The sequence below is a fragment of the Mucilaginibacter limnophilus genome (assembly GCF_004005815.1).
Classification (GTDB): domain Bacteria; phylum Bacteroidota; class Bacteroidia; order Sphingobacteriales; family Sphingobacteriaceae; genus Mucilaginibacter; species Mucilaginibacter limnophilus.
In genome coordinates, this window is sequence record NZ_SACK01000001.1 from 980,416 (window position 1) to 1,034,707 (window position 54,292).

A 54,292-nucleotide genomic window follows, 5' to 3' on the forward strand; every position below is an offset into this window, starting at 1 on the left:
ATCTCATCAGCCCAATTGATTTGTCTATCTCTTATTGGTACAGCAATGTCGGTATGTACTCCATTAGTTAGCATAAATATATCAATGTCGTTACCCGTTTCGGGCTCCGCTTTTAAAGGAATAACAGACAGGAGTAATGCGGCAAGAAGATAAACTACTACAATAATAATAAACCAGAGAACTATCCGAGAAAGTATCCTTACAATGCTGATAAACTGTTTCAAAACTAATAAGGGTAAGTGTTTAAAGATATACAATTACCGCTAACAACAAATAATTGCTGGCCAATGGCATGTAACTATTAGTTAATACAATCTTATTTTCAATAATTTATAAAACTCAACTAAAGTTTTCAGATAACTACTTACCAATTTAAATCAGGCAATAAACACCGTTTTGATATTAACGAATTCATGTATGCCAAACAACCCGAGCTCTCGACCATAGCCGGATTGCTTGATACCCCCAAAAGGCAAACGGGAATCAGATTTTACCTGTGAATTTACAAAGCATGAACCCGCTTCAAGACGCGTGCAGGCTATCAATTCCCCGTGCGATATATTCTTAGTAAACACAGCACTCCCCAACCCGAATACGCTTTTATTTGCAAGTCTTATAGCATCAGTCTCGTCCTTCGCTGAAATGATCGAAGCTACCGGACCGAATAGTTCTTCTTCGAAAGCAATATTACCCTCTTTAACTTTTGTAAGAACTGTTGGTGGATAAAAAGCATTTATTCCTTTCGGCACCTCACCGCCCAGCACACATTTAGCACCTTGTTTTATGGCTTGCTTAATCTGTTGGTGCAGCTCGTCGCGTAAATCAATACGGGCCTGTGGACCAACGTCAACTCCCTCCTCAAACGGATCACCTATCTTTTTGGCTTTCATCTTTTCAACAAATAAACGGGTAAATTCTTTTTCTACTTCTTTAACCACAATAAACCTCTTGGCGGCAATACAACTCTGTCCGGCGTTTATCAAACGGCTGTTTACGCAAGTTTCAGCAGCCAACTCCAGATCGGCATCTTCCAACACCACATATGCATCGCTTCCGCCAAGTTCAAGAACTGTTTTTTTAATAAGCGAACCTGCTTTTTGCGCTACTTTTTGCCCCGCGCCTGTGCTGCCTGTTAAAGTAACCGCTTGTATATGCTTGTTCTCAATAATGGCATCAACCTTATCGCTGCCAACCAACAGCGTTTGAAACACATGTTGCGGGAATCCGGCCGCCTTTACAATATCTTCAATAGCCAGCGCGCAGCCGGGTACGTTTGATGCATGTTTCAACAGTCCGCAATTACCGGCAGCCAGGGCAGGGGCCAGAAACCGAAATACCTGCCAGAAAGGAAAATTCCACGGCATAATAGCCAATACAATTCCAAGCGGTTGAAAGGTTACGAAGCTTTTCCTTGCATCGGTTTCGATGAGTTGGTCTTTTAAAAAGTCTGCAGCGTTTGCAGCATAATATTCACATACAGCTGCGCATTTTTCAATTTCGGCTATACCTTGTTTAAGCGGCTTACCCATTTCAAGCGCCATTAGATTTGACAATTCATCCTTACGTTCAAGTAAAACACTTGCCATAGCCTTAAGCAGGCGGCCGCGTTCGGCACGCGGCGAGTTGCGCCAGTTTAACCAGGCTGTATGTGTTTGCTTTATCTTTTTTTCTACCTGCTTGTCGCTATGCGAGGTATATTTTTTTATTGTCTTTCCGTTTGATGGGTTTACTGAAAAAATGTCCATGGTAAATATGCTCTTATTAAAAGGAAGAATTTTGCACTTAAAAAAGTTTTCGATTTTTAAATGTATTGTTTACGGTTCATTTTAGTAAATGGGCAAAAAAATCCGAAAAAGTAGTTTGTCAACGTTAAAAGCAGGCATTTTTTGCCTTATCCGCAATATGTGAATTTCAATGTCACAACACATTTATTGCATTTTTAATATTAATGCATTGCAAAATTATTCAGTATAAAAACAGCGTTACTTTTTTGTTAAAATATTCCTAAAAGTGTTTTAACATCTTGCAAAAAAAATGCAGGCTTATAGCTTTGTTATACCCTAATTTATAGTGAGATATGGAAACGATTAACCACCTGACAGTTGAGCAAAAATTACAAGGAGTAATACTTGTAGTTATTTCTGTGGTTGCTGCAGTGAACTATTTGTTATAGTTAATACTGTCCCCTGAAAGGCATACGGAGTATTATTTATTTAATACTCCGTTTTTATTTTAAGCGTTACGTACCTGTCCGGTACCTTTAATGAGCCATTTATAACTTGTTAACTCCTGCAACGCCATTGGGCCCCGTGCATGCAGTTTTTGTGTGCTGATACCTATTTCGGCACCTAAGCCAAACTGAGCGCCATCGGTAAAGGCGGTTGATGCATTTACATATACAGCTGCCGCGTCAACCTGTTTTAAAAATGTGGTGGCGTTAGCATCATCTTCGGTTACTATTGCCTCGCTGTGTTTGGAGCTGTACCGTGCAATATGATCAATAGCTTCATCAAGGCTGTTAACTATTTTAACCGCCATCTTATAATCTAAAAACTCGGTACCAAAATGCTCAGGCAATGCTTTCTTAAGTAGCTCTGCCGGATATTTACTGTTTAACTCGCTGTATGATGCTTCATCAGCATATACAATAACGTTCTTTAATGCAAGCGGATTAGCGATAGCAGATAGGTCGCCAAGTCTTGACGAATGTACCAAAAGACAATCGAGCGCGTTACATACACTTACTCTGCGTGTTTTGGCGTTAAAAATTATGTCAGCAGCTTTTTGCACATCTGCAGTTTCATCCACGTAAGTATGTACTATACCGGCGCCTGTTTCAATTACCGGTACTTTGCTGTTATCCCGAACATAATTGATCAATCCCTGACTACCGCGGGGTATTAATACATCAATGTATCCAACTGCGTTCAGTAAGGCGTGAGTAGCGTCACGCTCAGGTGGAAGCAGGGTTGCTACATTACTACTGATACCATTTTGCTGAAGCACGTCATGTATAATTTTGATTATCGCCCGATTGGAAAAATCAGCATCGCTGCCCCCTTTTAGTACCGCTACATTGCCCGTTTTGAAACAAAGCGCAAATACATCAAAAGTAACATTAGGCCGTGCTTCATAAATCACACCGATAACACCCAAAGGCACACTCACCTTAGTTAATTGCAATCCGTTATCTAAGCCCTTCTGATCAAGTACTTTGTCAAGCGGACTATCAAGTTTGGTAACACTGATAATATCCGCAGCAATGCCTTTTATTCTGTCGTCAGTGAGTTTCAGCCTGTCGTATTTCGGATCGGCTGCATCCATCCGATCCAGGTCCTTTTGATTTTCTGCCAGAAGCCTATCAGTTTGAATAATTGCCGCTTCGGCTACTTCAAGTAAGACCTTGTTAATCTGCGCGTCCGTTAGTTTCGTGATATCTCTGCCCGCAGCAACAGCTTCTTCAAAATAATGGATGTAGCTCATGTTATTGCAGGTAAAGGTAATCGTAGTGCACTAAAGGTTTTTGATTTTTCTGTCCAAGTTTTTCCCGGGCTTTATCTGATCCGTATTCGGCAACGCCAAGTCCAACCAGTTGACCGGCTTCATCTATCAGCTTGATAATATCGCCCTTTTTAAAATCAGTAGTTACTGCGGTTATGCCAACAGGTAGTAAACTTGTGGCCTTGTTTGAAGAAAGCGCGCTTTTCGCACCATCGTTAACCTCAACAGCACCGGTAGCAGTAGCTTCTGAATGTGCTATCCATTTCTTTTTTCCAGATGCCGTTTTGTGCGGAAGAAAGCGTGTATGCGGTGCTTTATTTTCCAGTATATCTGTAAGTATATTGTTGCGGGTTCCGTTGGCGATATGTACGGCTATGCCCAATTGAGCTACCTTTTGCGCCATGTGGGTTTTGGTGATCATACCGCCACGGCCAAATTGTGATTTGCCCGACGAAACAAATGCTGAAAAATCAACTCCTTTTCCGTTTACTTCGTTTATGATTTTCGAAGCTTCCTTACGAGGATCACCATCGTATATTCCGTCAACGTTGGTCAGCAATATTAATGCTTGTGCATTCAGCATAGAAGCTATCAGTCCGGCAAGCTCGTCGTTGTCAGTAAACATCAGTTCGGTAACCGATACCACATCGTTTTCGTTAACAACCGGCAATACATTGTGCTGCAATAAAATTTCAAGACAATTTTTAATGTTAAGATAATGCAGCCTGTCCCTGAAATCTTCTTTAGTAACCAGCACCTGCGAGCACAGCATCTCAAATTTTTCGAAAAGGGCAGAGTAGGTGTTGATCAGTTTCACCTGGCCAATAGAAGCCAGTAACTGACGGGAGGCAACAGCATCACATTTATCAGAAACAGCAATCAAACTACGACCGGAAGCAACAGCACCCGATGAAACAAGTATCACTTCTTTACCCTGTTTTTTGATAGACGCTATCTGCTCTACCAAATGGGTAATGCGTTCATTGTCTGGCAGTCCGTTACTTTTAGTTAACACGTTTGAGCCTATTTTTATAACGATTCTTTGATAATTGAATGGCATTTCAACGAAAATAAGTAGAAATTAAGCAATATTAACACTTTTCTATCTTAAATGCGTGTTAAATAATAGTAAAATAACGATTAGTTGCCAATAACTGGTTATTTATAGTAAAAACTTATGAAAATGATATAATTTAAACAATTTCTATGGTTTTTTCCATTGTGGATCCGTTCCTTAAAAAATCAAGGTTACGTTTCAGTCCGGCAAATTTGGCTCGTTTTACAGCCGATTTCTGGAATACTTTTTTAAAAACATCTTCTGTAATGTCGTGCCAATCGGCGCTTTTAATGCCAAGTAATTCGGGGTGGGGTTGAAAGGCTGGTTCATTATGTAATACCGAGAAACGGTTCCATGGGCATACGTCCTGGCAAATGTCACAGCCAAACATCCAGCCATCCATTTTATTAGTAAACTCAGCGGGTATTTCGTTTTTTAGTTCAATGGTAAGATAAGATATGCAACGGCTACCATCGACAACATACGGCCCCACAATAGCGTCGGTAGGACAGGCGTCAATACAGCGTGTGCAGGTACCGCAATGGTCGGCAGTAGGTTCAATGTCATATTCCAACTCAATATCGACTATAAGTTCTGCTAAAAAAAAGAAAGATCCTGCATTTTTGTTAATAAGGTTGCTGTTTTTACCTATCCAACCCATACCGGCTTTTTTAGCCCAGGCTTTGTCAAGCACCGGAGCCGAATCAACAAACGCCCGACCACCAACTTCGCCAATCCGTTCGTTAATTATCTCCATCAGCCGCTTTAGTTTATCTTTTATAACGTGGTGGTAATCGGCACCATAAGCATATTTAGAAATCTTTGGCGCTGAGGGGTCATGCTGAAGTTCGGTTGTGTAATAGTTAAGTCCTAATGAAATCACCGACTTGGCGCCATCAACCAATAAACGCGGATCGAGCCGCTTGTCGAAATAATTTTCCATGTACTGCATTTCGCCGTGCATGTTGTTACTTAACCAGCGCTCAAGCCGGGGAGCCTCGTCTTCAAGAAATTCTGCTTTAGCAATACCACAAAACAGGAAGCCGAGGTTTTTTGCCTCTTCCTTAATTATCCTGCTATATGTTGCTGTATTGTTCATTAAACAATTTATACCACTATACTGTAATGCAAAGATACTACATAAAATAATCCAACTTAATCCTATATACAGTTAAAAAAATTTCGCAGCAGTTTAATATATGGTATAAAGTTTGTTTTTAAGCCAAATATGTGATACATGAAGATACTTTAGAATGTTAAGAAAAATTGGTGATATGCCGGAGCATGTGTTGGGGATACATGCGGTAGATGAGGTAAGGAAAGAGGATATTGAAAAGGTATTGATACCGGGTTTACGTGAACTTGTTGATAAGCAGGGAGCGATACATTATTTGCTGATAATAGAAACTAACATTAGAAACTTTACAGCGGGTGCATTGTTGCAGGATATAAAAGCAGGATTAAAATATTACGGCAAATGGAAAAAGATTGCTATAGTAACTGATCAGAAAGGCGTTGCCTGGTTTAGCAGCGCGTTCAGACTTTTTATACCAGGCAAATCAAAAGGTTTTCCGTTAAATAAACTGGATGAGGCGGTTATATGGGTATCTGCAAAAAATTAGAATGAAATTTATCTATAACTATGAATACAGAAAATCAAAACGAAAATACTGATCCGAGAGAAGATCAGATAGGAGAGAACGATGGTGGTAATCTGGCCAAGGGCGATCAACCTACCGAACAAACACAGCCTGATGATGAGCGTGTAGAAACTGTAACACCAGACAACGATAGCGGAGATCCGGGGCCACCGGTAGAGGAACGTGATTCTTCAAACAAAGACGGCGGGCCAAAAGAGGAAAACCTTTAGGGGGAGAATCAAGAGTCAAGAGCCAAGAATCAAGACTTGTTTTTAATATCTTGGTTCCTGGCTCTTGATTCTAAATTAAAAGCTGTTTTTAATGCTATTATGCAACGTTTTAGGGCTCCAGTATCCGCTGCCTAAAATTCTGCGTATGGTGAATAACGGCTCTTGCTGATCGCGTTTTTCAGCAAGACAGAAAGCCATTTTAAATCCGCGTTTCTTTAATTCCGGGATACCTTCGGCATTCCACAAACCAAATGGGTAAGCAAAATACTCTATCTTTTTACCGGTTATTTCTTCCAGCTTTTTGGTAGGCTTATCGATTTGTGTTTCCCAATCTTCACCCTGATACTTTTTGAAGTTCTTATGGTCGTAAGTATGACTTCCAATTACGTTTCCTTCGTCAGAAAGTTGTTTGATCTGTTCCTTAGTCATGTAATCAGCAAATTTACCTTTACGACCAATAGATACTGTCATTATAAAGTACACCCCCTTGAAGCCGTACTTTTTTAGCTCCGGCCTTGCTATGGTAAACTGATCCATATCAGTATCATCAAAAGTCAGCATGATAGGCTTGCTTGGCAACGCTTTGCCATAAACCAGGTAATCGTATAATTGATCAGGCAGAATAGTATGATAATCGCTGTCGGCTAACATTTTAATTTGCGCTTTGAAGTTGTCTACCTCAACAATATAATCCTTACCAACTTTTGAATCTCTCGGCAACCAGTTGCGTATCTGGTGATAACACAACACCGGTATTTGCGGACGAGATAAAATCGTTGCAGCATCAGCCGATTTCAGGTTTGCCGTAGAAGCTTCTTTTGATGTTGTATCAGCGGTAGTAGTTGTTTTTGCCGTATCAGCGTTTGCGCTATTTGAAATTGATTGACATGATGAAAGGGCTGTAGCACCAAGTAATAATGCAGCGATATATTGCTTAAACATATAAATAAGAAAGTATTTTAACGGCGGCTAAAATAATATAATTTGAATGACCGGTATCGAAATAATGAAATAAAAATTCGGGTTATAATTCTATCCGTTTACCCTCTTTGATCGAACGCTTTGCGGCGTCTAATATCTCCATAACAATCATGTTATATTGAAGTGATGCCTGATCGTTACTTTCATCCAACGAGCCATTTAACACAGCAGATAGATATTTTAGCGGATCATTAGTTGGTTCGGCAAGCGGTGCTGACTTTTTGGTTATGCTGCTATTTTCTTTCAAACGCACCTGCAGATTTGTACCGTCGAAAGCGTGCAGGTAGCCCGTACTGCCAAATACTTCAAGATCTTTTATATTGAATGGCCAATTCCATGACGCTTCAATTTGACCGGTTGCTGTGGGGTATTCAATCAAAATAGTAGCGTCATCTTCAACTTTTGGGTAAACGTTTGGTTTGTAATGTCGTGCAATTGCTGTTACAGCAGTTGGCCTTTGTCCCTTCATCAGCCACGTCATCAGGTCGGCACCGTAGCAGCCAAAGTCGTTAAGCGCGCCTGCGCCATTTAACACCGGGTCAGTAAGCCACTCTAAAAATTCATTACTGCAGCCAATTTCTTTTGGACCGCGATGGCCATCATGTACCACCATCTTGCGAATGGTGCCTACACTGTCGGCAGCCGTAAGGTCATATACTTCTTTGTATGATGCATACCAGGTGGTTTCATAATTGGTGAGTACTTTGATTTTATACTGATCAGCCAGTGCTTTAATGCGTTTTGCCTGATCAAGCGTGGCGGCAAGTGGTTTTTCAACCATCACCGGGATATGCAGGGGCGCGCAAATCTCTACCAAATCAATATGCAATGCTACGGCATTATAACCTAAAACAGCATCAGGCTTTTTAGTTGATAACAGCTTTTTTAAATCGGTCGCAAATAGTGATCTTGGAATGTTATATAACTTACTGTATTTGTCCCAAAGCTTTTGATTGGGTTCGGCAATGCCGATGATATCAACTGTGCCTTTGCCGTACTGGTTTAATATGCCATGCACATGGTCGTGCGTAAGGCCGGCAACAACCACTTTTAATGTTTTTTGTGCCGATGCTGATAGAGTGGTGAGCAATGCAGCAATGATTAGTAATGATTTTAGTTTCATAATTTGGTAGTTGGTTCGTATTGTTTCAAAATGTCATTTCGACCGTAGGGAGGAATCTTCTGAAAGCGCATGTGCGTATGACAGAAGATTTCTCCTCGTACCTCGTCGAAATGACATACGTATAAGCAATATCTTAAAACAACGACGGATTTCCGCCGTGCTTTATTCTTCCTAAATGTTTATACGCGTTATCAGTAGCTTCACGGCCGCGGGCGGTGCGCATTAAAAAGCCTTCCTGTATCAAAAATGGCTCGTAAACCTCTTCAATGGTACCTTCATCTTCGCCAACAGCCGTTGCAATGGTTTTTAACCCCACCGGGCCTCCCTTAAATTTATCAATAATGGTAGCCAGTATTTTGTTATCCATCTCGTCTAAGCCATGCTCATCAACATTTAAGGCGTTAAGTGCATAGCGCGATATCTCAGCATCAATGTTTCCATTACCTTTTATCTGCGCAAAATCACGTGTGCGGCGAAGCAAAGCATTGGCAATACGTGGCGTACCCCGGCTTCGGCGTGCAATTTCATAAGCGCCTTCTTCTGATATTTCCGACCTTAATATAGATGCTGAGCGCAGCAGGATTGTAGTAAGCAACTTTGCGTCGTAATATTCCAGCCGTGCATTTATACCGAACCTGGCTCGTAACGGTGCTGTTAATAGTCCTGACCGTGTGGTAGCACCTACCAGTGTAAATGGATTCAAAGTGATTTGTACCGAACGCGCATTGGGGCCGCTTTCAAGCATAATATCAATCTTGAAATCTTCCATCGCCGAATACAGGTATTCTTCAACCAGCGGACTAAGCCTGTGTATCTCGTCAATAAACAGAATGTCACCGGCTTCAAGATTGGTAAGCAATCCGGCCAGGTCGCCTGGTTTATCCAATACCGGTCCTGATGTGATCTTGATACCTACCCCCATTTCATTAGCAATGATATGCGAAAGGGTAGTTTTTCCTAATCCCGGCGGGCCGTGAAGCAAAACATGGTCAAGCGCCTCGCCCCGCTGGCGTGCCGCCTGTACAAATATTTTTAAGTTGGCTAATATTTTATGCTGACCGGTAAAATCCTCAAATACCTGCGGACGCAATACTTTTTCGATATCACGTTCGGTAGATGTGAGGCGCTCCGGAGCCGGATCAAGATGCTCATTCATTACCAACGAAATTAGTATTTGATTTCGAATTTCGACTGTTCGATATCGAATTTATTTTAATTGGTTTAATTACACGCTTAAACAATCCGAAATTGAAAATCCGAAATTATCACCCCTCCGGATACTTCCTGAAGATACTGTTTATGCGCATCTGTATAACGCCTAAAAACGCTTCGCGGAAGATACGTGTTGACATTTTTGATTCGCCGGCGGTACGGTCGGTAAAAATTATGGGAACTTCAACTACTTTAAAGCCATGTTTAATGGCGGTGTATTTCATTTCGATCTGAAAGGCGTAACCTACAAACTTTATTTTATGCAGTTGTACCGTTTCAAGCACCTTACGTTTATAGCACATAAAGCCGGCGGTAAAGTCCTGAATGTCTATACCGGTTATCATGCGTACATATACCGACGCAAAATAGCTCATTAATACACGACTCATGGGCCAGTTCACCACATTTACACCTTTTATATAGCGTGAACCAACTGCCGCATCAGCGCCATCAATACAAGCCTGCCTCAGACGAAGAAGATCATTTGGATTGTGTGAAAAGTCAGCATCCATTTCAAAAATAAAATCGTACAGGCGGGCAATACACCATTTAAACCCGTGAATGTAAGCCGTACCAAGTCCCTGTTTTCCCTTACGCTTTTCCATAAAAAGCCTGTCGGGATACTCTATTTGAAGGGATTCAACTATAGATTGGGTACCATCGGGCGACCCATCGTCAACAATAAGAATATGAAAATCATGCGGAAGAGAAAACACCTTGCGTATCATGCGCTCAATGTTTTCCCTTTCGTTATAAGTTGGTATAATGACTATGCTATCGGGCACTTCAGGTAAACGCTATTGTTTTAAAAAAGTATGCAAAGCAACATAAATTTTTAAACAATCGGATTATCCGGATGAATTTCGTTCGTTTTATCTCCTTTTATGTCCAACCCTTCAGCAAGAGTATCATCAGCAAGATAGCTATGTTCTTTGATGCGAGGACTCACAAATAGAAAGATCACGAAGAACACCATTATTACTGCTACAAAGAACCAAAAATACTTTGCCTGATCACTTAATAATTCTGAGAAAAAGCCTTTATCAGCAATGTTTTTATTGAGAAGGGTGGTAAAGAACGTACCTACCGAATAAGTAAAGTAAAACAATCCTGTCATGGTACTTTTCATTGACGGCGGTGATTGTGTGTAAGCATATTCCAGTCCGGTGATTGACACCATTACTTCGCCCATTGAAAGCACAACGAAGGCAAGTATTTGCCACCACATAGAAGGCTGCTGACCATTTTGCAAGGCAATTTGTATCAGCGCGATAATCACAAAACTTAAACCTGTGGTAAACAAGCCTGCGCCAATTTTACGTAATGGTGTTAGTTTTATACCAAGATTACTAACCAACGGATACACACCATAGTTAAAAATCGGGATTAGCAGCAGAAGGAAAATAGCGTTGGCTACCTGCAATTGTGATGGCAATACCTTTATACCAAATATACCCAGGTCAAGGTCAAGTTTAGCAGCTTGCAAGGCCCACTCGGCGCTGTTCATATCCCATAAAGCCCAAAATACGGGGATGAACGCAAATACCGCCAATACGCGCCATATTGAACGAATCTCTTCTGTACGTTTTTTACCATAACGGTTTTCAGATGCAGCCCAGCCGCCCTTGGTTAAAGCATGTAGACTTATGGTGATCAGATTATCTCTTTTTAAACCACTTGGAGGCACACGCACATACTGTTTACGGCCGGAAAAGAAAATAATTGTAGCAGCAGCCATTAATATACCCGGCACCCCAAACGCTACTGAGGCGCCAAAATGCTCATATAAATAAGGTATAAGTGCTATGCTAACAGTTGAGCCTGCATTTATACTGAAATAAAACCAGCTGTAAATACTGCTCATCAGGTGCTGGTTTTTGTGGTTGAACTGATCGCCTACATTAGCTGATACGCAAGACTTTATACCACCCGCCGCAATAGCAATTACCACAAGCCCTGCAACAAAGCCGTCAAGGTTTTTGTCAAATAGAGATAATAGGAAATGCCCAAAGGTATACACTATAGAACCAAATAATATTACCCTGTATTTGCCGAAAAACCAGTCGGCCATAATGGCTCCAAGTAATGGAGTAAAATATACAAGGGTAGAAAAAAGGTGATTATAATAATTTGATTGTGCTTCGGCGGTTACAGTAAGTGCAGGATCATGTTGCGGGTTAAAGAACTGGTTTACCAGGAAGATGGCCAGTATGCTGCGCATACCGTAAAAGCTAAACCTTTCTGAAAATTCGTTGCCTATAATAAAGGGAATACTACGCGGAATGCGCACCTTTTCTGCCGGAGCGGTTACTGTTTCTGCCATTTAAATTTTATGAGGTTTGCTAAAATACTATAATTCGTGCAAATTAAAATGATATATTGAAAGTGTTACAGATATACTTTCAGTTAAATCGGGTGCTAAATTATTGATTTTTTACAGGAATTTGCTTAGCTGCTTCAGCGGCTTCTTTTTTAGGGTCGATAAATGACTCATCGGCCGGAACGGCTACATTGCGCATATCTAAATTTTCAACAAATTGCCATTTGCCATTTTTGAGCCTGTAACCATCATAACTCAAATCAGGTCCGTATGTATCAAATTTGCCGGCCATTTTTTTATCAGGGGGTGCAAGGTGGTCAAAAACAATCAAGTTTTCGCCGGGCACATATCTTAATAACATAGATACCTGCCGGGTATATTCAAAAACCACTCGCTTACAGTTTTTGCCATTGCCTTCAAACACCGGCGCACCAAAAACGGGTTTATTATTTTTAAATGATAATACTTCAATTACTTTTTTGGTTGATTCTACAGTATTGCCTTTCCAACCTAACAGGATATAATAGGGATTGGCTGCCTGTACCGGAATTATCTTATAGTACTGCGCGCCAAACCATTTATGATTGTCGGCAATGGAATCTTCGGGGTTTTTAATTAAAGGCGAATAATCTTCAAGCGGATGCATCACTAATGGGCCGCCGGTATTCATTTGTACGGTGCCGTAAAAACGATAGCTGCCGTCGTTATTTCGCACGTGCCAGCTAAATATGCGGAAACGTTTGTCGGGCGAAGTAAGTATGCTGATGGTTTTTAACGAATCAAACGGGTATAGGAACGAGTTGTTGATCTTAAGTGCTTTTACAAGAGTTTTGATGAACTGATAATTGGCATTTTTACGCTCCAAATCGTTTTCGTTGTTCACCATTTGTTTGCCCAGGTCACTAAGCGTATCTGCATAAAGCTGTAACTGGCTGGTGCTTTGATTAGCAAGCTGTGCAAAGGCCGATGCAGATAAAATCAACGTAAAGAAAAAAAGCGGTAATCGTTTCATCATCACTATTAACGCAAATTTTCAATAACCATTGCACCTGCACCACCGCCGCCATTACATATACCTGCTGCGCCATATTTACCGCCGTTTTGCTGCAAAACATTAATCAGGGTAACAATAATACGTGCGCCCGATGCACCCAGCGGATGCCCAAGTGAAACTGCTCCGCCGTTTACGTTCACTTTGGCAGGGTCAATCTGTAAAGCCTGATTGTTTGCTATAGAAACAACTGAAAAAGCCTCATTTATCTCGAAGTAATCAATATCATTAATAGCTAAACCCGCACGGTGCAATGCCAGTGGAATAGCTTTTGATGGAGCTGTTGTAAACCATTCAGGTGCCTGCTGTGCATCGGCATATGATATGATTTTTGCCAGTGGCATTATACCGAGTTCATTGGCTTTATCCAAGCTTATTAATATTACTGCTGCCGCACCATCGTTAAGCGTCGAAGCATTGGCAGCTGTAACCGTGCCGTCTTTTTGAAAAACGGGTTTAAGTGTAGGTATCTTATCAAACTTAACAGTAGCCGGTTCTTCGTCGGTATCGATTACTGTAGTGTTTCCTTTTTTGTCTGTTATCTCAATAGGGGTAATCTCAGTTTTTAATTTGCCTGCTGCCTGTGCAGCCTGCGCGCGTTTATATGATTCAATTGCATATGCATCCTGATCTTCGCGGCTAATGCTGCATTCCAAAGCGCACAACTCTGCCGCCGAGCCCATGTGATAATCGTTATACACATCCCACAAGCCGTCTTTTACCAGGCCGTCGGTGATTTGTCCGTTCCCTAAACGGTAACCATTACGCGCTTTATCAAGGTAATAAGGCACATTGCTCATGCTTTCCATACCTCCCGCAACCACTATTTCATTTTGCCCCAAAGCAATACTTTGCGCGCCAAGCATAATGGCTTTCATGCCCGAAGCACATACCTTATTTACCGTAGTGGCGGGCAGATAGGGTAGTCCTGCATATATTGCTGCCTGTGTGGCAGGTGCCTGCCCAAGGTTAGCCGACAGTACATTGCCCATATATACTTCCTGAACCTGGTTAGGCTGTATGCCGGCTTGTTCTATTGCCGCTTTAATAACCAAGGCACCCAACTGTGTGGCTGATAACGACGATAGGTTACCGCCGAAACTGCCGATAGGCGTACGCGTGGCAGCAACTATAACTACATCTCTCATAAATAGGAATTATTGACAGCAAATTTAGTATTGCCTCGTGTAATAACAATGCTGTATGTGTTTGTTATTTGTCGCCGGTTTTCTTCTTGCTTTTTTTACGGGCATTAAGCGCCTGCTGAAGCAAATACTCGATCTGCCCGTTTGTGCTTCGAAATTCTTCTGCAGCCCAGCACTCAAGCTCTTTTAGAACTTCAGGATTGATACGTAATATGAATGCTTTCTTTTCGGCCATAGTCATGATGACGCCGCTGCCGCTTCGCGCTGCCTGCGGATAATAATTAAGTGTATGCCTAAAAATGCCAGTAAAGGTATCATTTCAACAGGCGTAGTACCTTGTTCAATAAATATGTTATCGGTCGCCTTAAACACAGGGCTTTCTATCCTGATAATAGGCGCCTGCATAGCATTTTCCCAAACATATCTGGGTTTCCAAAATGACGTTTTTCTAAAAACAGCAGTAAAGCCGCTATTCATCACCAGCGTATAACTCCAGCTGAATACTTTTGTAGTAAGGGTGCCAATAACTTCCTCGTTTTGATTAGTTATTTCCAGTGATGTTTTCCATAAACTTTTAAACTGAAAATTCCATGTACTGTCGGCTGTTTCAACGGCTGCTTTACGACGCATTGACAGCCATTTGTAACTGAGCTTACCGTAGCTGTACATCTCATCAGTTAGCTCATAATCGGGATTTATCATACCCCGCCTATGTACAAATAATTGCTGTATATTGCGGTTTGTGAACTTGGTAAACATGACTGTTAATGATAAAGTGTACCTGTATTCACAACCGGGTTAACACTGCGGTCGCCGCAAAGCACTACAAGTAAGTTGCTCACCATGGCTGCTTTACGCTCTTCGTCCAGATCAACTATGTTTTTTTCTGATAAACGGTTCAATGCCATTTCTACCATGCCTACAGCGCCTTCAACAATAAGTTTCCGGGCGGATATAATAGCCGATGCCTGCTGACGCTGCAGCATAGTGTGCGCAATCTCGGGTGCATAAGCAAGGTGAGAAATGCGTGCTTCCAACACCTCAATGCCTGCACGTTCCAGTCGTTCGTTCAGCTCCTGTTCTAACAAAACGCTTACCTGTTCGGCACCGCCTCTTAAAGTAATACTTGCATTTTCATCCTCAAGGTTATCATAAGGGAACGAATTTGCCAGATGCCTTACCGCTGCCTCGCTTTGTATGTTTACGTACTGAATATAGTTTTCAACAGCAAAGACAGCTTTTGCGGTGTCCTGCACTTTCCATACAATTACCGCCGCAATTTCTATAGGATTACCTACCTTATCGTTTACCTTTAACTGCTGACCGTTAAGATTAAATGCGCGTAAGGATACCTTCTTTTTAACCGTGAATGGGTTCACCCAAAAAAAACCGTCCTTTTTAACCGTGCCGGTATATTTACCAAAAAGCGTAAGTACTTTCGATTCGTTCGGATTGACAATAACCAGTCCCGGTAATACCAGTGAGAAATCTATCACAAACAAAATTACGGCGATAACCGGCTGTTGCTGCCACATTAAAATACCTGAAATAACTATCAAAATAAGGAACAATGCAAAGGTTGCATATCCTGAAGGAGGGTTTATGGTTTTTTCGGTTTCCATGTTTGAAAATGATTATAAAATGATATCACAAAGATATCAAACAAAATTTCGTAAATGCAAGAAAAACCGCATATAACAGAAACTTTATTATTTTTGAGAGTTAACATTATACATGGTACAAATATCCTCGTCGCGGCAAAGGGCACTATTGCGTAAATATGCACGCAACATCAGGTTTATGATGATACTTGGCAGCATATGCCTTATTGTTGCTGCGTTGCCTAAACAGGCGCAATTCAGGTACGAGTTTGAGAAAGGGCGTATCTGGAATCAGAAAGACCTGATTTCACCCTACAACTTTGCCATTTTAAAAACCCCGGATGAAATTGAGGTCGACCGTAAAGCCGCACTTGCAAGCGTAACACCTATATACAGGCTTGATGAAGAAATCGCAAAGCAGCAGGCCGAGGGCTTTCATAATGACCTTGAAATTAAGTGGCATACCGCGGGAATAAAAGATGACTTAAAAGAGCGTTATATAACTGTTGGAAATAACCTCATCAATGAGGTTTACCGACGCGGTATTATAAAGCTAAACCCTAAACATCAACCTGCAGATAATTTTACTATTAGTGTACTGAACAAAAATGTAGCGGTTGATAAAAATCTTGCCGACCTGTTTACACGTGAAAAAGCGCTTGCATACTGCGAGAGCTCTTTAAATAAACGTACTGATGTAGATGGCGCTTTTTTACTTGACCTGATAGACGACAGATTGCTACCTAACCTGAATTTTGATGAAAAACTCACAGGCAAACTGGAAAAAGAAGTGGTTGATAACCTTTCAGTTACTCGTGGAATGGTGCAGGCTGGTGAAACCATTGTATCAAGGGGGTCAGTAGTTAGTGAAGAAGCGTTTCAAAAACTTCAATCGTACAAAAAAGCTTTTGAAGACAATGCCCGTATAAATGGTAGTATGGGTGTGGTGTTTTTCGGTAGGTTTTTACTGGTTGCGTTAGCTATAGTCCTGCTAATGATTTTTTTATATCTGTTCAGGAAAGACATCTATGCCGACAACCGTTTGGTTGGTCTAATACTGCTGGTAGTCACCGCCATGCTGGCAACGCTTTCAATTGCAATTGCCTGGCAAATACCAAACTTGTATTACATCCCGTATTGTATCGTTCCTATAATCGTCCGGATATTGTTTGATACGCGGTTGGCATTATACATACACCTGTTGGTGGTGCTTATCGCCGGCTTTTTTGTGCCGAACAGTTTTGAGTTTGCCTATTATCAGATCACCGCGGGCATGGTGGCCATTTATACTATAAAGAATCTTATTCGCAGGGAGCAATTCCTGATCTCAGCATTAATAATAACCTCAAGCTATTTTGTAGCCTTTGTGGGCATATCATTTATACGGCAGGGCAGTTTCACTACTATTGATTGGGTTGATTTTGTACCTTTTATTGTAAGTGTGCTGCTTACGCTTCTCGCATATCCACTTATTTATGCCTTTGAACGGGTTTTTGGTCTTACTTCGGACATTACCCTTATAGAACTTACCAATACCAACGCGCCGCTATTACGCGAAATGGCGTTTACTGCCCCCGGTACTTTTCAGCACTCGCTGCAGGTAGCTAACCTTGCCGAAAACGCTATTTATTCAATTGGAGGTAATGCATTATTGGTTAGGGCTGGGGCACTGTATCATGATATCGGCAAGATGGAGAACCCTTTGTTCTTTATCGAAAATCAAACTTCATCATTTAACCCTCATGACAAACTGCCTTATGAAGAAAGCGCACAGATCATCATCCGACATGTAAGCAAAGGTATTGAAATGGCGCGTAAGGCCGGTCTGCCTGAAATGGTGATCGATTTTATCCGCACACACCACGGCAACACACGGGTTGATTATTTTTACCAGTCGTTTTTGAAAAATTTTCCTGAAAAATTCATTGATGAGAATATTTTCCGGTATCCCGGACCAATTCCTTTTTCAAAAGAAACAGGCGTTTTAATGCTCGCCGACTCTGTGGAAGCCGCTTCACGCTCATTAAAAGAGCCCGGCGAAAAATCGATAAACGATCTGGTGGACCGTATTGTAAGATATAAACTTGATCAAGATCAGCTGAAAGACAGCGACATAACCCTCAAAGACATTGAAACTATAAAAACGATTTTCAAACGTATGTTAATGAGTATCTATCATGTACGTGTAGATTATTAAAAACTGTGAATTATTTTTTTGATGGCTTAACTGAATTACTATATTTGCAGACCTCAAAAAAAAGAGGTAATTGACAGTCAAAGGTGAGGTGCCTGAGAGGCCGAAAGGATCAGTTTGCTAAACTGACGTACGGGAAACTGTACCGAGGGTTCGAATCCCTCCCTCACCGCTGAAAACAGTAGTAAAACTCACAAAAACCCTCTAAATCGCGTATTTAGGGGGTTTTTCATTTTTAGCGACCCGTAAAATTTACCTGAAAAGGCCAAAAAAAAGAGAGTAATTCGAGAGTACTTTACTTTGAATTGCAAAGTACTCACCAGAAGTGGCCTAATGCACTGTCAATCAACAAGTTCAAAAAATGAACATCTTGATTTTTACTTGCTTCAAATCGACATTTGTCCATTTAAAAACGCAGTAAAAAAGAGAGTAAAATGTTGGAAAAAAATTTCAGTGTAAATGTGTATCTCAAAAAACCTAAGTTTTATGAAGCTGGCGACCCTTTCCAGGTTTACATCCGTATTACCGTCGACAGCGAAAGGGTAGAGATCACAGCGAAAAGAACGTGGGATCCAAAACGGTGGAACGCAAGGAGTGGAAGGGCAGAAGGTAGCCGGGAAGACGCAAGAGAACTCAACAAATGCATCGATGCGCTAACACACAAGATACATGAAGCGCGCAGACAGCTCATTGAAGCTAACAAGGAAATAACGCCTTATAACATCAAGAATCTCCTGAATGGCATAAACGATCGCAAATATATAATTGAGGTCTTTAAGGAACACAATATCGCTTTTGAAGCCCTGGTGCCCAGGGAATACTCTGCCGGAACCTTGGATCTGTTCAAAAGGACCTTACTTCATACCGAAAGCTATATCAAATGGAAGTACAAGAAAGAAGATCTTGAGATACATAACCTGGACTATGAATTCATCGAGAGATTTTGCTTTTGGCTCAAGAGCGTGCGTAAATGTCAGCATAACTCGGCAATGAAGTACCTTACCTATTTCAAAAAGATCGTATTGTTGTGTGTCAAAAGGAAATGGCTATCGCAGGATCCTTTTGCAGAGTTTTCGATGGCCAGGCGTGAGACCACCCGCCCTTACCTTACAAAGAAAGAACTTAGCGTTATCAATCAAAAAGAATTCGGAGTTGAGCGACTCACCTTGGTCAGGGACATTTTTTTATTTAGCTGTTACACCGGTTTAGCGTATGCAGATGTTCAAAAATTGAGTAGGATGGATGTAATAAAAGGGGAGGATGGCAGGCTTTGGATCGATGCTAAAAGGGAGAAAACGGAGACTGCATTTAAGTTGCCATTGTTACAGATACCGCTAGGGATCTTGAAAAAGTATGAAGATTATCCAATGTGTGAAGTTAAAGGCAAAATTCTTCCAATCCTGTCGAATCAAAAAATGAATGCCTATTTGAAAGAGATCGCCGACGTATGTGGAATAAAAAAAGTGCTGACGTTTCATATAGCGAGACATACGTTTGCGACGACTGTGACACTTAGCAACGGTGTGCCAATAGAGACGGTATCAAAAATGCTGGGTCATAAATCGCTTAAACAGACGCAACACTACGCCAAAATAGTCGATGCGAAGATCGGTAGCGATATGCTCGTTTTAGAAGAAAAGTTAGCTGCCGAACGTGGCTAGAGGAGCCGGAGGGATTTTTTTTATCTCCGTAGTTGGCTGATTTACAATATTTTACGACGCCTTTTTTAAATCATTAACCGAATCGTTCGCCCATTATAAGTTATTGATAATCAATGATTTACAAGCTCTAAAAATCTCCCTATTTTTGGAAGATTTTTAGGCTTTTTTATGTCAGAAAACACTGTAAATGGTGGAGTCGGAGGGATTTTTTATTTTCCTGTAACCGGCTGTTTTACAATGTATTGTCACACTGTCTTCTAATTATTGCCCGAATCGTTCGCTAATTCTTAAATGCCTAATTATCATTGTTGACTTCTGACTCTAACCTTTCAAAATTGAGAATCAAATCTTACGAAAGAACTGCTTTGCTGTCATAAATTTGACAATTTTTTATGGAAAAAGCAACTGTTATTTCAACCTTCTTTAAGGTTCTCCGCGTTATTTTCACGCAATCAGTAAATCATTTTAGAACGGATGTAGGATAACACTGTTGATTAGAATGTCAACAATGCTATAGAAAGAGAATATATAATAACTACTAAATAGTTATCCTTCCTTAGTTAACCGAATAATAATCTCGTTTCTCATCGCTTGGAAGTTTTATCATAGGTCCTTAAGTCTAGGTGAACTGGACACAGTGAGCGAGAACTCGAACCCAATGTGCCCTCATTTCTCAAAAACGAAGATTATTTGCTAAAAATTGAAAACATGCTTGATGCTATTGATGAGATCGAAAAATCGGTTAAAAAGATTAGCAAGTTCCTCAGTTTATTAATTTTGTGTCAATTTCATCATCGGGAATTTTGCCTTCCTTTCTTAAGCGGGCTAAATGTTCCCGCATGTTTTCTTTTGTTTTGAAAACTTCGCCTTTTGAAATATCGACCTTTGCTAACTGGGACGAGCGAAATTCAAGCATTGCTATTTGAAAGTAATTATAAAAACTACTCAATTGGTCTTCATCGTTAATAATACCCAAAAAGCGATAAACAGGCATTGGCTTACTTTTCATCATATCAACTGCTTTTTCCCATATCTGATCGAGATTTTCTACCACTGCATCGTTGGCATGTTGGCGAAGTTGTTTAATAATACCATTACCGTACTCTATTTCAATCACAACTAAATTTCCGGCTACGATTTTAAAAAGCTCATTAAATGAACCTTCTAATTGTTTTTCAATATCTTCTTTTTCGAGTTCTTGTGGTCGATGTTTAAGGAGATATTTGAAAACATCTTTATTAATTTCCTCGAAGCTACTGAATGAAATAGCATTAGGATTATGTGCAAATTGATTTCGAATTTCCATCAACTTTATTAAGTGATTATAGTTAGTGACATCCAGTTCTTCCAAATCGTATAAAATGTCGATTTTGGCTTTGAACGACAAGGCACTGGAATTGTTACCCAGAGTTTTGCTGTTGGGTTTAAAGATGCGCCATACAGCTCGTAGTGCGCTGCTGGATGTTTGTTCTAGACGCAGAACTTTGCTGATTACTGCGCTTCGCAAAGTCATATTTTGTGGTCCCCATTTTTCCATTTCTTCTAATTTAGATTTAAGTAAAGCCAGCAGATACCCCTCCGAAATTAATCAGCAGTTCTATTTACACTATCAAGTAGTGCGTCGAATTGATCAGGATCGGTTGTTCTAATGCGAGTGATAACAGCATCGGAGACCTTTATGATTTCGTCCATGTCAATGGGCTGCATACCCCTATCAAATTGATCCTCCATGTGTGAATATTCGTTGATAATGCGGCTTACTAAGGTATAAGTTACCCCATCGTTCTCAAAATACTTCAAAAGGCGTTGGTCAAAGCTCATGTTTTGGGTGGGGTATCTATAAAATGTGTAAGCTTCCAGAAATTTGCGCATGTTATTTCCGAAACCATATTGGATGTTGTTATTATTAAATTCCCTGTCTCCAAGTGAGCATTGATAAATTTGATCGAATAGGTAATTAAATTCAGTAATATAGTTTTTCATATATAGCGGAGCAGGAATTAAGAAGCTGCTACTTTGATTTCTACGCTCGATCATAAAATGTCCAACAGTTTTACTATTATTTTTTACGCCTGTTAGTTTTTTTACATATTTCAAAAACTCCATGTTATGCGTTGAGATAAACAATTGACAGTACTTTTTAGGTTTGGCAATCACATTCTCGATCAAACTAAACATGAAAAAAATGTGGTTGCTATCCAGACTGGAAATAGGGTCGTCAATGTAAATTATCAACTTGTCGCTTTCTGTTTCGTCTTTTAATTCATCTTCAATTTTAGCCATGAAATAACAAAAGGATATCAGGCTACATTCTCCCTCACTAAGATTGTTTGCCGGAGCAGCATCACGGTGGATGCTGAATTTAATATTTGGCTGTTCACCTTCAGCAACAAGTTTTAACTCATTGTGCCCGAAGTAATGCATCAAATGTTGGTTGACAAGTTCAGCACCTTTGCTCTCATCGTTAGCCTGAGCTTCTAATTGCCTTTTGTCGCTCTGCAATCTACCGATTTCTTCACGTTTACTTTTCACCACTCCACCCATGAGATTCAAACGATTATCTTCGGTTTCAATAGCGTCAAGCTCATTTTTGTAATCAATGTCTATCACAAATTGTGCGATATGGGCAAGCCGTAGCTTTTTGCGGGCATTTTCCTGGTCTTTAAAAAGTGAACTTGTCTTTCGATTGTGGGCGGCTAATGCATCATTAAATGCTTTGATGGCATTAACCAGGCTGCTTGAAGCATCGGTAAGTTCAGGCAACTCACGAGTTTTGAAAATATCTTTTTCACGCGCTTTCAATTCAGTGATCAAAATTTCAATGTTTTTCATATAAACACCGCTGGCAACGTCCCATTGTTTCAATGCCCCATCAAAGTCTACTTGTAATGTTCCATAGAATTGATCACGTTTGAGCGATAAAAAACTGCTCAACTCCTTTTTAGCAACTTCCAGTTCATCAATCTTATTTTTGATTTTCTTACGCAAATCTTCCGACTCCTTGCTAAAGTGTTGATCCAATTTTCCCCACAGGTCATCTTTTAAGCCTGCACCACAAAATCCGCAAGTAGTTCTTTTATCGCGATGTTTATCAATACCTTGCCGAACCCATTCTTGTAAAATGCTATCATTAATCAATTCCGTTATCGGCTTACTGGGCGTTATTTTTTGCTCGAGTATTTTCTGGCATTCCTGGGAGTATTCTGCAAACCTTGGATTGTTAACCGGGAGCGGGTTGATATCTTCCATCGATGCTTCTTTCAATAGTTTCAATAGCATTTCTACCGTATCAGTATCCAATAAATGATCGTTGGTTTTGTCGCCTATTGCCGTAATTTCACTTTTAATATCAGCAATGGTGTATGTTTTTTTAGCAGTCGTTGCGATAAATAGCGTATCTGTTACCTTGATATGATCGGCAGCGCGCTTTCTAAGCTTATCTTCTAGGTCGTTTCCCTTATCATTGTTTTTCTTTCGCAATTTAGCAAGCTCTTCTTCCTCATCCGTAAGTTCAAATATCAATCCTTTGCTTTCCTCTATCGAGCCTAGTTTTTCAATGATTTCTTCAATCTGTTTTTCAAGTTCGATGTTTGCCGCGCCCAGAATAGTAAAGGGCTTAATTGTCCCATCCTCACGATGCAACCAACCTAAATTCTCCTTCACAAAATCAGTATTATAAACCCTTATCTTATGGTGTTGCGCAAAATCAGCAAGATTGGAATTTGTAATACTCTGCCCACCTGTAAGAGTTAATCTAAATTGACAGGTATCGTAATCTTTGTGCATGATTGTATCTTCGACGCACTTGAACATTCGGGACATAGTTGTTTTTCCCGAATAGTTTCGACCGTAAATGATATTTATTTTTTTGAACGTTTCATTTGCTAAGGCGGTGTCCCATGTATAGTTTTTGAATAGGCCGAAATGCGTAACGTCGATTTTTGTGATCATAACAATAGGATATTACTTTACGATAAGGTTTTCCAAACTTAGTAAATATCCTTTTCAGTTGTTAATCACTACAATAGAGCTTTTATAGGCACTTGTATCGCACCGAAGGCCGCGCAAAGAAACGCCTGTCTACGTATTAAGGTAGCGGCGTTCTTGGTAGTTAAGAGCTATTACAGGCCTTTAATTAACTTCGATGATCATTGGGTCTTGGCAGTTGGCGGTTTCCGTTTCGGCCTCTATTCGCTCAGGAGGAAAAAAGGTTGTTTTGCTTCCTGGTCGGTAACAATGGCGGCATATTCAGGGCCACCAAATAAAATGATGTAACGCTGTCTTAAGATACACAAAATCAGTCTTAAATACAAAGAGTCTGCCCTTTTGAGACAGCCTCTTTGGTATTCAATTCTTAAATAAAATATCTGTAATCGTAAGTGATACCCTCGCGTTTTGAAAGCAATTTACCAATACGTGCTATATCATTAGATGAATTGACAGTAGCTGGTAATTGAGAATAAAGGTCGAATGAGTTCCAGTTTACTTTTGTCAAGGCTAATATTTCGTTCGCAATAGTACCAATGTTACTTTTACCCAAATGCTTAATTATTTTTAAAGGGCCGGGGATATATCGTCCTCCCAGGTAATACTTACGGTATTGGCTTTTAACAGATGGTACTACGCCATGTGTCCATAACAGCGCTGTGTAAGCACTTAGCAATATGCAGGTTCCCCGTTTTACCGCGTAACCGTCGATATCCGGTTTACCATCCTGGCTGACTTTACTTGCAAGAAATCTCATATCATCCTCGAAATTGATTTCTATAAGGTCAAGGTTCTGAATGCCATTGCCTAATAGGCTATCTTTTAAACCTTTAATCTCATCTTCGGTATAGAATGTTCTTTTATGAACAACTACACGCTTTGGCAATTCATTCATGGTTGAGTAAAACAACTCCCTTATTGAAATACCAAAACTATAAGCGTCATTGTAGGACAGATGCGGGCTTTTTTGACGATCCCAGAATATTTTATCTTCTACCTTTGAAAGCTTGTATTTTAACCCTTGCCCTCTGGCATTGTAGATGTGACTACAACCTACAATTGTTTCACTTTCCTTGCCTTTTCCGCTTAAACTATAACCAATACCCGCAAAGGCAGTTTCCTGGTCAAGATTGGCCAACACCCAAGGCGTCCGCATAGATTTAACGAAATAGGACAGTGCAAGCCACCAGTTGATCTGACAGTAAAGCGTTTCGTTTTCAATTGTATCTTCCTGTATGAATTGTGTCGTGATGCCCTTTTCCGCGCAATAGGCTTTTATATAATCGTGCAGGTCGTATCTTTCATTTTCCTCGTCATAATCCAAGTAATAAAGCCACCGCTTAGGAATGCAGATAACGATCACTTTGTCTGACCGATCCCTGGATAAGTAATTAATTTGGTTAATTATTTTATCGCGGAGATCAAGCGCCACTTCTTTTAAGTTTTCTGAAACAACCGGTTCGGGACACACTGCCCAATTCTCCGAGCCGATATCAGGTACATTTAAACTTGCACTAAACGCTTCAATAAACCCTGGGAAGTCAATCAGGTAATCCTCGTTGACATTATTTCCGCTCACCTTGGCGTGTTGTAATTTTAGGAATTTGCTAAAAATGTTGCCCTCCTGACCGGGACATATAACACCAAGCCGGATGATACTATCGAACAACACATTAGTCAAGGGATAATCGTAAGGGCGGTTTTTCAATATTCCCCGCATTGGGTGGAAGTCTTTAGGTGTTGACTGGTTTCCAACATGCCGGTTACTAAAAATCAATTCAGGCTCCGGGTACTGTATACCCTTGTAACGAAACAAGAATTTAGGTACTCCAGTCTTTTCAACGTCAATTCCACCGGTCCGGTCAAGGGCATCCATGATTTGCGCAAACGCAGGGTTCTTACTAACAAGGTAGGTAAACCCGGTTCCTGACTCTAAGGGGAACTCCAATTCGATTGCTTTATCTTTTGTGTTGAGAAATAGTGTTCGCCAGTCGTTAACATAGTCGTTAAAAGCTTTATTCCTAATCTTATCAAAATAAAGCCTGCCGACTTCCTGCTTGATCTCTTTGGTGATAATCGCATCGGGAGTAGTCGAGGTTACCTGAAAATCCGGCATGAGCGATAGGTAGAACTTGTTGTTATCCGTCGTGATTGAAAGCCTTATCCCTTTATGGGTTTCGTACAGCACATTATTTAGCATCCTCGTGGTCACCGTTTGTTCATGCCACAATAAATCTTTACCATTAGTTTGCAGTTGATGTTTACGGGCTAATAATCTAGTTAATCCGGTAAGCATTAGATCATAAAACGCAGAAATACGGATGATGTCTTTATTGTCCACGGGCACCCGGGTGACTTTTCCGATAACTCTGCCCTGAAAACACTTATTGATATCTGACATCGTACCGAGCGCCCAGACAAAATTCTTATAAGGGACTGCGGCGATAAAGTCATTGTCAATTAGTGTGCGTATCGTCTGCCAGGGCCTTTCACCTTCATCGTAGCTGATTTCAAATTGAAAAACCTCTTGTGGCATTTTTAGCGGAAATATATTGCTTTTAACAATCGTGCTGACACGGGAGACATCCATAGAAAAAGCCGTGCGTTTGGCTTCCTTTTCTTGTTGCAGGAAAGATTCGTATTTTTTTAACAGCTCAGGATTATTATTGCCACAGACTTTACTGATACTGATCATGAGTTTGTCGAACCCATCTGTAGGTATAAAATAAGCCGTCCGGCCATTCGCACGGGCAATATTAAGCAATTCCTCAACTGCCGCGGGAATATGTCTACCGTATCCACACCAATACAAACGCCCGGAACCACGTGTGGTATATCCCTCTTTAAGCGCATTCATCACGGAGGCATCCCGGCCACTGTAGCCAGTGACAATAAGATGCTTATCATTAACAAAATCGATCAGTTTACTACGAAATGTAGGATCTTGCTGATTTAATTCTTCTTCCGAATTTTTAAGGTCTCCATATTTATAATCGCCATGTAATTTGATTAATAATAACTCCTTACGGTTATCTACCCGAAAAATACGCTCCACGGAATCAAGAGAAATATCGATAACGGTGTTACCGGTGGTTATGGCAGCGTTACGGATCAAATCATCAAAGTTAGTTGTCCAAACGGTTTGAATAAGTCCGGCTTCGTGTGCCAGACAGCTAAGCATATAACCAGCAGACGGCAGTTTCTTTTCGCAAATTCTTTGAAAATATTTTCGCACATCATCACCAATCGGATAACATTGTTTGACGTAAAACGAATATTCCGAAGGATCGTCCCGTTGAGGATAAACTCCTTCGCTGTCCAGCCAATTTTGTATATGAGTTTTAACCTGTTCAGACTTATAATCCAAATTATCCCCTAAGTTGGCGGGGCCTTTCGTGAGGTATATACTTCTTTTCCATTCCCAAATACAATCATAAGCAGATGGAATGCCTGAGTTTATAGAGGCACCAGCCCCTAACAATAGTGAAAAAGTGTCGTTGTGGCTAACTTCTAAGGATCGGATAAATTGATCGTATTCTAAAATGTAGTTCTGCATATAAAATCACTAAATAAATTAGCAATATACGTGGTGATATTAATTTTTCCATACGTGTTACCATAATGTTGAAAAATAGTGAATGTCAACACTATGTGTAATAGTTTATTAAACCTGGCGAATAACAAATCCTCATCATTAAGGGATTATATGAGATATTATTTGAAAGCGAAGAAATGAAATAATAAATTGGTTATGTTTACGATACAAATCTTACTCGGCTTAATTTGAAAACCTAAAATGCATCGCAGTTCCCATGAAGAAAAACTTCAAAAAAGCTTTAAATAATATTATCCGACACGGTGATACCGATATTTTCCCTTTTCCTTTTGAGAGATATTTATTTGATGATAAACTTGATGAAGCCTTGAAAATTTTAGAATGGTATCACGGTAACTTTGATGAAGCGCTGAGTCTGTCGCCACCATTAACATTGGTTAAATTGAGCCAAGTGGGTTATTACGGATTTCGACAAGCTACAATGATCGAACCTTTCTGGAACGCTTATTTTTTGAGTTTGGTAGTTTCGCTAGCGGAAGATATTGAAAAGACAAGAATTAAAAGTGACGAAAAACGGATCTTCTCCTATCGTTACAACTGGAGTGAAAAAGATGCTACTTTATTTAGAGACACCACTTGGCTCGATTATAAAAAACAGTGCATCGAAAATTCTAAGCTTTTTAACGTCGTGCTCCAAACAGATATTTCCAATTTTTACCATAGAGTAAACCATCATAAACTGGAAAATGAACTCAAGAGATTAGACCCTTCTTCGACAATAACAAAACGTATTATAAAATTATTAAGCATCTTTTCCGGGACTATTTCTTATGGCTTACCAGTTGGCGGCCCCGCTGCAAGGATATTGGCAGAATTAGCGCTAAACCATACTGATTTTCATTTGAGATCCCGAGGCATTGTATTTTGCAGGTACGCAGACGACTATACTATCTTTTGTAACGATGAATCCGAAGCATATAAAACTTTGATTTTGTTATCAGAAAAACTATCCAATGACCAATTGGCTTTGCAAAAAGATAAAACCAAGATTATGACCAGCCAGGAGTTTCGTGAGATACATCAATTTTTAGATCCCAAACCGCCAAAAGAAGATGCAACTCATGAACAAAAACTATTGAACATCTCAATTCGCTTCGATCCTTATTCTCCAACGGCGGAGGAAGATTACGAAGAGCTAAAAGAAGCCATTCAGGAAATTGACATTATCGGTATCTTATCGAGAGAAGTAAATAAAACGAAAATTGATCAAACAGTTACCAAGCAAGCGATTAATGCTTTGAAAGCATTAAGTGCGGATGACCAGGTACAAGCGATGAAGATATTGTTAGACCACGATAATTTGATAACGTTATCGCCCGTATTTACTACAATTATCCGCTCCATAAGAAGTATATATTCGGACTTAAATGAAAGCGGAAGGTTAATGATAGATAAATCGTTGCTGCATCTTTTTGAGACACAAAGCTATTTGACTAAAATTGAGATGAACTTAAATTACATCGTTCAAATTTTATCGCTTAATTATTCATCGGAAAAGGAAACTTTGTTTATTAGGTTATTTGAAACAGAAACCAGTCATCTGCTTAAACGACAAATTATTATAGCTATGGCAAATTGGGACTGTCACTATTGGTTGGTCGATGTAAAAAACCAATTTACAACACTTACAACCTGGGAACGTCGGGCTTTCATTTATGCGTCCTATTTTTTGGGAGACGAAGGAAGGCATTGGCGAGATCATAGTAAAAATTTATTCAGTAAAGAGGAAGCGCTTACAAGAGATTGGTGTGCAGAGCGCAAGCAAAATAACGCATTGATATTAGCATGATAAGCGAACGTGACATAGCAGAAAAGTTCAATGTTGTTTGGAAACAGAGTTTCCCGCTATTGACACCAAGTTTTATGAGAGTGTTCAACGAGAGCTATGTTATGGTAATAAACGAAGATTTAGCTCCGATTGAAGAAGAAGTGAGGTTTGATTTAGTATCCGAAGCTGCGTTCAATTTAACGCAAATGGTAATTGAGCAAAATATTAAGGCCGTAGATTTCTTAGCCACCGCCAGCAATCGTAATCAACTAGCGATTGATACCGCCCATTCAATTTGGCCAAAAGCAAAATACGTAAAAGAAGAATTGGATTTAAGCACTTTTGAAGTGAATGATATCCTGCGAGTAACTGGAAATATTGTGGAGTTTATAAATAAAACGAAACGCAGTAAGGTAAAATTCAAGCCACTCCTAAAGGGATATGGCATTCTTTCCGATCTTGAGGGTGATTTGGAAATCGATGATACCCTCTATGAAATCAAGACTGTGAACAGGAATTTTAAGTCAAGTGATTTAAAACAATTATTCATATATCTGGCACTAAAGCAAGTTAGTCAAGGTGATAATTGGAAAAATGCAGGTTTGTACAACCCGAGAAAAGGTACTTGTTGCAATTTCAACATCAAGGCCTTGATCGAAGAGATTAGTGGCGGGAGAAGTTCGCATGAAGCGTTCGAGGGTTTACTTGATAGTTTATCAAGAGATATAGAAACAGATGCAAGGTTTTAATTATTTAATCAGCAATTGTTCTGCACATAAGGCGCGCGAAAAACGTGTATCTACCAGTTAGGATAGCGACATTTTTGTTGTTTTAAGGCTATTGCATCCCTTTAATTTACTTCGATGATTATATTTAATAGAGGTCTGAGGTAACAAGTTATAAAGACGGGGTATCGAAGTTAGGTACGATTAACAGTGACTTTCTGCCCAGTTAGGAAGAAACGCTCAGAAGAGCGTTAGCTGAATCATACTCATCTGCGCTTTTTCAATATCACGCAAGGTTGCCAATATCACCGGTTGTTTGTCATTAGTGGTATCCGTGCTGCCGATCTTTTTAGTCATCATGCTCTTAAGTTCATTAAGTGCATGGTTCAGCGCATCTTCGCGGCTTTTGAATTGTTTGCCATAAACGGATAAGCCATATCCGCCGCCTGCAACACCGAAGCTATAAGACATAGCGTAAGTCCAGATTCTGTTTGCTCCGCAGCCTAGTTTGATGGTGCTGTAATTTCCATAACGACTGGTATCTCCAAACGTCAGTTCTTGCTGAGCTAAGAATGTTGGGCGCTGAAACCAGCCATATTTGTCAAAAGCGATTTCAGTAAATCCGAATTCCAAGCCTTTACGGTATGCATACACGTTCATGGTAATAGCCCTCAATGAATCCCCAAAGCTGCTGAACCAATCAAGTTGGCTTTGCTCTTTACTTTCAATAGCGGTAATCATTTCCTTAAAAATAGCTGCTTCATAGGGCATCAAATAATTATCAGCCATATAGGCGGTGATTTGATTTTTTGATTCGAGATTTAATACCAGGCTTTCCATAACATTACATTTTAGATTTTTAATGCAAGGGTGATAAAAGCATGGTGCAACGTTGTCAAGGGCCCCGCCGGTGCGGGGTTTCATGAACCCTTGACGGCGCTGCAGCGGGCTTTACCTTTGCGGTTAAAAAACTGAAATGGGTTGGAAAGCCGGGCAGATCGGATCAACTTTAAACCGGTCAAAGGGGATGAAAGCAAGTGCCAGGCTGGCGGGTGCGCGGGAAATTGAATGAGTTGGAATGCAGCAACGCGGAGATGGAAACGGAATGAAATTTAGCCTGCGGCCCGGCGCACCCGCCAGCCTGCCTCTTGCTGCGCGGCCTGTCGGTCTGGTGTGAAAATAAACCTGACCGGCGGCATGGCCGAAGTAGCGATAGGAGCGGCATCCTCGCCGGCAGGCGGAGATATAGCGGATCGCGCGGGCCCGGGAGGGCACTTCCCAAGAAATAATTTTAATTATTTTTACCCTTCATGGAAAACCAGGAAGCCATCGTTTATTCACCGGCAGCGGTGCTCAACATTTTTAATAATTCGATCTCGCTTAAGCAGACGCAGCGGATCATTCAGCTGCGCGGTATTTTCGTGATGGGGAAGGGGGCTTTCTATAACGGCAGCTATTATGATAGTTTGAAAGATGAGTCAACCGATGCGCAGATCACGCTGGTGGTGCCGGCATTGATCCGGAACGAGCTGCAACACAATAAGACGGTCACGATCAATGGCTATATTACCAGGCGAGTGGTGAACAATGCCAGCCGGATAGAGATCCAGTTAACGGTAACCGAACTGGTCGGGCAAACACAGAATAAATATTCAGACGAAGAACTCAAACGCATCGAATTGCAGCAGGCGAAGGCAGCAGCCGGTTTCCGGGATGTACAAAGCTGGATCAAGGAAAAGATCATTAATGAGCAGCCGTTCAGGATCGGGGTGATCATTGGAAAAACGGCCATCATCGATAGCGACATTAAACATCAGCTGCGGGAATCCATCGGCTTTTACGAGTTGGAATTTCATAAGATCAACCTGAGTTCGGAATCGGAGATCATAGCGACGATGACGCAGCTGGATACGCATACGGACATTATCGTGATCTCGCGCGGGGGAGGAGAGAACCTGGATATTTTCAATAAGCCGTCGATCGCGGAAAAGGCGTTACAATTAAAAGCATTGTTTGTGACAGCTATCGGTCATAAGGAAGATGTGACCTTATTGCAAAAGGTGGCCGATAAGGCCTTTATCACCCCTTCCGAATTCGGGCAATTCTTGAATGATACGTATAATCATACTATTGAAGAAGCGCAGCATTCCAGGGCGCAACTGGTAGAATCGGTCACCAAACAATTGTCTGCCGGTTACCAGAAGGAGATCGATAACCTGAAAGAGCAGGTCAAAAACCTGGAGGAACTCAAAAAACAAAGTGCGGCAGATATGCAAAAGGTTTATGAGGAAAAGATCACTGGCCTCAACCAATTGCAGCTGGAGAAACACGCCTTGTATGAGCAGCGGATCGCTGAACTGAATAAAAAAAGCAATGTAAACTGGATAGCGGTGATCATCGCTATCGTGGTTGGCTTGGTTATCGGTTACCTCATTAAAGGCCATTAAATTCTGACCATGGCCAAGCATCATTACCTGCCACAATTTTACCTGAAGGGCTTTACCAATAGTGATGGGAAATTCCTGATCTGGTCGGTAGCGAACAGCCGCTTCAAGGGCGGTGGCAAATGGTTTGCACCGGCAAGCCATTTCTTTTTAAAAGACGACAATTTTGCTCCCGCAGAAGGTTGGGCGGATGATTACCTCGAAGGCATCTACTCCGGCAACGAAAGCCGTGCCGCGCGTATCCTGGACAAGATCAAAGCAGTCGATCAAGGCTTCGGTTTAACTAACGATGACGTGGTCTGGCTAAATTATTTTGCGGGAGAATTGTTTTGGCGCGTACCTGCTCAGCGGGAATTACTCAGCTCAGCTACCAGCCTTGAACAATTGAACCAATTAGGTGTGGCCGTGATCGACAGACGGACGATGAGACAAATCGGTCCGAAGCTACACGCAGAAGCGGTGAAAGATGATCCATTCTATTGCAAAAGACTGCGAAACGTCGTGCCGGCGACAAATTACTGGAATATGCGGGAGTGCACCTGGCCTTGCAGAGTAGTAACTCTGCCTGATCCATTTCCTGCCATTTGCAGCGATAATCCGGTCATCCTGCGCCAACCCGAAAAAACGGACCCCTTTCTGGATGATCTGATCTTTCCGCTGGCACCCAACAAAGTGTTCTTCCGTATCAAGGGGATGCGGAAGATATTCGCGCCCAATATCAAATTCTACATTGATATGCTGATGATCCTGCAAGCAAAGGAATACGTTTGCTGTATTGATCAGGATTACATTGCGTGGCTGCTGGCTGTTTATCAACAGAATTTCAGCTCTGCCGATGAAGTTCGGGAGTTTATTTTCCGGCATTTGACGGATGATATAGAGCGCTGCCACCAAAGGAAGTAATTTAGTCATGACGAAGTGCATAACGATTACGTAGTTGCTTGTTTTCCCGCACGAAAAGACCCAGGCTGGCTGAAATCGAGCAGCGACCAAAGATATTTTCATGGTGTACGATCGCTATTTCGTTTTTTTTGTATTTTTAGTTGCCAAAGCTTTAGTCATGCGCCCTATCACCCTCTTTTTTGTTTTCCTGGCTTGCATTTTTAAGCTGCACGCACAAACTATTCAGCATACTGTGACGCTGCCACGCATTTATGCCGTAGTAGTTGGCGTAAATGCCGATGCTGTCAAGGGCAGCGGCAAATTGCAATTTGCGGAGCAGGATGCTATCGCCTTTGCCAATTATCTCAAAAGCCCGAACGCAGGGGCGGTTTCCGCTGGCAATCTGCAGCTGCTCGTCGGCGCAAAGGCTACGCGTTCGGCCATTTTGAATGCAACAGCTGCCGCATTTAGCAGGGCCACTAAAGATGACCTTGTGATCTTTTACTTTTCGGGTCACGGCGTCAGTGGCGACACCCCGGGCAGCGGTTACCTCGTGCCGGCAGATTATGAAAATGACCAGATGTTAGTAACGGGCGTTCCCATGCTACAACTGCTGCAATTGATGAATAACAGTAAAGCGAAGATGAAAGAGGTCTTCATCGATGCCTGCCACGCCGGTCTCTTTCCGGAGGACAGAATTGCCAAAGGTTCGGTATCGGCGCAAAACGCGGAGCTAGCTGCGGCCTTTCTGGCGAATTTTAACAATGCTGATAAAGGCTTTATCGGTGTGCTTTCGTCCAATAGCGCCGAGGAATCGCGGGAAGATAGCACCCTTCGCCATGGCATCTTCACGCATTTCCTGATTCGCGGACTGAAAGGCGAAGCCCGCGAGACAGGGACGGACATCGTGACGATCAGAAGTTTGGAAGCTTATCTGACCAAAAGCATATGGAGCTTTACCAACGAGCAGCAGCATCCGAAGGTTATCGGCAATTTCACGGTTGATTTTCCGATGAGTGTAACGGGCCTGAACGACGACCTGACCAAATTGATCAAAGCAAATCCGGGCATATTGGAACAAGTCCGCCGCGAAGCCACAGCAGTGAAGGTCAAAGCACAGGTTCCGGTATTTGAAGATACGCAATACACCTATGGTTATGTGACTTTCAACAACCGCTCAGATCGCGCCTTGCATTTGTACCAAACATCCGCCTTTATCCAAAGGGGAGGCGGTTTCCTGAGCGGGCCTGCGCGGGAGCCATTTGAACTTGTTTTGCCGGCTGGCGGCATGGTCAGTTCGGGAAGAATCAAAGTGGCCAGCAAAGTGATGGGTAATGGTGCAAAATCCACCGATTACACGTTCTATGCGGAAACTATCCTGAATGGCAAAACGCAGTATGGCCAGTTCAGACTGATGGTCGATGCCGGCAAAGAAAAAACATTTACCATCATGCAGGATGACCTGGACTTTTCACCACAAAAACCATGAAACCACACTTTGCCTATCTCTTGCTGCTGCTTGTATTGCAGCAACAGCCGCGTACCCATATCGTAGACATTTATCCCAGGCAACCACAGCTTCAAAGCAAACTGGATAAGCAGATCGCCGGGTTAAAGGATGCAGCCGCTGTCTGGAAGGTGGTTTATCCTCAGGTCGCAAAGCTGAATGTTACAGTTACCATCGATATAATCAAGGAGCCACACCAGCATTTGTTGATGGCTTTTAACCCGGTCAAAGCGCCGGCAGCAACCTACGATAAAATGGTGTTTGAATCCAAAGGGACGGCTAACCAACAAATCGACGCACCTGCCGGATTCCGCCGTTTACCAGCCACGATGGCGCTATTGGATACGCTCAGATTAACGGTTCTATTTGATAACGGAGACTTTCCGATCTCTGACTATTACGTACGCTGGCAGATGCCTTTCAAAGAACAGCGTTTATTGCCAAAAGAGCGTCGACAGCTACTACTTGCGAATCAGCCAGGGCGTTATCACTCCTTCGAATTGCGCAATACAGCGACAGATAGCCGGGTACTCCTCGGTGGTCGGCTCTATCTGCTGACTTCCTCCGAAAAGATGCAGTTAAAAAACTTGGTGGAAGAATTTCGCCTTCAGGCGCCGGATGCGAGTTTGTTGAATGTCACCCAACTGGTTAATCAGTATCTGGCTGCAAGGTTTGGGCAGCCAATTGACCAGCAGGTTTACGATTGGCTAAAGGAGAATTTTGAGGAGCTTAATTGATGGGTGTCTTTTTTGTCATCATATTGATTGCCTTGAGCTGGGCCGGTGCCTATCACGTCGTTGTGGGTCGTTCACGCTGGGGCCGCTTGGTCTTTTGCCTGTTGTCTGGTATATTTCTGACGATATTTACGATCTTTGCTTTGAATGATCCGTCGCAGTTTACCAATGAAAGGCAGGACGAGGTGATCAATCGCTTTGTTACTCATGACCAAACTGCAAAGGATGACGCCGAAAGTTTTTTAGCCGATCATTTCGTCCTGATCGACAATGCCTTTGCTAAACAGCTTTTACCGGGCGGCACCGGCCGTGGAACCGTCGCTGTAACTGACCGTTATATGCTGAAACAATTTTTTACCTGGTGTGTGAGCCACTCCAAAGATTTCGATTTCGTGATTTGTGATATCGGGTTTGATCAGGCTGATACCTCGGTACAAAAACTGATTCCCTTAATTAGGCGGCTTGCCAGTAGTAACAAGCTGCTGCTCTCAGACAATGAAAGCGGCCGCTCACTTGCCAGCCTATTGCCCGGATCGGCAAAAGGTTTGGTAACAGCTGCCAGTATCAGTGACCGTTTTAATGCCCAGACCCTAGTCGATGATGGACAGCCCAGTGCTGCCTACGCCGTATACCAAAAAATGGATACGGTAAGTGGAACAAACGAAAGGTGGCTGGGCTTGCTTTCAGAACAGCGAATACATGAAGGACGCAAATGGTCGCTGAACAATTTTCCACCTGTTCTTTTTGTTCGGGACGACTTTGCACAATTGGCAGCTAAAGACACGCTGTCCGAACAATTTCCGGGTGTTAAAAATCTCCAAGCCTCCAACTTTTACCCGCTAGAACTACTCGACACTTCTACGCTAGCATTCAATCTGAATGCCAGACAAGCCGAACGTAAACAGAATATTATATTCCTGGGTACTTTCCATGGTTCCGACGATTTGCACAACACGATCTTTGGAAAATTTCATGGCCCGGCGATCTTGCTCAATACGATCTACAACCTTCATTTAGGTACCCATTGGATTAGACCAGGATTGATCCTTTTGCTTTTGGTCGGTTTTTCCATAACTATTTACCTGATTACTTTGGGTTGCCTGATCGGCTATGATGAAAAAGAACGCAAACGTTTACCAGAACTCTGGCTTTGGGAAAAAGTTGTCTATCATGGCCTTACGGGCTGGCATATAGGCTGGTCTCGCCGGAGCCGGCATATTTTCACGCTCACATTGGAGGTATTGGTGGAAATCATCTTTCTACCGGTGTTGTATTTGATGGTAAAGGTAGCATACCTGACTTTTCATACGATCTTGAATGTGCTTCCCCTGCTCGGACTGCTGATTTTGTTCCGAACTTTTTTTATATCATTTCATAAGCTTAAAAAAATCAAAACATAAAATGAAAAAGTTGTGTCTCCTTTTCTTGCTTGGTTGCTGCCTGAACAGTTATGCTGCTCAACCAACCCGGATATTTGCTTTAATTGTGGGCGAGAGCCATTACAAAGAACCGGCGCTGAACAAACTCAAATATGCGGAAAGTGATGCTGCCGCATTCGCTGGATTTTTAAAAAGTCCGCAGGCTGGCGCGGTACCCGCTGAGAACATCATTTTCCTAACTGGCGAACGCGCTACACGGGCAGCAGTTCTAAATGCTGCAAATGAACTTTTTAATGGCCGGGCCCAGGAAAATGATATGATCATTTTTTATTTTTCCGGTCATGGTTCGTCCAGCCTTGGCGGTGGTTACCTGATGCCCTATGACGCACAGGATGCGGACCCGGTTAGCAGCGGCATATCCATGGGCCAGTTATATGATATCATCAATAACAGTCACGCTAAGATGAAGGCAGTTTATCTGGATGCCTGCCATGCAGGTTCCTATCCGCATCCTGCCGGCAGTAAAGGCACAGCCGCGGAGATGAATCAGGAGATCAGTCGCGCGTTTACCAAGATCATCGCGGATTCTCATCCGGGCACACTGAACGTTCTGTCTTCGAAAGGCAGCGAGGAGTCGCAGGAATCGGAAACGCTCCATGGTGGCATTTTTACCTACTATCTTATCAAGGGTCTGCAAGGCGAGGCCGATAAAACGCCGTCCGACGGCCATATCACAGCAGACGAACTGGACGATTATCTGGCTAAAAAAGTTACCGCTGAGTCGGGTTTTCGGCAGCATCCTGTTATAACCCGTACCATTGATAATAATTTCCCCCTGAGCATTATCGATCTTAACCTAACCCTGGCGGATCTGATCAACAAGGCTGCTGTTCAGTCTACAAAGCAAGCGGATAATATCGTTGTCACACCGTCGGTGAAGCCTGCGAATGAGAAACTGAGTAGGGGCTATTACTTTGTGGACGGTACCTGTTTCGCGAAAGCCACTTTTATCAATAATTTGGGATTTCCGCTGGTAATGACCGGGTTACAGGATGAAAATGGTTACCATGAACAAAGTGAGTTGCTGGCTAATAATGACCAGCTTCCGACACCGAAGCTGGTCATCAAACGGTTTATCAACCCCGATCAAGCTGCCGATCAATTTTACGATTGCATCTTTTATTTCAAAGCGGAGATCAACGGAGTGACTAAATATGCTATTGTGAGGAGAACTGTAGAAAGCTGTTTTAACCAATACTTTGTGCTGACTCCACGGAATGTGCAGTTTGGCGATCAGAAATTTTGAGCAAGGTTCAATCGAATCGGTAGCTTTTTGTTGAATCGACTAATTATAGAAAATGCTGAGATCGTAGCGCTGAATGAAAAAGGAATGCGAATTTTGGCGGTTTGCAAAACTGGTGTAATACGAAAGACCCTAAGCTGATCTATTATGTGTTTGACATTTTATGGTATGACGGGAAAGATTTGACGGGACTGCTCATTGGTTATTTGCTGCATCATTAAATAAATGCGGTCCATTCTATGTCATCGGTGGTCTTACCGAACGCTTCCGGCCACGAATGGATATTTACCGGGAGGCAGGTGCCAACGCCGGTTTTTTCACCGGAAGAACTTAGGGTGGGGTTGCATTCACCCGGATTTATGGCCGCAAACGATGAAAAAGCCGTAACAATGTATTACCCCGGCCACATTGACCAATGGAACCGCATCGGCCGTGAATGCGGCTGGGCTCCGGTCACCAGGCAGCAGTTTGAACAGCACATTAGCCCCGTGGCATACTTTGGTCGGCTGCCCGGAGACTGTCGCTGAAAAGATCCTGCGGTACAGTGAATCGATAACGCCGGCCTGTCGCACAGCCAACTCATGAAGGCCATCGAATTGATCGGAACACCCGTGATGCTGCTTATTGCTGACTCCTCTCATCGCCAATAATCGGCGCGCATTATTAAAAAAGCCACACATCTTACCGATGTATGGCTTTTTTAAACATTTACCAGGCGATGGTTTTTCCAAAACGGTCTACATAACGTAAGCCGGGCCTGCCAGCATGTTGGGTAACCACGTCTACTACCAGGGGAATACTTTCCGACACATCTAATATCGCATCCTGGGTACCCATATCGGTCCTTACCCATCCGGGGGCGATCAGCAGCATCGCCCTGGAATCATTGGAATGGCGCGCGGCAAATGATTTAGCCAGCATATTCAGCGCTGCTTTGCTTGAACTATATAATTCCCAGAAGGCGCTGGCATTGGTAATGCTGCCCAATTCGGATGACATGAGCGCGATAACCCCGTTTGTTAAAACGTTTTCATGAAACAGCTCTACCACACGCATCGGGCTTAAGGCATTGGTCAGCATCATATCAATATAATCCTGTTCTTCAACCTGCAAGGGCGTTAATTCATTTGCACGGCTGATCCCGGCATTAACGAAAAGCACATCTAACTTGCGGCCCTTAAGCCTGTCATGTAAAATACGAACGCTGTCCAGGTTGACTATATCTACCTGTTCATGTACTTCCAGGCTATCCGGATACTGTTTCTGTAAACCCTGCAGCGCAGCGGTTTGCTGTCTAACTGTCGCAATAACATCGAATCCACGTTTACAATATTCTTCTACCAGGGCTAATCCCAGCCCGCGGGAAGCACCAACAATTAATACGGTTTGTTTATTTTCCATAATAATGAAGTAAATTAAATTGACTTAAAAATGTTTGTCTTACTCCCCTAAAGTGCATTTATAACCGTTTGTACTATTAGCTACGAGTAAACAGTGCTGTTGCACTCATCCCGCCATCGGCAATAATGTTCTGTCCGGTGATATAAGAAGAAGCATCCATGGCCAGGAAAGCGATAATGGCTGCCATTTCTTCGGGTCGGGCTACACGCTTTAAAGGTGTCCGGCTAAGCACATCCTGCACTTTTGTTTCATTCAAGAGCAAAGCCTCTGTAAGCGGCGTTTCGGTAAACCAGGGCGAAAGGGCGTTTACCCTGATGCCGTCTTTTGCCCACTCTGTTGCCAGATTTTTGGTTTGCTGTATTAAGCCCGCTTTCGACATGGCATAGGGCGAACCGGTTTGCACATCCAGAAAACCAGCGATTGAAGCAACGTTAATAATGGCCGGGTGGTGGCCTTTAACCAGTAAAGGATGCAGGCTCCGTGAAAGCTCAAATGGAGCAATGAGATTCACCTCTAATACTTTTTTGTACTCTTCGGTTATAAATTCCAATGTGGGTTTACGGATATTCATGCCGGCGTTATTTACCAGTATATCCAATACACCCCAATGTTCCCTAATCCAGTTGACCACTTCGTGGCGGTTTTCCGCATCAGCAATGTCCCCAGTTACACCTGTCGCAGCAAATCCCGCTTCGCGGAGCTCCTGTTCATAAGATGTTACTTCCTCCGCTTTACGGGCGGTAAACAGCACTTCGGCACCCAGTTTCAAAGTTTCTATCACGGCCGCCCGGCCTATACCTTTGGTGCCACCGGTGATCAGGATCTTTTTTTGACTTAAATTCCACATGATCATAAACTTTTAAGGACTTCCAGAATTTCTGCAGGCTCGGCACGTTTGCGGTAGTCGGTATCTACAAAGGCATATTTGATCACCCTGTCGGCACCGATTACGTAAGTTGCCGGAACGGGCAGTTCGTTTGTAGATACGCCATTATAGGTTTCCAGCTTGTGGAAGTCATTGTAGATGTCGATCAATTCTTCGTTTAGCTTAAAAACAATACGGAACTGGCGGGCTACCTCGTTGTCATAATCAGTCAGTACTTCAAACTCCAGGTTGTTCTTCTCCGTTGTAGTTAACGATTTATCAGGCAACTCCGGCGAAAGGGCAACCAGCGTAGCGCCTGCGGCTTTAAACTGGGGCAGATAGCTTTGCAGATAGCGCAGTTGAATATTACAATAAGGGCACCAGCCGCCACGGTACCAGCTTAATACTACCGGGCCGTTTTTTAACAGGTCAGCAAGTTTAACCGGATGGTTTAACGCATTGTTCAGCTCGAAGTCGGGAGCAATATCACCAACCTTTAATGCCGTGTCGTTCAATGCTTTGATTTCCTCTATTCCGTTCTCAAATTTATCCTGCAAGCCCTCTGGCGCTTTTGCATTCCACGAGGTTTGAAAGTCTGCCAGTTCGGTGGCTAATGTTGGGGTATTTGTAGTTTGCGTAGACATGATGATTATTGATTTTACAATGGAAAAATAAAAAGGGAGGTAAAAACAACCTCCCAGGGTATTATTAAACTGTAGCAGGTTCCAGTTCTGGAGCCAAAGGCCAGTCAACGGGAATATCAGTTAAAGCATGCAGATAGTTGGTGATAATCTTATCGCCGATGATGATCACTACGTCGATCAGGTTAGCTTCGGTGTAGCCTGCTGCGAAGAAATTGTCTAGGCTTTCTGCACTTGCGTGGCCATGGTTTTCGGCAGCGCTTTTTACCAGTTTAGCTAAAGCATCCAGCTTGGGATCAAAGCTGATGTTTGCACGACGGATGTCGAGGATCTGCTCATCAGTAAAACCGTTCATTTTGGCAAACTGGGTATGTGCGCTTAAGCAGTAAGAACAATTGTTCACCTGGCTAACCACTAAGTTGATCACTTCACGTTCTTTAGCGCGAATAGATGACTTTCTATTTTGCAAAGCCAGGTAATCGCTTAAAGCGGTATCTGAGTGAGCGAAGATAGCGTACAGGTTAGGTACGAAACCTACCATACCGTTCAGGTTATCGAAAATGGTTTGATTAGCTGAAGAAACTTGTTCTTTGGTTGGGATAGGGAAATTTTTCATGATCTGATTTATTTAATTTTTTGTTATCGTCTTTTGACATTACAAAGGTGCAGCTAAGCCGGGGGCCAGCGAATAGAGAGAATTCCCGACGACATGTAATATTTGCCTATAGCACGGGGTAGGTAAAAAAAGAAAGGTCTCCCTGGATGAAGGAGACCTATTTAAGATCGGTCGATTGACGATCATTCACGCCCGGACAGCACTACTGCCCCGGAGACAACAATGCCGATTTAGCATTTCGGAAATCGGACGGGGCGTAGCCGGTTTGTTTCTTAAAAAAATTACTGAAGTAGGAGGCATCGTCATAGCCCAGGTCATAGGCAATTTCCTTGGCCGATTTGTCTGTATACATCAGCAGGCGTTTAGCCTCTAGTATGATCCTGTCCTGTATTACTGTAAGCGGGGATTTATGGTTGTACAAAGCGAAGTAGTTAGCCAGTGTTTTAGGCGATTTATTGAGTTGATCTGCATAAAACTGTACCGTGTGCTCTTTCCGGTAATTATTTTCAACCATCAGGTTGAACTTGCGCAGCACATCCAGCTTATCTTCTGTAAGCGTCTGTTCCTTCAGATACTGTTTTTTACCCAAACGGGTCACAATAATGATCAGCCGCTTCAACATCATTTGCAGCATGTCACGCTGTATGGCGTCCTTGTCTTCAAACTCGTCTATAAATACCTGTAAGAGCAGGTTGAACTTTTTTTGTTGCTGCTCATCCAAAGTGATAAACATGGTCTCTGCCGAGCCGTAAAATAAAAAACCCACACAGCTCACCTCTTTATCATGATCCACGATGCAGTAAAAGTTCCGGTTATATTGCCAGGCGATAATTTGTTCAGGCTTTTCAAAAGTGAAAGTTTGATTCACCATTAACGGCAGGATGGTTTGAGCAGGAAAGTTGTGCTGAATGCCATCAATGGTTACCACCTGAGCCGGCCCGTCATTCCAAGCAATTGTCAGAAACTTGTCTTTGCGATCCCGCTGAAAAAATAACCGGTCGAAACCAGGTTCATGTAAGGTTAAGTGGAGTTCGCCGGCGGAAATAGGATCGATATAGTGGAGCTTCATTGTGGCATCGTAGAAAGTTAATCGCAAATATACTGTTGCGCCGATAGGAAAACGAAAAGTTGCCCGCGCCCACTGTGAAGCTTCACCGCGCTTGGAAATCCGCTTTATATGAGAAATGGTGACTCCTGCGCTTTGTGACAAAAGGCAGCTGGTCTCTGGATCAGCTGCCCTTCGCTTATGCTCTTATTTTTTTCTGGCTGCCCGAATGTGTAAACTCAGGTTAATCTCGGGTAGAATGTACAGCTTCTGGCTGGCGTCACTGTAGTTGTTCATGCCCCAGGTCAGGCGGTTCAGGTTGAACTTCGCCTCGGTTTTGATACTATCCCCGATTGCTTTGATGCTGGCCGGGAAACTTATCGGGTGCGTTTGGCCAAGCATGGTAAAGTCGCCGGTCAGCAGGCAGCTGTCTTTTGAAGCGGCTACCGCTTTCACCGAAGTGATCTTAAAGCTGGCATTGGGGTGTGTCGCTACTTTGAAGAAATTGTCTTTGAGATCAGCCAACAAAACCGGCTTTACGTTATCCGGCAGGTCAAAATCTTTGATCGATGCGATAGGAATAGTGAAGCTTCCTGCATTGATCAGGCCGTCTGACCCGGTGGAAAATGAGCCGTTCACATCAAAGGACCCCACGTGAAAGTGATCGGGTGCCGAGCCTTTCCATTCAATCCTGGAGCTGGCTTCGTTAACGGTATAGGTTTGCGGCTGCTGCTCGTTTTTCTGGCAGGCTGCGAATAAAAGGCCGGTTGCGGCTAGTAGGAATAACTTCTTCATGTTTTGTATGGTTAAATTTGATAAAGGCCAGGCCCTCCCGTCTGGGACGGGTAAGGTTTTGAGGCGGATTAATGATTAATTTTAGTGAACGACTGCTGTGGCTTCGAGCTCTACTTTGAGCTGCGGGAAGGCGAAGGCGCTTACTTCCAGCAGCGTGCTGCTGATGTGTACTTCGTGTTGTCTGATCCAGGCAACGAGTGTACCGTAGGCCTGGAAGAAATCAGGGATGGAGTTGGTGTACAGATTCAGTCTGACGATGTTTGCAGGTTTTGCACCAGCGTGGGCCAGGACTTCCTGCAGGTTGGACAGGCAAAGTTCCAATTGTTGTTCCATGGTACCGTCCAGCGGTTGGCCCGCGGCATTGATAGCTGCCTGCCCGGAGCAAAATGGTTTTGCCGGTATTTTCTACGATGATAGCCTGGTTGAAGCTTAATTGTTCCTGCCAGGTCCAGGGATTGATGATCTGTGTTTTCATATTTGTGATCGGTATTATTTTATCTGTTTATACATTAAGCAATAGCCACGCCCTCGCTGAGTTGATGCTCTAAATTGGCCCAGCGTTCAGCGGGCAAGTATTGTGCGCAGGCACCGAGTAAGGCTGCCAGTACAAAGTCCGGCGCTTCGTATTTCACTGCATTAAGCCACAACAGCATTTCGGTATCGTTGACGCCCTTGATCATCCATTCGAAGTAGACCGGCATTTTATCCGGGCTGATGCGTTGCTGGATCTCGCGCTCCATGCCAAGGATATCTGCATCAGTGTAATGTTGCCACAATACACGGTTAAGCAGTTGTTCTTCCTTATTCATGTGGCGCAGGTTAAAAGCAGCGAAGTCGTTCAGCGCGTAATACACCTCGTTGGCCGCCGCTAACTTGTCAGTAGCCTCGTGGTAAAAACCGAGTTTGCTGCGCAGTTCATTCGTCAGTTGCAGGTCGGTCTCATGTTCGGCCTCGAAGTCAGCCATTAGTTCCGGGGCGTGATGCGCGGCCGGATGCATAATGAAATTGTCTTCGAAATGCGCGTGGGCATCAAAAATGTCTAGCAGCAGGTTGACCTGGCCTGCTACCGGGGCGGCAGCTTCGGGAGTCGTCATATCGGTTTGCTGCCACTGCATCACCGTATCGAAAAGCAAAGCGCGCATGGCTTTGTGGATCTGGTTGAATACGTTAAATCTTGGTGGGTTCATGTCTGTGTTGTTTTGATTTGATGCTGCAAAGTTGTGGTCAGACAGCCGTGCTGGCAATGTGCTTTGAACTGAACTGCGTCATGCGCTGTCTGAACTGCATCTTTCTTTCTTTTCGGCTGTATTCAGTGTCTGGTTATTGCCTGATACAATTCAGTCGTCAAATTCGACAATTCAGTAAACCGGTTTTTGTGATGCGGGCAACAAAGCCTTATCTTCAAGCCATTAAATGAAATACATTAAATTCAACAAGCACGATTACCTGGTACTGTTCGTTACCGTGCTGCCATTTATGATCGTGGTCTGCTACCTTTTAGTAGGTGAGCCTTATTTTGAATGGCCGCTATTCGGGAAAGTGACCCTGATCGCCTTAGTACTGGGCGTATTGGCCTGGGTATTGCATATCATTGCCGCTAATATCATTATTGAGAAGATCCCGAACCATACGCGCATCCTCTACAGGATCATCATCCAGTTGCCGGTATATGTGATCCTCACGCAGGTCAGTATCGGTTTCTTCACCTTCGCAGTATTCAATTTGCTTGGGATATTGCATGAACCTTTGAACTGGGCCAACTACAAGCCGGTGTTTTTTGCCGGATTGATCCTTAATATAGTAGCCACCTGTTTTCATGAGGGGACGATGTTCTTTGAAAAGTGGAAAGCATCGCTGATCGAGACAGAAAAGTTAAAGAAAATGAACCTACAAAGCCAATTGGACAGCTTGAAGAACCAGGTGAATCCGCATTTTTTGTTTAACAGCCTGAATTCCCTGTCTTCGCTGATCAGCAGCGACCCGGAAAAAGCTACCGAGTTTTTAGACGAAATGAGCAAAGTGTACCGTTACCTGCTGCGCGCCAACGATAGTGAACTGATACCGCTCGCCAGCGAACTGGAGTTTGCCGCCTCGTTCTTTCACATGCTGAAAACACGTTATGAGAATGGTATTGAGATGCAGGTCGATGTCCCTAAAGAAAACCTGGAGGACCTGATACCACCGCTGACGTTGCAGATGCTGATCGAGAATGCGGTCAAGCACAATGCCATTTTGAAGCAGAGCCCGCTGCGCATCGACATCAGCGTTGATCATGATAACCGGCTGGTAGTTTACAATAACATCCAGAAAAAACAATCGCGTATAATATCGAATAAGATCGGGTTACAGAATATTATCAGCAAATACCAACTGCTTAATCAGCCTGCGGTGCAGATCGAACAGACGGAAGCGAGTTTCCGTGTTGCCTTACCCTTAATTAAAACGTCTTGATATGAAAGTGCTGATCATAGAAGATGAGCAACTGGCGGTAGCCAAGCTAACCCAAACGCTGAACAAAGCTGAGCCTGATGCCGAAGTGATCGGCGTTGCGGAAAGCATCGCCTCATCGGTCAAATGGCTGCTGGAGCATGAAGCGCCGGATCTGATCCTGATGGATATTGAACTCGCCGACGGACAAAGCTTCGCTATATTTGAACAAGTGGAGGTAACTTCTCCCGTGATCTTTACGACTTCGTATGACGAATATGCACTGCGGGCCTTCAAGGTCAACAGTATTGATTACTTGCTCAAACCAATTCAGCAAAATGAACTGAAGGCAGCGCTGCAGAAACTGCAGGCATTGCGCAGCAATTCGATAAAAACAGATGAGCAAACGCTTAAGATCGAGAAACTGGTCAATCAGCTACAGCAGCAGGCGGGTCTGAAAGAATACCGGAAACGCTTCCTGGTGAGGCACCTGCAAAAGCTGTTGTCAATTGAGATGGAGCACATCGCTTATTTCTACTCAGAGGACCGCGTGAGTTTTTTCCGCACGTTTGACGGTCAGCGTTACCTGGTCGACTATACGATGGATGAGATCGAAGAAATGATCGATCCGAAATATTTCTTTCGTCCGGGCCGTGCGCTGATCGTGGCTATCGGCAGCGTGGAACAAATGGAACCTTATTTTGGTAACCGGCTGGCTTTGCGATTAAAACCGGGTTTTGATAAGGAGGCCCTCGTGAGTCGTGAAAAGGTGAGCGACTTTAAGGTATGGATGGGTAAGTAGAGATGATCGTAAGTCCTGCCGGGCCTGATCGCAATAATCACTGTTCGGTTGTACTTAATGACGACCCAAAGGTCACGTCAGTTTTGTTTGATCGGGTTGAGCTGGGCGAGATAGGGCACGAGGAACTGGTTGCCGGTAAATGCCCTGAAGTCGGTGATCTTGTTGGACTGCGGGTCGTAAAATACTTCCACATAACAGCCGGACAGTGAATACAGCTGAATACGGCATCCATCTGCTATCCGGTCGGCCAGGAACGTACCGCGCCAGACCGCCTCAGCTTTTTCTTCCTGGTTAAGCGCTTCAAATTCGTATAATGTCATTGCTTCAAAAATAAGCATTATACGGCGTCCTTTTCGGCTGAAATTGTACGCGCATTCTGTTGTCTAAACCCTGATAAGGGAAAGAGTTTCTAATCTTATCCGCTTGGCGATAGGACTCACTAAACATTTTTAATTGACGGCTATTGCTATTGTTTATTGAGCCATATTTATTTTTAAGGGCAAATAGTTGCGGTATAGTGGGCATCGAAAGGTTTGCTTCATAAAGCTACGATATGTGCATGGATCTTCTAATCAGGGTCGTTGGTCGCTGATCAGGAATATTGCCGGTTTAGTTAGGTCCCGTAATTTCCGCCAGCGTCTGACGCAACCGTCTGATGCGTTGCTGCCAGATGCGGTAAAGTAACAACAGCTGAACGGCGAACACCAGGACGATCACTGTAGCGCAGAGAGATTTGTAAAGTGTAAAGTGGATACCGTAACTGAAGAACACCGCCAGTCCGGCAACAAATAGCAGTCTGGTAAGCAGTGTGCCTATCGCATAGTGGCTCAGCTTGTCAATATAAGTTTCCAGCGAAGCGGCGATGTTTTGCCCGCGAATCAAATTCCTGTTCAGCAAATAACCGTAAATACCGTAAGCTAGCGCAGCAGCTATCACAGCGATCAATAGCGCATTGACCAGGAACGGTTTGTCCGCGCCGTCAAACAGGGAGTAGTAGCAGATCAGGAAAGCGAGAAAACCGCTCACTTCCAGGGAGAGCTGTATTCGAATGCCATTGAGCACCGGGTGGCGGTTCTCCTTTAGCATATCGCTGATCTCCGCCCCAGTCATAGGGGCGGTGGCGGTTTTGTTCCAGGTTGCCTTGAGTTCGTCAAATTCCATTTTGCTTGGTAAGTTCATGTTGAATTTTAGTTTTTAACCGGTTGATCTTTACCCCTACATAGTTTTCGCTGATGCCCATGATCTCAGCGATCTGCCGGTAACTGAGGTCTTCGAGGTAGAGCGCCGCCAGGGCCTTTTCTGCTTCGTCCAGTCTTTGGAGTATTGCGAAGAGCCGGGCCTCCCTGTCGGCTTCTTCTTGGCCGCGGTGCTCATCCGGTATGTCCGGAAGCGAATCTGAATAGGTGATGTCGGGCATTTTCTTGCGGAAGGTTGCCATAGCAGTATTCAATGCCACGCGGTAAAGCCAGGTACTTTCTTTGGCCATTCCCTTAAAATCCGGGTAGGCTTTCCAAAGCTGAAACACAATTTCCTGGAAAAGGTCTTCCCGGTCTTCGGGCTTGTCACGGTACATCCGACAGATCTTATGGATTAGCGCTTTGGATGATTCAATCAACCCTATAAATTCCTTTTCCCTCGTTACAGGCATCTTCATTAATTACTGACCCGTTCTCCTTTTACCGGTGAATAATTCCTCTTCCGTACGCCGTCAACGGTAATCCTGGCGAAATGACATTCGATACCTGTAGCTTCCAATGCGTCTTCCAGGTCTTGCAGGTGAATATGTAAATGGGGCTCTGAAGAATTGCCCGAGTTGCCGCATAGCCCCAGCAGTTGTCCCGGTTTGACGACGTCTCCCTCTTTTACCCGGATGGAATGTTGCTTGAAATGCGCCATAAATACATATTCGTTGTGATCTGTTCTGATAATGATCGTGTTTCCGGGTATATACAGCGTGTTCACGGTGCCCGGAACATTGTCCCTGACGCCATCGACGGCGGACACGACTACACCATGGCACGGTGAAAGGATCTCCCGGCCGAAGGCATAATAATCGGGGTTGCTTTTCCCGTCCGTTCGGAACGACTGATGATGCTCGTCGGTGATCACGATGTCAAAAGCATTCTTTTGGAATCTGACACCGACGTGCTGGTTCTGTTCCTTGGTATTTCCTCCCCAAAATATTGTCCAGGTCCCCTCGAAGGGTAGCTGCATGGCTGTGCGGTTTACGTTTTTGACATCATTGGCCTGGTAAGGCTGGGCATACAGCCCGGTGATCTCCTGCTGCGCATTGGCCGACAACTGAAGCAGCACTACACCATTTTGAAACACGGTCTTGTAGCTGGAAAACTCGGATCGGCTCCCTGTATATTCGTAATCCTGCATGGTCCCGTACCTGGCTTTTAACTGCGCTAAAAACGCGGTCGTTTTATCCAGCGGCAGTTTAACTTTCGCCTCGGCCGAAAATAGCGCAAAAACGCTATCCGGCTGGCCGGCGTTGTAATAGGTCATGAATTTCAGGAAGGCCGCTTTGTTCTGCCCACTTTCTGTCTGCGCCCGTACAAAGGTAAACGAAAGACATAAAGGCACCATGAAAATGGCTTTTCTGATGAATAGTTTCATTATTTTGCCGCGTTAAGCTGCCTGCTGATCCGGGTAATGCTGTCCTGCAAAGCTCTGGTCTGCAATTTGAGACTGTCAAGCTGTCGTTGTATAACGGCGTCTCTAGAGCGCGAACGGCCGTCGGGCGATGACTGCTCCCCGCAGGAAAACAAGCAGAGCAGCAAAAAGGCATAGATGATTTTGGTCATGATGTTGTTGTTTTACACCATAAGTTGCAGGAACGTTCAGATTCTTACAGATTTTAAAATATTTTTAGCTTAGCCTCATCACTTACAGTATAGCCATTGAGATAACAAACGGCTTCAGTTGAACGAATGCCTGAATTCCAGCGGCGACAGATTCGTTTTCGTCTTGAATAATTTGCTGAAGGACTGCAGGTGCTCAAAGCCAAGCTCATAGGCGATCTCGCTCACAGTGAGGTTGGTGGTTGAAAGCTTTTCCTTCGCCAGTTCGATCAGCTTATGATGAAGGTGCTGCTGCATATTTTGGCCCGTCAATGTTTTGAGAAGACTGCTGAGATAGCCGGCAGAAATATTTAGTGCTTGTGCAATCTGGGTTACGCCGGGCAGGCCTTGTTGGGCCAGTTTACCGCTGTTAAAGTAACTGTCCAGATAATCTTCAAGGCGGGTCAGCAATTCATGGCTGGACTTTTTACGAGTGATGAACTGCCGCTGGTAAAACCGTTCGGAATAGGTCAGCAGTAACTCCAGTTGCGCAATGATAACGTTTTGGCTGAAACGGTCAATAGGCGTGTGGTATTCCTGCTCGATCTGGCCTACGATAGCGGTAAGCATAGCTTCTTCCTTTTCGGAAAGGTGCAGCGCCTCGTTCACTGCATAGCCAAAAAAATCGTACTGCTTGATGTTTTTGGCGAGCGGCGTGCTCCACAGCAAGTCAGGGTGTACCAGGATCATCCAGCCTTCCGGTTTTTTAAAGTCGGCCGCATGTTCCGTGCTTTCGATGCCAAACAGTTGCCCGGGCGACATAAAGAACAATACCCCTTCATCAAAATCACTTGTTTGCTGGCCGTAGCGGTATTTGATAGGCGGCATTTTTTTCATCGAGATCCAGTAAAAATCGCCGACCAGACTGTAGGGGGCTTCGGCGATAGGCAGGCGAATGTCATCCATACGCACCACGCTGATCAGCGGGTGCGCCGGTTTGGGCAGCCCGGCGGCGCGGTGATAATCGCCGATGCTATTGAAACGAAAAAGCGGAGAACTGCCCATGATCCAAGATAGTTATTTTTATCCGGTATACACACCGTTTTCGATATCAGCTAACAGAAAGGGATGGGCTGGATGCCAGTCCAGCTGTTCCTGCGTCCATTTGCTCGAAGTCGGGCAGTCGATCGCTGCCATATGGGCAAACCAGCCAAAATGTTCCGCTGCTTCTTCGGAGGTAATGGATTTTACCGGCAGGTTCAATTGGACACCGATGGCTTCCGCAATACTTTTAACCGTAACACCTTCCTCGGTATTAGCATGGAATCTGGCGCCCGGTGCCGCCTGCTCCAAAGCCAAGCGATACAATAAGGCAGCGTCTAAACGGTGACCGGCATTCCAGCGGTTCCCGCCATCCCCGATGTAAGCCGAAAAACCTTTCTCGCGTGCGGTATTGACCAGGATAGGGATGAATCCATGCTGATCCCCTTCACCATGTACAGATGGTGGCAAACGCAAAATAGCGGCACGCACGCCCGCAGTTACAGCTGCCTCTGCAGCTCTTTCAGAAGCACGGGGCCAGGCCGGATTAAACGGTGAAGGCATCGCTTCGGTGGCTACGCCTCCGGGATTAACCAAGGCGGTGCCTGAAGTGACGATTAATGGACGATCAGACCCGGTCAAAACATCAGCCATTGTTTGAATAGCCCACTCATCAACTAAGCAAACTTCCGCAAAGCGGGTAAAATCGTGGATAAAACCGCAATGGATCACGCCGTCGCTTTCGGCTGCGCCTGTCCTCAGGCTATCCAGGTCTTCCAGGTCACCATGATGCACTTCGGCTCCCGCCGCTTTTAACTTTGCTGCGGATGCCTCCGAACGTGCCAGGCCCAGCACCTGGTGCCCAGCCCTTAATAATTCCTGCACAACGGCAGTACCTACGAAGCCCGAGGCTCCGGTAACAAATACTTTCATGTTGGTTGCTTTTTATGGATACAAAGGACCGTGGTGATACATGAAAATATTTAGCCAAATCCATCTTTGGTTTAGCCAAAACCGTGATGTAATAAATCTTCCCGTTGCCACTCCACATAACAGGTTTGATTTTTTTAACTTTGCCAAATGACAGATGAAATTCCCGGCGTAAATATGGAAGACCTGCGGCTGAAAGGCTTCCGGGTGCATGCCCTGCAGGCTTCTCAGGAACTCCCGCTGCGCCGGGGTCGCCGGGACTTTTATAAAATGGGCCTGGTCAATGGTGACATGACCGTGCAATATGGCGGGGAACTGCTGGAGCTTAAGGGCACGGTGCTCTTCTTTGTGAACCCGAAAGTGCCGCATTCGGTGGTAAGCCGCGTGAACCGGACCAGCGGTTATGCCTGCCTGTTCACCGAAACATTTATGAACAGCCGCGAACTACACGAGTCGCCGCTGTTCCGCGCGGGTGACAGCCCGGTGATCCCGCTGGATAGCGTGCAAGCGGCTTTAATGGACACTATTTTCCGACAAATGCTTGCGGTTTACCAGGAAGATTACCCTTATAAAAGCGACCTGATCCGAAATTGTATCTCACTGGTCCTTCATGAAGCCTTGCGTATCCAGCCGCCGAAACAGGCCGCGGCATTTCAAAACGGTGCAGGCCGGGTGACGCATTTGTTCCTGGACCTGCTGGAAAGACAGTTCCCGATCGAGCGGCCGAATGAGCCGCTACGACTGCGCAACCCCCAGGAATTTGCAGAAAGGCTGTCCCTGCACGTCAATTATCTGAACAGGGCGGTAAAACAAGTCACCGGAAAACCTACCTCGGGCCACATTGCCGCGCGTATCGCTGCGGAAGCCAAAGCGCTTTTGCAGTATACCGACTGGAACGTGGCCGACATCGCCTATGCGCTGGGCTTCGAATACCCGTCCTATTTCAATAATTATTTCAAGCGCCTGACTGGCATCACGCCCAATACCTTCCGCAAGGTTTGAAATTCATAGTTTTTGGTTTGATTATTGATTATGTGCAGGCCCTGTTACCTGCAATTTTGTACTATGAAAATATTAGTAACAGGAGCAACAGGAAAAGTCGGCAGCCGGTTGGTGCCGCGCCTCTTAGCCAAAGGCTATGAGGTCTCCATTTTAGTACGCGATGCGGCGAAGGCGCTTCCGGGCACCCGGGTTGTTGTCGGCGATCTTTTTGAACCGGAAACGTTGCCCTCGGCGGTAGCGGGTATGGATGCCGTGATCCACCTCGCGGCTTTATTCCGGACCTTCACCGATAACGAGGGTATTATCAGAACAAATCATTCCGGTACTATTGCTTTAGCTCAGGCTGCGCTGGCTGCCGGCGTGAAGCGGTTCCTCTTTACCAGCACCAGTAATGTTTACCACGCGGGCTACGGCCATCAGGCGAAAGAAACCGATCATGTCGACATTAAAGATCCGCGTGCCTATGCAGCCAGCAAGATCGCCGCCGAACAGGAACTGCTACGACTGCACCCGGACGTCAGGATATTACGCTTAGGCTTTGTCTACGGCGATCGGGATCCCCATATCGAAGAGATCATGCCAGGCCTCAAACAATGGAAACGCCATCCGGGGTATCGCATGCATATGGTTCACCATCTGGATGTCGCCCAGGGGTTACTGATCCTGCTACTGCAGGAGGGACTGAATGGCGAGATCTTCAATATCGCCGATGACGCACCGATCAGCTTATACGAATTGGCTGATTCCGTCGGAAAAGCAGCGGAGACCTTCGAGGCTGAACCCGGCCTATTGAACGATCCGTTCGAAGGCGTGTTGGACAGTTCCAAGTTGCGCCGCCTGACCGGCTTCCGGCCGCTGGTGCCCAGCTATTACGTGGCGCGGGATATGGATCTGCTGTAAAGAGCGGAGGACCAACGGCTGTGTACAGTCAGATGGTTAAAACAATTTTAGGCCTACGGGCGTAATGATATAAACCAATGGACGGATGGCGGCACAAGAAATCCTGATCCGGGATGATGGGATATTTCCAGGCAATTTCTTACCCGTGCTGCTGTATAAAGGAGCGCTGGATGTACCTTTATTGTTCCCCGCTACGCACGTGACCCAGCTGTTCAAAAAGAATGGCTGGTCGAACAGCTGGGATGCGGGCATCTTTACTTATCACCATTACCACAGCATTACGCATGAAGTGCTTGGCATCTATTCCGGCCAGACGACTGTCCAGTTAGGCGGCTACAGCGGCCCCAAACTCTTGCTCGAAAAAGGCGACGTCTTGGTCATACCCGCGGGCGTCGCACATAAGAACCTGAATGAAGAGGACGCTGTCGGTGTGGTCGGCGCTTATCCGGATGGTAGAGATTATGATATGAACTACGGCAAGCCGGGCGAACGGCCTAAAGCCGATGAGCGTATCGCGGCAGTACCAATACCCGATAGCGACCGGCTGAGCGGTAAAGGCGGCGAACTCTCCAAGAGGTGGGCCAAATATTTAAAAGCTGGTCGCGATCAAGCAGATGTTGCAGGGTAGCATTGTGGCATTGGTTCCGACTTGTCGAATGGGACAATCTTCTTGCGCATCATGCTCTTGTTCCTGAAGTGTCTCGAAATATCCTCAGTTAATTCGGTATAGTTATTCTTGTCTTCCTTACTTTCATAACAATAGATCTTGATCGACTTGCAGTTTTCATGTTCAAAGATCAAACCGATACTGAAACTAACCGAAAGCGACTACAATAACAACGGCATGTCGCAACTGGCAACAGAAAAAGGGCCGGTGTACAACATTAATATCGACATTTTTAACAAAATACAGCATACCATTACCGGCTGGCCGGGCGGCAAGTACAATGCCGACGATAGCCAAAGGCCGGAACGTGCCC

Annotated in this window: 52 protein-coding genes, 1 tRNA gene and 1 pseudogene (1 of these 54 cut by a window edge); 20 read left to right on the forward strand and 34 right to left on the reverse strand. The window is 43.8% G+C overall.

From position 1 onward, the window contains the following. From EOD41_RS04015 to queG, 5 genes are all read right to left on the reverse strand, one after another. A protein-coding gene (locus EOD41_RS04015; protein ID WP_127703474.1) for a TIGR02117 family protein crosses the window boundary here: on the reverse strand, positions 1-224 show its 5' end (the start). It extends 463 nt beyond the left edge of the window; the window shows 224 of its 687 coding nt (coding positions 1-224); it begins with the start codon at positions 222-224; its stop codon lies off the left edge, out of view. A gap of 153 nt (positions 225-377) precedes the next feature. Beyond that, positions 378-1,745: an NAD-dependent succinate-semialdehyde dehydrogenase gene (locus EOD41_RS04020; protein WP_127703475.1), complete on the reverse strand. Its 1,368-nt coding sequence runs from the start codon at positions 1,743-1,745 to the stop codon at positions 378-380. A 487-nt stretch (positions 1,746-2,232) separates the two neighbouring features. Beyond that, entirely contained in the window at positions 2,233-3,483 is a 1,251-nt protein-coding gene (locus tag EOD41_RS04025) for a glutamate-5-semialdehyde dehydrogenase (protein ID WP_127703476.1), read from the reverse strand. 1 nt (position 3,484) lies between these two features. Continuing rightward, complete coding sequence (gene proB / locus EOD41_RS04030) at positions 3,485-4,561, reverse strand: glutamate 5-kinase (protein WP_127703477.1); 1,077 nt, start codon at positions 4,559-4,561, stop codon at positions 3,485-3,487. Positions 4,562-4,694: 133 nt separating this feature from the next. Beyond that, positions 4,695-5,657: a tRNA epoxyqueuosine(34) reductase QueG gene (gene queG, locus EOD41_RS04035; protein ID WP_127703478.1), complete on the reverse strand. Its 963-nt coding sequence runs from the start codon at positions 5,655-5,657 to the stop codon at positions 4,695-4,697. A gap of 154 nt (positions 5,658-5,811) precedes the next feature. Here queG and EOD41_RS04040 point away from each other — a divergent pair, with 154 nt between their 5' ends. Together EOD41_RS04040 and EOD41_RS04045 are read left to right on the forward strand one after the other, a co-directional pair. Next, positions 5,812-6,180, forward strand: a complete 369-nt coding sequence (locus tag EOD41_RS04040; protein ID WP_127703479.1) for a SpoIIAA family protein — start codon at positions 5,812-5,814, stop codon at positions 6,178-6,180. A gap of 20 nt (positions 6,181-6,200) precedes the next feature. Further along, on the forward strand, positions 6,201-6,428 hold the full coding sequence (locus EOD41_RS04045; protein ID WP_127703480.1) for a hypothetical protein: 228 nt from the start codon (positions 6,201-6,203) through the stop codon (positions 6,426-6,428). A gap of 75 nt (positions 6,429-6,503) precedes the next feature. Here the strand turns inward: EOD41_RS04045 and EOD41_RS04050 are convergent, their stop codons facing one another. From EOD41_RS04050 to EOD41_RS04095, 10 genes are all read right to left on the reverse strand, one after another. After that, positions 6,504-7,370, reverse strand: coding sequence for a polysaccharide deacetylase family protein (locus EOD41_RS04050; protein WP_127703481.1), 867 nt, complete (start codon positions 7,368-7,370; stop codon positions 6,504-6,506). An 82-nt stretch (positions 7,371-7,452) separates the two neighbouring features. Beyond that, positions 7,453-8,532 carry a Gfo/Idh/MocA family protein gene (locus tag EOD41_RS04055; protein WP_127703482.1) on the reverse strand — a complete coding sequence of 360 codons (1,080 nt, stop codon included), beginning with the start codon at positions 8,530-8,532 and terminating at the stop codon, positions 7,453-7,455. Between the two features lie 133 nt (positions 8,533-8,665). Continuing rightward, positions 8,666-9,688 (reverse strand): Holliday junction branch migration DNA helicase RuvB, encoded by a 1,023-nt coding sequence (gene ruvB / locus EOD41_RS04060; RefSeq protein ID WP_127703483.1) that lies wholly within the window; start codon positions 9,686-9,688, stop codon positions 8,666-8,668. A gap of 109 nt (positions 9,689-9,797) precedes the next feature. Continuing rightward, on the reverse strand, positions 9,798-10,529 hold the full coding sequence (locus tag EOD41_RS04065; protein WP_127703484.1) for a polyprenol monophosphomannose synthase: 732 nt from the start codon (positions 10,527-10,529) through the stop codon (positions 9,798-9,800). A 50-nt stretch (positions 10,530-10,579) separates the two neighbouring features. Next, positions 10,580-12,067: a POT-type proton-dependent oligopeptide transporter gene (locus tag EOD41_RS04070; RefSeq protein WP_127703485.1), complete on the reverse strand. Its 1,488-nt coding sequence runs from the start codon at positions 12,065-12,067 to the stop codon at positions 10,580-10,582. Positions 12,068-12,167: 100 nt separating this feature from the next. Beyond that, positions 12,168-13,079, reverse strand: coding sequence for a hypothetical protein (locus EOD41_RS04075; RefSeq protein WP_127703486.1), 912 nt, complete (start codon positions 13,077-13,079; stop codon positions 12,168-12,170). A 5-nt stretch (positions 13,080-13,084) separates the two neighbouring features. After that, a complete protein-coding gene (locus tag EOD41_RS04080) occupies positions 13,085-14,263 on the reverse strand; it encodes an acetyl-CoA C-acyltransferase (protein WP_127703487.1) in 1,179 nt (392 codons plus the stop codon). Between the two features lie 64 nt (positions 14,264-14,327). Continuing rightward, positions 14,328-14,495 (reverse strand): ribbon-helix-helix domain-containing protein, encoded by a 168-nt coding sequence (locus EOD41_RS04085; RefSeq protein ID WP_127703488.1) that lies wholly within the window; start codon positions 14,493-14,495, stop codon positions 14,328-14,330. Positions 14,496-14,497: 2 nt separating this feature from the next. Next, positions 14,498-15,019, reverse strand: coding sequence for a hypothetical protein (locus EOD41_RS04090; protein ID WP_127703489.1), 522 nt, complete (start codon positions 15,017-15,019; stop codon positions 14,498-14,500). Positions 15,020-15,024: 5 nt separating this feature from the next. Then, complete coding sequence (locus tag EOD41_RS04095) at positions 15,025-15,882, reverse strand: SPFH domain-containing protein (protein WP_127703490.1); 858 nt, start codon at positions 15,880-15,882, stop codon at positions 15,025-15,027. Between the two features lie 112 nt (positions 15,883-15,994). On the opposite strand from EOD41_RS04095, the gene EOD41_RS04100 reads away from it, so the two are divergent. From EOD41_RS04100 to EOD41_RS04110, 3 genes are all read left to right on the forward strand, one after another. Then, positions 15,995-18,058, forward strand: coding sequence for an HD family phosphohydrolase (locus EOD41_RS04100; RefSeq protein ID WP_240663173.1), 2,064 nt, complete (start codon positions 15,995-15,997; stop codon positions 18,056-18,058). Positions 18,059-18,140: 82 nt separating this feature from the next. After that, positions 18,141-18,227: transfer RNA gene (locus EOD41_RS04105), tRNA-Ser, on the forward strand. A 262-nt stretch (positions 18,228-18,489) separates the two neighbouring features. After that, complete coding sequence (locus EOD41_RS04110; protein WP_127703491.1) at positions 18,490-19,716, forward strand: site-specific integrase; 1,227 nt, start codon at positions 18,490-18,492, stop codon at positions 19,714-19,716. A 763-nt stretch (positions 19,717-20,479) separates the two neighbouring features. Here EOD41_RS04110 and EOD41_RS20650 read toward each other — a convergent pair. The 3 genes from EOD41_RS20650 to EOD41_RS04125 form a co-directional block, all read right to left on the reverse strand. Continuing rightward, positions 20,480-21,253 (reverse strand): hypothetical protein, encoded by a 774-nt coding sequence (locus EOD41_RS20650; protein ID WP_164849879.1) that lies wholly within the window; start codon positions 21,251-21,253, stop codon positions 20,480-20,482. Positions 21,254-21,300: 47 nt separating this feature from the next. Further along, on the reverse strand, positions 21,301-23,667 hold the full coding sequence (locus tag EOD41_RS04120; protein WP_127703492.1) for an AAA family ATPase: 2,367 nt from the start codon (positions 23,665-23,667) through the stop codon (positions 21,301-21,303). A gap of 403 nt (positions 23,668-24,070) precedes the next feature. Then, on the reverse strand, positions 24,071-27,259 hold the full coding sequence (locus EOD41_RS04125) for an SIR2 family protein (RefSeq protein ID WP_127703493.1): 3,189 nt from the start codon (positions 27,257-27,259) through the stop codon (positions 24,071-24,073). 256 nt (positions 27,260-27,515) lie between these two features. On the opposite strand from EOD41_RS04125, the gene EOD41_RS04130 reads away from it, so the two are divergent. Further along, positions 27,516-29,108 (forward strand): RNA-directed DNA polymerase, encoded by a 1,593-nt coding sequence (locus EOD41_RS04130; RefSeq protein WP_205780486.1) that lies wholly within the window; start codon positions 27,516-27,518, stop codon positions 29,106-29,108. Next, positions 29,105-29,836 (forward strand): hypothetical protein, encoded by a 732-nt coding sequence (locus EOD41_RS04135; protein ID WP_127703494.1) that lies wholly within the window; start codon positions 29,105-29,107, stop codon positions 29,834-29,836. The genes EOD41_RS04130 and EOD41_RS04135 overlap by 4 nt, the downstream gene beginning before the upstream one ends. Positions 29,837-30,052: 216 nt before the next feature. Here EOD41_RS04135 and EOD41_RS04140 read toward each other — a convergent pair whose 3' ends face one another. Continuing rightward, entirely contained in the window at positions 30,053-30,652 is a 600-nt protein-coding gene (locus tag EOD41_RS04140) for a hypothetical protein (RefSeq protein WP_127703495.1), read from the reverse strand. A gap of 470 nt (positions 30,653-31,122) precedes the next feature. On the opposite strand from EOD41_RS04140, the gene EOD41_RS04145 reads away from it, so the two are divergent. From EOD41_RS04145 to EOD41_RS04175, 7 genes are all read left to right on the forward strand, one after another. Continuing rightward, positions 31,123-32,259 (forward strand): exodeoxyribonuclease VII large subunit, encoded by a 1,137-nt coding sequence (locus EOD41_RS04145; protein ID WP_127703496.1) that lies wholly within the window; start codon positions 31,123-31,125, stop codon positions 32,257-32,259. A 9-nt stretch (positions 32,260-32,268) separates the two neighbouring features. After that, a complete protein-coding gene (locus EOD41_RS04150) occupies positions 32,269-33,159 on the forward strand; it encodes a DUF4238 domain-containing protein (protein WP_127703497.1) in 891 nt (296 codons plus the stop codon). Between the two features lie 100 nt (positions 33,160-33,259). Continuing rightward, complete coding sequence (locus EOD41_RS04155) at positions 33,260-34,627, forward strand: caspase family protein (protein WP_127703498.1); 1,368 nt, start codon at positions 33,260-33,262, stop codon at positions 34,625-34,627. Further along, positions 34,624-35,382, forward strand: a complete 759-nt coding sequence (locus EOD41_RS04160) for a hypothetical protein (RefSeq protein WP_127703499.1) — start codon at positions 34,624-34,626, stop codon at positions 35,380-35,382. Before EOD41_RS04155 ends, EOD41_RS04160 begins: the two co-directional genes overlap by 4 nt. Then, complete coding sequence (locus tag EOD41_RS04165) at positions 35,382-36,779, forward strand: hypothetical protein (protein WP_127703500.1); 1,398 nt, start codon at positions 35,382-35,384, stop codon at positions 36,777-36,779. The genes EOD41_RS04160 and EOD41_RS04165 overlap by 1 nt, the downstream gene beginning before the upstream one ends. Before the next feature lies 1 nt (position 36,780). Beyond that, positions 36,781-38,064, forward strand: coding sequence for a caspase family protein (locus EOD41_RS04170; protein ID WP_127703501.1), 1,284 nt, complete (start codon positions 36,781-36,783; stop codon positions 38,062-38,064). 236 nt (positions 38,065-38,300) lie between these two features. Beyond that, positions 38,301-38,588, forward strand: coding sequence for a hypothetical protein (locus tag EOD41_RS04175; RefSeq protein ID WP_127703502.1), 288 nt, complete (start codon positions 38,301-38,303; stop codon positions 38,586-38,588). 181 nt (positions 38,589-38,769) lie between these two features. Here the strand turns inward: EOD41_RS04175 and EOD41_RS04180 are convergent, their stop codons facing one another. The 8 genes from EOD41_RS04180 to EOD41_RS04215 all read right to left on the reverse strand — a co-directional run bounded on the left by EOD41_RS04180 (position 38,770) and on the right by EOD41_RS04215 (position 44,611). Further along, a complete protein-coding gene (locus EOD41_RS04180; RefSeq protein WP_127703503.1) occupies positions 38,770-39,462 on the reverse strand; it encodes an SDR family NAD(P)-dependent oxidoreductase in 693 nt (230 codons plus the stop codon). A gap of 76 nt (positions 39,463-39,538) precedes the next feature. Next, the gene (locus EOD41_RS04185) at positions 39,539-40,309 is read right to left on the reverse strand and encodes an SDR family oxidoreductase (RefSeq protein WP_127703504.1); all 771 of its coding nucleotides are present in this window, start codon (positions 40,307-40,309) and stop codon (positions 39,539-39,541) included. 2 nt (positions 40,310-40,311) lie between these two features. Then, complete coding sequence (locus EOD41_RS04190; protein ID WP_127703505.1) at positions 40,312-40,971, reverse strand: peroxiredoxin-like family protein; 660 nt, start codon at positions 40,969-40,971, stop codon at positions 40,312-40,314. A 64-nt stretch (positions 40,972-41,035) separates the two neighbouring features. Further along, positions 41,036-41,584: a carboxymuconolactone decarboxylase family protein gene (locus EOD41_RS04195; RefSeq protein WP_127703506.1), complete on the reverse strand. Its 549-nt coding sequence runs from the start codon at positions 41,582-41,584 to the stop codon at positions 41,036-41,038. Between the two features lie 202 nt (positions 41,585-41,786). Continuing rightward, positions 41,787-42,653 carry a helix-turn-helix domain-containing protein gene (locus tag EOD41_RS04200; protein ID WP_127703507.1) on the reverse strand — a complete coding sequence of 289 codons (867 nt, stop codon included), beginning with the start codon at positions 42,651-42,653 and terminating at the stop codon, positions 41,787-41,789. 183 nt (positions 42,654-42,836) lie between these two features. Next, positions 42,837-43,424, reverse strand: coding sequence for a YceI family protein (locus tag EOD41_RS04205; protein ID WP_127703508.1), 588 nt, complete (start codon positions 43,422-43,424; stop codon positions 42,837-42,839). 81 nt (positions 43,425-43,505) lie between these two features. Further along, positions 43,506-43,826, reverse strand: coding sequence for a RidA family protein (locus EOD41_RS04210; RefSeq protein ID WP_127703509.1), 321 nt, complete (start codon positions 43,824-43,826; stop codon positions 43,506-43,508). Between the two features lie 107 nt (positions 43,827-43,933). Next, positions 43,934-44,611, reverse strand: a complete 678-nt coding sequence (locus tag EOD41_RS04215; RefSeq protein ID WP_127703510.1) for a hemerythrin domain-containing protein — start codon at positions 44,609-44,611, stop codon at positions 43,934-43,936. Between the two features lie 226 nt (positions 44,612-44,837). Between EOD41_RS04215 and EOD41_RS04220 the strand changes: the two genes are divergently transcribed. Then, complete coding sequence (locus tag EOD41_RS04220; protein ID WP_127703511.1) at positions 44,838-45,875, forward strand: sensor histidine kinase; 1,038 nt, start codon at positions 44,838-44,840, stop codon at positions 45,873-45,875. A gap of 1 nt (position 45,876) precedes the next feature. After that, entirely contained in the window at positions 45,877-46,653 is a 777-nt protein-coding gene (locus EOD41_RS04225) for a LytR/AlgR family response regulator transcription factor (RefSeq protein ID WP_127703512.1), read from the forward strand. Between the two features lie 77 nt (positions 46,654-46,730). Here EOD41_RS04225 and EOD41_RS04230 read toward each other — a convergent pair whose 3' ends face one another. The 7 genes from EOD41_RS04230 to EOD41_RS04260 all read right to left on the reverse strand — a co-directional run bounded on the left by EOD41_RS04230 (position 46,731) and on the right by EOD41_RS04260 (position 51,413). After that, positions 46,731-46,973 carry a hypothetical protein gene (locus EOD41_RS04230; RefSeq protein ID WP_127703513.1) on the reverse strand — a complete coding sequence of 81 codons (243 nt, stop codon included), beginning with the start codon at positions 46,971-46,973 and terminating at the stop codon, positions 46,731-46,733. Between the two features lie 289 nt (positions 46,974-47,262). Then, positions 47,263-47,814 carry a hypothetical protein gene (locus EOD41_RS04235; RefSeq protein WP_127703514.1) on the reverse strand — a complete coding sequence of 184 codons (552 nt, stop codon included), beginning with the start codon at positions 47,812-47,814 and terminating at the stop codon, positions 47,263-47,265. After that, complete coding sequence (locus tag EOD41_RS04240; protein ID WP_127703515.1) at positions 47,804-48,301, reverse strand: sigma-70 family RNA polymerase sigma factor; 498 nt, start codon at positions 48,299-48,301, stop codon at positions 47,804-47,806. Before EOD41_RS04240 ends, EOD41_RS04235 begins: the two co-directional genes overlap by 11 nt. Before the next feature lie 5 nt (positions 48,302-48,306). Beyond that, positions 48,307-49,275, reverse strand: coding sequence for a M23 family metallopeptidase (locus EOD41_RS04245; protein ID WP_127703516.1), 969 nt, complete (start codon positions 49,273-49,275; stop codon positions 48,307-48,309). Then, positions 49,275-49,463, reverse strand: coding sequence for a hypothetical protein (locus tag EOD41_RS04250; RefSeq protein ID WP_127703517.1), 189 nt, complete (start codon positions 49,461-49,463; stop codon positions 49,275-49,277). The genes EOD41_RS04245 and EOD41_RS04250 overlap by 1 nt, the downstream gene beginning before the upstream one ends. A gap of 114 nt (positions 49,464-49,577) precedes the next feature. Then, positions 49,578-50,504 (reverse strand): helix-turn-helix domain-containing protein, encoded by a 927-nt coding sequence (locus EOD41_RS04255; protein WP_127703518.1) that lies wholly within the window; start codon positions 50,502-50,504, stop codon positions 49,578-49,580. An 18-nt stretch (positions 50,505-50,522) separates the two neighbouring features. Continuing rightward, entirely contained in the window at positions 50,523-51,413 is an 891-nt protein-coding gene (locus EOD41_RS04260) for an SDR family oxidoreductase (RefSeq protein WP_127703519.1), read from the reverse strand. A gap of 147 nt (positions 51,414-51,560) precedes the next feature. Between EOD41_RS04260 and EOD41_RS04265 the strand changes: the two genes are divergently transcribed. From EOD41_RS04265 to EOD41_RS04280, 4 genes and pseudogenes are all read left to right on the forward strand, one after another. After that, a complete protein-coding gene (locus EOD41_RS04265; RefSeq protein WP_127703520.1) occupies positions 51,561-52,412 on the forward strand; it encodes a helix-turn-helix domain-containing protein in 852 nt (283 codons plus the stop codon). Between the two features lie 63 nt (positions 52,413-52,475). Further along, complete coding sequence (locus EOD41_RS04270; RefSeq protein ID WP_127703521.1) at positions 52,476-53,312, forward strand: NAD-dependent epimerase/dehydratase family protein; 837 nt, start codon at positions 52,476-52,478, stop codon at positions 53,310-53,312. Between the two features lie 85 nt (positions 53,313-53,397). Further along, the gene (locus tag EOD41_RS04275; RefSeq protein ID WP_127703522.1) at positions 53,398-53,940 is read left to right on the forward strand and encodes a cupin domain-containing protein; all 543 of its coding nucleotides are present in this window, start codon (positions 53,398-53,400) and stop codon (positions 53,938-53,940) included. A 171-nt stretch (positions 53,941-54,111) separates the two neighbouring features. Further along, positions 54,112-54,292 (forward strand): annotated as a pseudogene (locus EOD41_RS04280) (PIG-L family deacetylase); the annotation flags it as partial.

What these genes read in the sequence shown, in the direction of transcription:
- EOD41_RS04020 (WP_127703475.1), bottom strand. Translation starts at nt 1,745, where the DNA reads ATGGACATTTTTTCAGTAAACCCATCAAACGGAAAGACAATAAAAAAA.
- EOD41_RS04025 (WP_127703476.1), bottom strand. Translation starts at nt 3,483, where the DNA reads ATGAGCTACATCCATTATTTTGAAGAAGCTGTTGCTGCGGGCAGAGAT.
- proB (WP_127703477.1), bottom strand. Translation starts at nt 4,561, where the DNA reads ATGCCATTCAATTATCAAAGAATCGTTATAAAAATAGGCTCAAACGTG.
- queG (WP_127703478.1), bottom strand. Translation starts at nt 5,657, where the DNA reads ATGAACAATACAGCAACATATAGCAGGATAATTAAGGAAGAGGCAAAA.
- EOD41_RS04040 (WP_127703479.1), top strand. Translation starts at nt 5,812, where the DNA reads ATGTTAAGAAAAATTGGTGATATGCCGGAGCATGTGTTGGGGATACAT.
- EOD41_RS04045 (WP_127703480.1), top strand. Translation starts at nt 6,201, where the DNA reads ATGAATACAGAAAATCAAAACGAAAATACTGATCCGAGAGAAGATCAG.
- EOD41_RS04050 (WP_127703481.1), bottom strand. Translation starts at nt 7,370, where the DNA reads ATGTTTAAGCAATATATCGCTGCATTATTACTTGGTGCTACAGCCCTT.
- EOD41_RS04055 (WP_127703482.1), bottom strand. Translation starts at nt 8,532, where the DNA reads ATGAAACTAAAATCATTACTAATCATTGCTGCATTGCTCACCACTCTA.
- ruvB (WP_127703483.1), bottom strand. Translation starts at nt 9,688, where the DNA reads ATGAATGAGCATCTTGATCCGGCTCCGGAGCGCCTCACATCTACCGAA.
- EOD41_RS04070 (WP_127703485.1), bottom strand. Translation starts at nt 12,067, where the DNA reads ATGGCAGAAACAGTAACCGCTCCGGCAGAAAAGGTGCGCATTCCGCGT.
- EOD41_RS04075 (WP_127703486.1), bottom strand. Translation starts at nt 13,079, where the DNA reads ATGATGAAACGATTACCGCTTTTTTTCTTTACGTTGATTTTATCTGCA.
- EOD41_RS04080 (WP_127703487.1), bottom strand. Translation starts at nt 14,263, where the DNA reads ATGAGAGATGTAGTTATAGTTGCTGCCACGCGTACGCCTATCGGCAGT.
- EOD41_RS04085 (WP_127703488.1), bottom strand. Translation starts at nt 14,495, where the DNA reads ATGGCCGAAAAGAAAGCATTCATATTACGTATCAATCCTGAAGTTCTA.
- EOD41_RS04090 (WP_127703489.1), bottom strand. Translation starts at nt 15,019, where the DNA reads ATGTTTACCAAGTTCACAAACCGCAATATACAGCAATTATTTGTACAT.
- EOD41_RS04095 (WP_127703490.1), bottom strand. Translation starts at nt 15,882, where the DNA reads ATGGAAACCGAAAAAACCATAAACCCTCCTTCAGGATATGCAACCTTT.
- EOD41_RS04100 (WP_240663173.1), top strand. Translation starts at nt 15,995, where the DNA reads ATGGTACAAATATCCTCGTCGCGGCAAAGGGCACTATTGCGTAAATAT.
- EOD41_RS04110 (WP_127703491.1), top strand. Translation starts at nt 18,490, where the DNA reads ATGTTGGAAAAAAATTTCAGTGTAAATGTGTATCTCAAAAAACCTAAG.
- EOD41_RS20650 (WP_164849879.1), bottom strand. Translation starts at nt 21,253, where the DNA reads ATGGAAAAATGGGGACCACAAAATATGACTTTGCGAAGCGCAGTAATC.
- EOD41_RS04120 (WP_127703492.1), bottom strand. Translation starts at nt 23,667, where the DNA reads ATGATCACAAAAATCGACGTTACGCATTTCGGCCTATTCAAAAACTAT.
- EOD41_RS04125 (WP_127703493.1), bottom strand. Translation starts at nt 27,259, where the DNA reads ATGCAGAACTACATTTTAGAATACGATCAATTTATCCGATCCTTAGAA.
- EOD41_RS04130 (WP_205780486.1), top strand. Translation starts at nt 27,516, where the DNA reads ATGAAGAAAAACTTCAAAAAAGCTTTAAATAATATTATCCGACACGGT.
- EOD41_RS04135 (WP_127703494.1), top strand. Translation starts at nt 29,105, where the DNA reads ATGATAAGCGAACGTGACATAGCAGAAAAGTTCAATGTTGTTTGGAAA.
- EOD41_RS04140 (WP_127703495.1), bottom strand. Translation starts at nt 30,652, where the DNA reads ATGGAAAGCCTGGTATTAAATCTCGAATCAAAAAATCAAATCACCGCC.
- EOD41_RS04145 (WP_127703496.1), top strand. Translation starts at nt 31,123, where the DNA reads ATGGAAAACCAGGAAGCCATCGTTTATTCACCGGCAGCGGTGCTCAAC.
- EOD41_RS04150 (WP_127703497.1), top strand. Translation starts at nt 32,269, where the DNA reads ATGGCCAAGCATCATTACCTGCCACAATTTTACCTGAAGGGCTTTACC.
- EOD41_RS04155 (WP_127703498.1), top strand. Translation starts at nt 33,260, where the DNA reads ATGGTGTACGATCGCTATTTCGTTTTTTTTGTATTTTTAGTTGCCAAA.
- EOD41_RS04160 (WP_127703499.1), top strand. Translation starts at nt 34,624, where the DNA reads ATGAAACCACACTTTGCCTATCTCTTGCTGCTGCTTGTATTGCAGCAA.
- EOD41_RS04165 (WP_127703500.1), top strand. Translation starts at nt 35,382, where the DNA reads ATGGGTGTCTTTTTTGTCATCATATTGATTGCCTTGAGCTGGGCCGGT.
- EOD41_RS04170 (WP_127703501.1), top strand. Translation starts at nt 36,781, where the DNA reads ATGAAAAAGTTGTGTCTCCTTTTCTTGCTTGGTTGCTGCCTGAACAGT.
- EOD41_RS04175 (WP_127703502.1), top strand. Translation starts at nt 38,301, where the DNA reads ATGTCATCGGTGGTCTTACCGAACGCTTCCGGCCACGAATGGATATTT.
- EOD41_RS04180 (WP_127703503.1), bottom strand. Translation starts at nt 39,462, where the DNA reads ATGGAAAATAAACAAACCGTATTAATTGTTGGTGCTTCCCGCGGGCTG.
- EOD41_RS04185 (WP_127703504.1), bottom strand. Translation starts at nt 40,309, where the DNA reads ATGTGGAATTTAAGTCAAAAAAAGATCCTGATCACCGGTGGCACCAAA.
- EOD41_RS04190 (WP_127703505.1), bottom strand. Translation starts at nt 40,971, where the DNA reads ATGTCTACGCAAACTACAAATACCCCAACATTAGCCACCGAACTGGCA.
- EOD41_RS04195 (WP_127703506.1), bottom strand. Translation starts at nt 41,584, where the DNA reads ATGAAAAATTTCCCTATCCCAACCAAAGAACAAGTTTCTTCAGCTAAT.
- EOD41_RS04200 (WP_127703507.1), bottom strand. Translation starts at nt 42,653, where the DNA reads ATGAAGCTCCACTATATCGATCCTATTTCCGCCGGCGAACTCCACTTA.
- EOD41_RS04205 (WP_127703508.1), bottom strand. Translation starts at nt 43,424, where the DNA reads ATGAAGAAGTTATTCCTACTAGCCGCAACCGGCCTTTTATTCGCAGCC.
- EOD41_RS04215 (WP_127703510.1), bottom strand. Translation starts at nt 44,611, where the DNA reads ATGAACCCACCAAGATTTAACGTATTCAACCAGATCCACAAAGCCATG.
- EOD41_RS04220 (WP_127703511.1), top strand. Translation starts at nt 44,838, where the DNA reads ATGAAATACATTAAATTCAACAAGCACGATTACCTGGTACTGTTCGTT.
- EOD41_RS04225 (WP_127703512.1), top strand. Translation starts at nt 45,877, where the DNA reads ATGAAAGTGCTGATCATAGAAGATGAGCAACTGGCGGTAGCCAAGCTA.
- EOD41_RS04230 (WP_127703513.1), bottom strand. Translation starts at nt 46,973, where the DNA reads ATGACATTATACGAATTTGAAGCGCTTAACCAGGAAGAAAAAGCTGAG.
- EOD41_RS04235 (WP_127703514.1), bottom strand. Translation starts at nt 47,814, where the DNA reads ATGGAATTTGACGAACTCAAGGCAACCTGGAACAAAACCGCCACCGCC.
- EOD41_RS04240 (WP_127703515.1), bottom strand. Translation starts at nt 48,301, where the DNA reads ATGCCTGTAACGAGGGAAAAGGAATTTATAGGGTTGATTGAATCATCC.
- EOD41_RS04245 (WP_127703516.1), bottom strand. Translation starts at nt 49,275, where the DNA reads ATGAAACTATTCATCAGAAAAGCCATTTTCATGGTGCCTTTATGTCTT.
- EOD41_RS04250 (WP_127703517.1), bottom strand. Translation starts at nt 49,463, where the DNA reads ATGACCAAAATCATCTATGCCTTTTTGCTGCTCTGCTTGTTTTCCTGC.
- EOD41_RS04255 (WP_127703518.1), bottom strand. Translation starts at nt 50,504, where the DNA reads ATGGGCAGTTCTCCGCTTTTTCGTTTCAATAGCATCGGCGATTATCAC.
- EOD41_RS04260 (WP_127703519.1), bottom strand. Translation starts at nt 51,413, where the DNA reads ATGAAAGTATTTGTTACCGGAGCCTCGGGCTTCGTAGGTACTGCCGTT.
- EOD41_RS04265 (WP_127703520.1), top strand. Translation starts at nt 51,561, where the DNA reads ATGACAGATGAAATTCCCGGCGTAAATATGGAAGACCTGCGGCTGAAA.
- EOD41_RS04270 (WP_127703521.1), top strand. Translation starts at nt 52,476, where the DNA reads ATGAAAATATTAGTAACAGGAGCAACAGGAAAAGTCGGCAGCCGGTTG.
- EOD41_RS04275 (WP_127703522.1), top strand. Translation starts at nt 53,398, where the DNA reads ATGGCGGCACAAGAAATCCTGATCCGGGATGATGGGATATTTCCAGGC.